General features: G+C 65.6%; 43 protein-coding genes and 6 pseudogenes. 35 read left to right on the top strand and 14 right to left on the bottom strand.

Annotated features, from left to right (window positions below; genetic code table 11):
* The first annotated feature begins 662 nt into the window (after positions 1 to 662).
* Positions 663 to 1,043, top strand: a complete 381-nt coding sequence (locus tag QM841_RS08775) for a hypothetical protein (RefSeq protein ID WP_283331639.1) — start codon at positions 663 to 665, stop codon at positions 1,041 to 1,043.
* A gap of 1,009 nt (positions 1,044 to 2,052) precedes the next feature.
* Positions 2,053 to 2,307: a hypothetical protein gene (locus QM841_RS08770; protein WP_283331638.1), complete on the top strand. Its 255-nt coding sequence runs from the start codon at positions 2,053 to 2,055 to the stop codon at positions 2,305 to 2,307.
* 274 nt (positions 2,308 to 2,581) lie between these two features.
* On the opposite strand, the gene QM841_RS08765 is transcribed toward QM841_RS08770, so the two are convergent.
* From QM841_RS08765 to QM841_RS08750, 4 genes and pseudogenes are all read right to left on the bottom strand, one after another.
* On the bottom strand, positions 2,582 to 3,043 hold the full coding sequence (locus QM841_RS08765) for a WhiB family transcriptional regulator (protein ID WP_283331637.1): 462 nt from the start codon (positions 3,041 to 3,043) through the stop codon (positions 2,582 to 2,584).
* A 570-nt stretch (positions 3,044 to 3,613) separates the two neighbouring features.
* Positions 3,614 to 3,700, bottom strand: a pseudogene (locus tag QM841_RS08760) (DUF1206 domain-containing protein); the annotation flags it as partial.
* 49 nt (positions 3,701 to 3,749) lie between these two features.
* A complete protein-coding gene (locus tag QM841_RS08755; RefSeq protein ID WP_283331636.1) occupies positions 3,750 to 3,971 on the bottom strand; it encodes a DUF1206 domain-containing protein in 222 nt (73 codons plus the stop codon).
* Positions 3,964 to 5,202 (bottom strand): annotated as a pseudogene (locus QM841_RS08750) (fatty acid desaturase family protein). The gene QM841_RS08755 and the pseudogene QM841_RS08750 overlap by 8 nt, the downstream one beginning before the upstream one ends.
* Before the next feature lie 197 nt (positions 5,203 to 5,399).
* On the opposite strand from QM841_RS08750, the gene QM841_RS08745 reads away from it, so the two are divergent.
* From QM841_RS08745 to QM841_RS08735, 3 genes are all read left to right on the top strand, one after another.
* The gene (locus QM841_RS08745) at positions 5,400 to 6,131 is read left to right on the top strand and encodes a TetR/AcrR family transcriptional regulator (RefSeq protein WP_283331960.1); all 732 of its coding nucleotides are present in this window, start codon (positions 5,400 to 5,402) and stop codon (positions 6,129 to 6,131) included.
* A 1,192-nt stretch (positions 6,132 to 7,323) separates the two neighbouring features.
* Complete coding sequence (locus tag QM841_RS08740) at positions 7,324 to 8,025, top strand: DUF998 domain-containing protein (protein ID WP_283331635.1); 702 nt, start codon at positions 7,324 to 7,326, stop codon at positions 8,023 to 8,025.
* Positions 8,026 to 8,507: 482 nt separating this feature from the next.
* Positions 8,508 to 9,878, top strand: a complete 1,371-nt coding sequence (locus QM841_RS08735; RefSeq protein ID WP_283331634.1) for an MFS transporter — start codon at positions 8,508 to 8,510, stop codon at positions 9,876 to 9,878.
* Positions 9,879 to 10,097: 219 nt separating this feature from the next.
* Here QM841_RS08735 and QM841_RS08730 read toward each other — a convergent pair whose 3' ends face one another.
* Positions 10,098 to 11,759: a hypothetical protein gene (locus QM841_RS08730; protein WP_283331633.1), complete on the bottom strand. Its 1,662-nt coding sequence runs from the start codon at positions 11,757 to 11,759 to the stop codon at positions 10,098 to 10,100.
* 891 nt (positions 11,760 to 12,650) lie between these two features.
* Between QM841_RS08730 and QM841_RS08725 the strand changes: the two are divergent.
* From QM841_RS08725 to QM841_RS08715, 3 genes and pseudogenes are all read left to right on the top strand, one after another.
* Positions 12,651 to 13,029: pseudogene (locus tag QM841_RS08725) on the top strand (serine recombinase).
* Positions 13,030 to 13,766: 737 nt separating this feature from the next.
* Positions 13,767 to 13,892: a hypothetical protein gene (locus tag QM841_RS08720; RefSeq protein WP_283331631.1), complete on the top strand. Its 126-nt coding sequence runs from the start codon at positions 13,767 to 13,769 to the stop codon at positions 13,890 to 13,892.
* A 731-nt stretch (positions 13,893 to 14,623) separates the two neighbouring features.
* Positions 14,624 to 14,878, top strand: coding sequence for a hypothetical protein (locus tag QM841_RS08715; protein WP_283331630.1), 255 nt, complete (start codon positions 14,624 to 14,626; stop codon positions 14,876 to 14,878).
* A gap of 74 nt (positions 14,879 to 14,952) precedes the next feature.
* Here the strand turns inward: QM841_RS08715 and QM841_RS08710 are convergent, their stop codons facing one another.
* Positions 14,953 to 15,597, bottom strand: a complete 645-nt coding sequence (locus QM841_RS08710; RefSeq protein ID WP_283331629.1) for a PAS and ANTAR domain-containing protein — start codon at positions 15,595 to 15,597, stop codon at positions 14,953 to 14,955.
* A gap of 252 nt (positions 15,598 to 15,849) precedes the next feature.
* Here QM841_RS08710 and QM841_RS08705 point away from each other — a divergent pair, with 252 nt between their 5' ends.
* Positions 15,850 to 16,002: a hypothetical protein gene (locus QM841_RS08705; RefSeq protein WP_283331628.1), complete on the top strand. Its 153-nt coding sequence runs from the start codon at positions 15,850 to 15,852 to the stop codon at positions 16,000 to 16,002.
* 722 nt (positions 16,003 to 16,724) lie between these two features.
* Here the strand turns inward: QM841_RS08705 and QM841_RS08700 are convergent.
* Positions 16,725 to 17,369 (bottom strand): TetR/AcrR family transcriptional regulator, encoded by a 645-nt coding sequence (locus tag QM841_RS08700; protein WP_005570152.1) that lies wholly within the window; start codon positions 17,367 to 17,369, stop codon positions 16,725 to 16,727.
* 147 nt (positions 17,370 to 17,516) lie between these two features.
* On the bottom strand, positions 17,517 to 19,070 hold the full coding sequence (locus QM841_RS08695) for an MFS transporter (RefSeq protein ID WP_283331627.1): 1,554 nt from the start codon (positions 19,068 to 19,070) through the stop codon (positions 17,517 to 17,519).
* A 123-nt stretch (positions 19,071 to 19,193) separates the two neighbouring features.
* Between QM841_RS08695 and QM841_RS08690 the strand changes: the two genes are divergently transcribed.
* The 5 genes from QM841_RS08690 (at position 19,194) to QM841_RS08670 (ending at position 24,211) form a co-directional block, all read left to right on the top strand.
* Positions 19,194 to 19,619 carry an acyl-CoA thioesterase gene (locus QM841_RS08690; RefSeq protein WP_206016764.1) on the top strand — a complete coding sequence of 142 codons (426 nt, stop codon included), beginning with the start codon at positions 19,194 to 19,196 and terminating at the stop codon, positions 19,617 to 19,619.
* Positions 19,620 to 20,254: 635 nt separating this feature from the next.
* Positions 20,255 to 21,088 (top strand): phytanoyl-CoA dioxygenase family protein, encoded by an 834-nt coding sequence (locus QM841_RS08685; RefSeq protein ID WP_283331626.1) that lies wholly within the window; start codon positions 20,255 to 20,257, stop codon positions 21,086 to 21,088.
* A gap of 28 nt (positions 21,089 to 21,116) precedes the next feature.
* Positions 21,117 to 21,518, top strand: coding sequence for a RidA family protein (locus tag QM841_RS08680; protein ID WP_005570157.1), 402 nt, complete (start codon positions 21,117 to 21,119; stop codon positions 21,516 to 21,518).
* A 9-nt stretch (positions 21,519 to 21,527) separates the two neighbouring features.
* Positions 21,528 to 22,511 (top strand): hypothetical protein, encoded by a 984-nt coding sequence (locus tag QM841_RS08675; RefSeq protein ID WP_283331625.1) that lies wholly within the window; start codon positions 21,528 to 21,530, stop codon positions 22,509 to 22,511.
* A 371-nt stretch (positions 22,512 to 22,882) separates the two neighbouring features.
* Complete coding sequence (locus QM841_RS08670) at positions 22,883 to 24,211, top strand: NAD(P)/FAD-dependent oxidoreductase (RefSeq protein ID WP_283331624.1); 1,329 nt, start codon at positions 22,883 to 22,885, stop codon at positions 24,209 to 24,211.
* A gap of 182 nt (positions 24,212 to 24,393) precedes the next feature.
* Here QM841_RS08670 and QM841_RS08665 read toward each other — a convergent pair whose 3' ends face one another.
* Positions 24,394 to 25,362 carry an alpha/beta hydrolase gene (locus QM841_RS08665; RefSeq protein ID WP_283331623.1) on the bottom strand — a complete coding sequence of 323 codons (969 nt, stop codon included), beginning with the start codon at positions 25,360 to 25,362 and terminating at the stop codon, positions 24,394 to 24,396.
* Positions 25,363 to 25,516: 154 nt separating this feature from the next.
* Here QM841_RS08665 and QM841_RS08660 point away from each other — a divergent pair, with 154 nt between their 5' ends.
* From QM841_RS08660 to QM841_RS08650, 3 genes are read left to right on the top strand one after another with little or no spacing between them, the layout of a single operon-like run.
* Positions 25,517 to 26,188 carry a hypothetical protein gene (locus QM841_RS08660; RefSeq protein ID WP_283331622.1) on the top strand — a complete coding sequence of 224 codons (672 nt, stop codon included), beginning with the start codon at positions 25,517 to 25,519 and terminating at the stop codon, positions 26,186 to 26,188.
* Positions 26,181 to 27,536, top strand: coding sequence for a glutamine synthetase family protein (locus tag QM841_RS08655; protein ID WP_005570163.1), 1,356 nt, complete (start codon positions 26,181 to 26,183; stop codon positions 27,534 to 27,536). Before QM841_RS08660 ends, QM841_RS08655 begins: the two co-directional genes overlap by 8 nt.
* Complete coding sequence (locus QM841_RS08650) at positions 27,533 to 28,306, top strand: gamma-glutamyl-gamma-aminobutyrate hydrolase family protein (RefSeq protein ID WP_283331621.1); 774 nt, start codon at positions 27,533 to 27,535, stop codon at positions 28,304 to 28,306. The genes QM841_RS08655 and QM841_RS08650 overlap by 4 nt, the downstream gene beginning before the upstream one ends.
* Before the next feature lie 68 nt (positions 28,307 to 28,374).
* Here QM841_RS08650 and QM841_RS08645 read toward each other — a convergent pair whose 3' ends face one another.
* Complete coding sequence (locus QM841_RS08645; RefSeq protein ID WP_283331620.1) at positions 28,375 to 29,070, bottom strand: TetR/AcrR family transcriptional regulator; 696 nt, start codon at positions 29,068 to 29,070, stop codon at positions 28,375 to 28,377.
* Positions 29,071 to 29,411: 341 nt separating this feature from the next.
* Here QM841_RS08645 and QM841_RS08640 point away from each other — a divergent pair, with 341 nt between their 5' ends.
* Positions 29,412 to 30,881 carry an MFS transporter gene (locus QM841_RS08640; protein WP_283331619.1) on the top strand — a complete coding sequence of 490 codons (1,470 nt, stop codon included), beginning with the start codon at positions 29,412 to 29,414 and terminating at the stop codon, positions 30,879 to 30,881.
* Between the two features lie 72 nt (positions 30,882 to 30,953).
* Here the strand turns inward: QM841_RS08640 and QM841_RS08635 are convergent, their stop codons facing one another.
* Positions 30,954 to 31,625, bottom strand: coding sequence for a TetR/AcrR family transcriptional regulator (locus tag QM841_RS08635; RefSeq protein ID WP_283331618.1), 672 nt, complete (start codon positions 31,623 to 31,625; stop codon positions 30,954 to 30,956).
* A 292-nt stretch (positions 31,626 to 31,917) separates the two neighbouring features.
* Here QM841_RS08635 and QM841_RS08630 point away from each other — a divergent pair, with 292 nt between their 5' ends.
* From QM841_RS08630 to QM841_RS08580, 11 genes and pseudogenes are all read left to right on the top strand, one after another.
* Positions 31,918 to 33,546, top strand: a complete 1,629-nt coding sequence (locus tag QM841_RS08630) for a class I adenylate-forming enzyme family protein (protein WP_283331617.1) — start codon at positions 31,918 to 31,920, stop codon at positions 33,544 to 33,546.
* Between the two features lie 10 nt (positions 33,547 to 33,556).
* Positions 33,557 to 34,336, top strand: a complete 780-nt coding sequence (locus QM841_RS08625; RefSeq protein WP_283331616.1) for an enoyl-CoA hydratase/isomerase family protein — start codon at positions 33,557 to 33,559, stop codon at positions 34,334 to 34,336.
* A gap of 14 nt (positions 34,337 to 34,350) precedes the next feature.
* The gene (locus tag QM841_RS08620) at positions 34,351 to 35,445 is read left to right on the top strand and encodes a Zn-dependent alcohol dehydrogenase (protein WP_283331959.1); all 1,095 of its coding nucleotides are present in this window, start codon (positions 34,351 to 34,353) and stop codon (positions 35,443 to 35,445) included.
* A 44-nt stretch (positions 35,446 to 35,489) separates the two neighbouring features.
* Entirely contained in the window at positions 35,490 to 36,947 is a 1,458-nt protein-coding gene (locus QM841_RS08615; protein ID WP_283331615.1) for an aldehyde dehydrogenase family protein, read from the top strand.
* 111 nt (positions 36,948 to 37,058) lie between these two features.
* Positions 37,059 to 38,723 carry a flavin-containing monooxygenase gene (locus QM841_RS08610; protein ID WP_283331614.1) on the top strand — a complete coding sequence of 555 codons (1,665 nt, stop codon included), beginning with the start codon at positions 37,059 to 37,061 and terminating at the stop codon, positions 38,721 to 38,723.
* Positions 38,720 to 39,097 carry a hotdog fold domain-containing protein gene (locus QM841_RS08605; protein WP_005246555.1) on the top strand — a complete coding sequence of 126 codons (378 nt, stop codon included), beginning with the start codon at positions 38,720 to 38,722 and terminating at the stop codon, positions 39,095 to 39,097. The genes QM841_RS08610 and QM841_RS08605 overlap by 4 nt, the downstream gene beginning before the upstream one ends.
* 2 nt (positions 39,098 to 39,099) lie before the next feature.
* Positions 39,100 to 40,398 (top strand): NAD(P)/FAD-dependent oxidoreductase, encoded by a 1,299-nt coding sequence (locus QM841_RS08600; protein WP_005570175.1) that lies wholly within the window; start codon positions 39,100 to 39,102, stop codon positions 40,396 to 40,398.
* Between the two features lie 33 nt (positions 40,399 to 40,431).
* On the top strand, positions 40,432 to 41,127 hold the full coding sequence (locus tag QM841_RS08595) for a hypothetical protein (protein ID WP_005570176.1): 696 nt from the start codon (positions 40,432 to 40,434) through the stop codon (positions 41,125 to 41,127).
* Between the two features lie 43 nt (positions 41,128 to 41,170).
* Positions 41,171 to 42,556 (top strand): flavin monoamine oxidase family protein, encoded by a 1,386-nt coding sequence (locus tag QM841_RS08590; protein ID WP_283331613.1) that lies wholly within the window; start codon positions 41,171 to 41,173, stop codon positions 42,554 to 42,556.
* 64 nt (positions 42,557 to 42,620) lie between these two features.
* Positions 42,621 to 42,774: pseudogene (locus QM841_RS08585) on the top strand (nitronate monooxygenase); the annotation flags it as partial.
* Between the two features lie 63 nt (positions 42,775 to 42,837).
* A complete protein-coding gene (locus QM841_RS08580; protein ID WP_283331612.1) occupies positions 42,838 to 44,430 on the top strand; it encodes an AMP-binding protein in 1,593 nt (530 codons plus the stop codon).
* On the opposite strand, the gene QM841_RS08575 is transcribed toward QM841_RS08580, so the two are convergent.
* Positions 44,401 to 44,826, bottom strand: a complete 426-nt coding sequence (locus QM841_RS08575) for a hypothetical protein (RefSeq protein ID WP_283331611.1) — start codon at positions 44,824 to 44,826, stop codon at positions 44,401 to 44,403. The genes QM841_RS08580 and QM841_RS08575 overlap by 30 nt on opposite strands.
* Positions 44,827 to 44,855: 29 nt before the next feature.
* Here QM841_RS08575 and QM841_RS08570 point away from each other — a divergent pair.
* Positions 44,856 to 48,104 (top strand): annotated as a pseudogene (locus QM841_RS08570) (protein kinase domain-containing protein).
* Between the two features lie 533 nt (positions 48,105 to 48,637).
* On the opposite strand, the gene QM841_RS08565 reads toward QM841_RS08570, so the two are convergent.
* Positions 48,638 to 49,006 carry an antitoxin Xre/MbcA/ParS toxin-binding domain-containing protein gene (locus QM841_RS08565; protein WP_283331610.1) on the bottom strand — a complete coding sequence of 123 codons (369 nt, stop codon included), beginning with the start codon at positions 49,004 to 49,006 and terminating at the stop codon, positions 48,638 to 48,640.
* A gap of 393 nt (positions 49,007 to 49,399) precedes the next feature.
* Here QM841_RS08565 and QM841_RS08560 point away from each other — a divergent pair, with 393 nt between their 5' ends.
* The 5 genes from QM841_RS08560 to QM841_RS08540 all read left to right on the top strand — a co-directional run bounded on the left by QM841_RS08560 (position 49,400) and on the right by QM841_RS08540 (position 56,010).
* Positions 49,400 to 50,341 carry a hypothetical protein gene (locus QM841_RS08560; RefSeq protein WP_283331609.1) on the top strand — a complete coding sequence of 314 codons (942 nt, stop codon included), beginning with the start codon at positions 49,400 to 49,402 and terminating at the stop codon, positions 50,339 to 50,341.
* Positions 50,341 to 51,270 (top strand): hypothetical protein, encoded by a 930-nt coding sequence (locus QM841_RS08555; protein WP_283331608.1) that lies wholly within the window; start codon positions 50,341 to 50,343, stop codon positions 51,268 to 51,270. Before QM841_RS08560 ends, QM841_RS08555 begins: the two co-directional genes overlap by 1 nt.
* Entirely contained in the window at positions 51,267 to 52,952 is a 1,686-nt protein-coding gene (locus QM841_RS08550; RefSeq protein ID WP_283331607.1) for a hypothetical protein, read from the top strand. Before QM841_RS08555 ends, QM841_RS08550 begins: the two co-directional genes overlap by 4 nt.
* Before the next feature lie 793 nt (positions 52,953 to 53,745).
* On the top strand, positions 53,746 to 54,006 hold the full coding sequence (locus QM841_RS08545; RefSeq protein WP_283331606.1) for a hypothetical protein: 261 nt from the start codon (positions 53,746 to 53,748) through the stop codon (positions 54,004 to 54,006).
* 510 nt (positions 54,007 to 54,516) lie between these two features.
* The gene (locus QM841_RS08540; RefSeq protein WP_283331605.1) at positions 54,517 to 56,010 is read left to right on the top strand and encodes an MDR family MFS transporter; all 1,494 of its coding nucleotides are present in this window, start codon (positions 54,517 to 54,519) and stop codon (positions 56,008 to 56,010) included.
* 717 nt (positions 56,011 to 56,727) lie between these two features.
* Here QM841_RS08540 and QM841_RS08530 read toward each other — a convergent pair.
* Positions 56,728 to 57,671 (bottom strand): annotated as a pseudogene (locus tag QM841_RS08530) (DEAD/DEAH box helicase); the annotation flags it as partial.

Raw genomic sequence — 57,671 nt, 5'->3', positions numbered from 1 at the left:
GCAGTAGGCATCCGCCCGCACCGCAATAGTGCATCTACACGGTGCCGGGGTTGGCAGGGATTTCGGAGAATGAGTTCAGTTGTGCGGAAGCAACGAATCGGGAGCGGCCAGCGCCCTCTGCCATGACCCGCTCCCGAATTCGTCCGGTCATGGATCGGCAACCGGGACTGAACACCGTGGTCCAGGTCGTCACAATCACACCGGTCCTACGGCTTGCTCGCCGACGTGTGCATTCCGCGCCCGTGCTCGGCTGAGGAATTCGAAAACGTAACAGACCAGTCGGTCCGGACGATCAAGGTGCCAAGACTAGATAACGACCACAAGGAGCGAGAACGATGGGTTCGTCTGGAATCGTCACCGATTTGGTCGCCTGGGATGCTGAAAGTTTTCTGAACGGGGCCGGGTGCAGTCGGCAGCGAGGTCGATGGTCAACGACGCCTGCTCGCTCCTCGGCCCTAGACCTTCCGAATCCGGCCACTCGACGCCGGACAACATCCGTGGCATATCCGTAGTCACTCTTCGCATCGACCCTCGTCCGGGCCCAGTGGATTCGTACAAGAACAGCAACGTTGTATCACCTTGCACGATGAGCGGGCTGTCGGTCATCGGACGGGCCACCGGGACTGCCCGGAACCAGACATATTGCTACTGAAAGGATCTCCATGAAGAGAGCAATCGTCGCTGCAGCACGCGTCACGGCCGCCCTCGTATCGGGGCTTGCCGTCGCAGCGATCATCGGGTCCGGCACCGCCCATGCGGACCCCCAAGCTTGCGTCATCCAGCGGGATGCCTTCAGTGCGACGGCAACCTGCCACGACACCGGTGCGCCCGCTGGTAGGGAGTACGCGCTGATCGTCGACTGTTGGGGCCTTCACGGCATTCCCAACGCCTTTCCGTTCTATGCGGTAGGGCCCTTCAGCCAGTCCACTCGCTCATTTGTGCCGACAGGTCAGGCCACCGGGGCTTGCGGCACGAATTGGGGTGCCCCCTCGTTGAATGTCGGCGTGATCACCAACGCCCATGTGGAGATCTATCGCCAATAGCAGGTACTAGCGACGCAACCGATCCACATCCCGGTATCGACATCGCCGAGCGCGGTTGTCGGTATGGCGATGGATTGGGTCCCGGAAGGGGAGATGTCGACTCTCAGGAACCGGCCATCGACGAAGGACTGCCAGCGACCGCCGAGGATCGCTGGCGGGATGCGATGGAGGACCAAGATCTGAGTCGACCACCGGCCGGCCGTCGGACGCTGTCGACGCTGGAGGCCAGCTTGCCGATGCGGATCTGAGCGTCAAGATCGGTTTCAAGCCACGTCGCGAATCTTGCACAACGCTGTGGCCAATCCGACGGCGATTGGTTTTGCAGTGGTTTGGCGCGCCATTTCAATGCCTTTGTCCCTCTTATGCGCCCACTCCACGTCCAGTAGGCAATGCCCGCCTCGGTCGAAATACTCTACTCCACTGTATGCACAAAGAATGACAAATCGGGCGGAATTTTTGGCGGAAAGTACGTCGTATCCCTACGGATCCCCCTCGCATCCATGGCGGGTGTTGGGAGTAGTCGGGGCCTGGGAGCGCGATATCCGCCGCCCCCCAGATCAGCCGCGGGCAGCGTGACTTGGGTCCCCAGAGATGGTGACTCGCATTCGATAGCTTCCGACTCGCCGCGAACGGAATCGTACGGGCGCGGCGACGCGAAGAAGTTCACGGCGAGGGTGGGGACGGGGCTCAGTGGAGGCCTTCGCGGAGCCGGCCAGCGGGGGAATTCCGATGTTTCGGAACGGATGCCCACGGGCACGCCGGGAGTATGACGACCGAACACGGAACGACGCACCACTCCGAATCCGGGTCGGCGGGGGACTGTCCGCTTCCGCCTCTGAGGTCCGGTGGCCGCTTGCATATCGTCGAAGGGCGGCCGTGGCGGCGGGCCCTCGACTGTGTAGTGGCCGGCGGTGGGGAGGGGAGAAGGCCATGGCACGGGGTAACGAACCCCCATGATCTGGATCTGCTGCTCGTTGTGCTCTCGACAGATCCCCGCATGGTGTTGTGCGTGGACGTTGTGGACGGAGAGGCGGCCGACCGCGGTGGCAATATCGTAGTTTGTCCTTCCGCGACGGTGTTATTCCGCCACGGCATCATGTTCGATGCTGTGAAAAAGCGTTCAGGACTCAATGTTCGGATGTATGAAAGTTACCGGGGGGCGGACGCGCATTCGATATTGGACGCACTCGACAAGGAGTATCACCTCGATACACCGTGGTTCACCCCCGCGCGGTGGCTCGATGGCCACGGGGTCGACTTCTAGCTGGGTGCCGGACGGGACTTCACCGGCATCCTCCGGGTTGATTGTCGGCTCTCGAAGGTTCGTGACCGGTTTCGCTTGCTTAGCTTGAACCCGTCGCTGGATCGGTCTCGTCGAACCGTGTCTCAAACCTTCAGCCCGCCGCTGTGCCTTCGATCAGAGTTCGGCGACGTCACCGTCTGTGACCACGGTATGGCTCAATCCCGCTTCGGAACCGATTCCGGCTGAAAGGGGAAGTGCGACACTTCAACGCAGGCGGAGATCCCGGCTGTCTGAGCTAGAACACCGTGATCGTGCCGGTGGGGCGACCCCTCAACGCCCCACCGGTCTGCGAACGGTCGGTCGCTGAAGAGTCAATGTCGACCGTCGCATTGGCGGGACCGGCGCTCACGGGCCGCGGGTGCTGGGAACCGAGTGGTCGGCGCTCACCGCGGCGGAGTCGCTTGGTGTGCCTTCGTCGGTCCGCTTCCGTCATACCACCCCACACACCATAGGGTTCACCCACAGCGAGCGCGTGATCGCGGCACTGCTCGAGCACGGGGCAGGGCAGGCAGATCTGCCGGGCCTGCGCTTCGCGCCGGTCGCGGGCGTGGCCGCGTTCGGCGTCGGGTGAGAAGAACACTGCCCAATCGTTTCCAAGGCACGCGGCACGCGCCTGCCAGTCACCGGAATCGCGGGGGACGTTGTCCCTGCGCGTGGCGGGATCGTCGAGGGGCGGCGAATGCGGCATCTTGTTCATTTGAACACCGCCGGCGTCGTGGGACCCGCACGGCGCGGACGGGCCGCAAGGCGGGGTTCCTGCTGCTCTCTCCGGCCGTCAACGGTCGATTGCCGGGACAGGACGTGCTCGGCTGCGTTGGCTACGCTGGCGTGGTTGCGGCGGGCAATGTCGAGGAGAGCATCAAAGGCGGCGTCCTGGCTGCAACCATACTGTTTGGCCAGGAGTGTTGCCGCGGCGGACAGTAACAGTGCGTCCGCGTTGTCCGAAGGGTCCCGTCCGGCTACCGCAGAGGTGTCAGTTGGCACGGAGAGTCCTTTCGCTGCATAGGCGGTCCAGGCGGCCCGGGCGGCCACGCATCACCGCCGGCGCGGCGGGTTCACTCTTCAGAGTCGTCGGCGAGACGCTCAGAGAACACCGACATTCACCTAGTCATACCTAGGCCGCGTCGTACCTGTCGGGACGACCCGAGACGAGACTCCACAAATTTGGAGCGGCGACTGTGACAAGGCACGTCGAAGGTCTTCGCGGCGGGCTGGTTGTCGAGCGCGGCAGGCGCCTCGCGCGCCGGCTTGCTGCGGCTGTGTCCGACTACATCTTGGCGTAGCGGGCCATGGCGAAGCTGTAGAGGCCGTAGGTGATGATGCCGAGGCCGGCCGCGATGAGGAGGGCCGCTCCGTAGGGTTGGGCGCTGACGGTTTTGAAGGCGCCGTCGAGTCCCGAGGCCTTATCGGGCTCGGTCGGCGGTGCCGGCTGCGTCGCCGAGGGCGAGCCGGATCGCGATGTAGCCGATGATCAGGTGCACGATGCCGCTCACGACGAACCCTGCGCGGGCGAATCGTTCGAAGAAGTTGTTCTGGGCCACCCGTCCTGCGGTAGAGGACGAGTTGTCGTGCGACGCCGGCGAGGAGGTGGCGGCGTGTGCCGGGGAAGGTGTGGTGTCAGGCATGGCGATCGTCCGATGTTGGTGGTGTCGACCGTCGGCGGGTGCGACGGTGAGTGGGCAGGGCTCGTAGGGCTGTCCGGAGCCCGATGCGGGAAGCCGGGGTCGATTCGATCGGCTCACGCACGGTGCGGAATTTCAGTTCGGAGGCCGTCTCGGGGGCGTCGTCGACGGTCGCGCGCAGAAACCGTTCGGGCAGTGCGAGTTTGAGGATGGTGTGCAGTGTCTGCAGGTACTTCCCGGCCAGGGAGCCGGTGGTGTATGGCAGGTCGTATTTCTCGCACAGTGCTTGCACCTTGGTGGAGATTTCCGCGTAGCGGTTGCTGGGGAGGTCGGGGAACAGGTGATGCTCGATCTGGTAGCAGTGGTTGCCGCTGAGGAACGCCAGCACCGGGCCGGCCCGGAAGTTGGCCGCGCCGAGCATCTGCCGCAGATACCATTCCGCCCGCGTTTCGTTCTCGATTTCGGCGAGGGTGAACTTCTCGGCGCCGTCGGGGAAGTGCCCGCAGAAGATCACCACGTACGCCCATACGTTCCGCAGCAGGTTCGCGGTCAGGTTCGCCGTCAGCGTCCGTCGCCAACGTCGTCCGCTGAGGGCGGGGAAGAGCAGGTAGTCCTTGCCGGTCTGGCGGGCAATCTTCCCGAGCAGCGCGCGGGTCTGGGCGGATTTCTCGGCGGCGGTGCCGGCCCGGGTCTGCTCGGAATGCAGGTCGTGGAGGGCGATGCCCCATTCGAACATGGCCGCCAGCAGCAGGTTCCGCAGCGGTTGCAGCAGATGTTCCGGTTTCCAGGGTTGGTCGCGGGTGATGCGGATGACCCCGTAGCCGAGGTCCTCGTCCATTCCGACGACGTTGCTGAACACGTGGTGGCGGTAGTTGTGGGAGTAGCGCCACTGTGATGACAGGCCGGCCATGTCCCATTCCCAGGTGGTGGAGTGGATTTCGGGATCGTTCATCCAGTCCTATTGGCCGTGGGAGACGTTGTGGCCGATCTCCATGTTCTCGACGCTCTTGGCCACCGCGAGAGCCGTCGTCCCGAGAACCCACCCGGTGGTGGTCCTGCTGCCGTGGATCACCAACCGGGCCGCGGCATCGAGTACCCGCTGGAGGCCGATGGTGCGGCGGATGTAGGCGGCGTCGGCCTCGCCGAGCGACTCGGTGACGTCCCGGCGAATGCTAATGAGTTCGTCGCTGAGTGCCTCGACGTCCGCGTCGTCCTTGATATCGGAGATGGCCATGGTGTGCTCAGGTTCCCGACGAGCCCCCGTCCGGAACCTGGTGGTGCCCCGTCCGGTGCGGCCTCACGGCCGGGTCAGTAGGTCGACCCGACGCCGCTGATCACCGGCACCAATATCCGATGTGTCAACACTGTATGTCTACTACCAAGCCCTACGGCAAAGGCCTACAGTTGAAAGCGAAGAAGGAAGTGTTTCTGATGGCCAAGGCCCCCGCTGATCGCACGACCCGCTCCGGCAACGGTCAGGTTCCGGACAGCGGCCCGATCACCCGACAGCGAATCCTGACGGCTGCACTCGAGATCATCGACCGCGACGGAATCGACGCACTGTCCATGCGTCGCCTCGGCAAAGCCCTGGGCCGCGACCCGATGACCCTCTACCGTCACGCCCCGAACAAGGCCGCGCTCGTCGACGCCGTCGTCGAGCGCGTCCTCGAACAACTCGAGGTCGACACCGACGACGGCGACTGGGCAACCCAACTCCGGGAGGTCGCCCGGGGCTTCCGCCGGTTGGCGCTCGACCATCCCCACGTGGTCCCGCTCCTGGTCACACGACCCCTGTCGACCCCGCTTGGGCTGCGCCCCCTGGGAACACTGCGCCCGCTCGAGAACATCCTCACCCTGCTTACCCGGGCAGGTTTCACCGCGACTGATGCCTTGCACGTGTACCGGGCCTTGTTCGGCTTCCTCCACGGTCACGTCCTCAACGAGCTCCAGGAAATCGTCGAAAAACCCGACGAGCACGACGACCTGCTGCGCTTGGGCCTGCACCGGCTGCCGATCGGAGACTTCCCCCTCCTGCGCGGCCTCGCACCCGTCTTGGCGTCGTACGACGGCGCCGCGGAACTCGAACGCGGCCTCGACATCTTGATCACGGGACTCACCGCAACGCTGCCCCACCCCGGCAGCCCCGCCCCTACTGTGAGCTGAACCCAGACCATGGACGAACCTTTGTTGCACCCTCCAACGCGCAGCAGTAGTGGCGAGGACGTGCCCGGCGCTGCCGCAGAAGAGGTGAACGCGGATAGAGACGGTGCCCTCACACCGTCGCCCCGGCTGCAGCTTCGCGAGATCATTCGCTGTCGTGGGGCGCGCTGGTGGTGGTGGGGCTGACAAAGAATGTGGTCAACCAAATGGTTGAGGGTATTGCGCGCCAGTACTGGTGATCGATATGGGGAAGAGTCGCCCCCTGGTCATGCGTGGACCTCGTTCGTTCGGTTCGAGCTCGGATCGGCCCCCGGGGTGCCTGGCTGGTCACCTTCTCCCGTCATCACCACCCATGCCGCCGACGGCGTGGGACCGTATGCCGATGAGCGTGGCCCCGGAGAACTGGGCGGACTGGCTGGACCCGACGGACAGCCTCGGACATGTACCCGGTGTCCAAGGCCGTCAACGACGTCAGCAACAACGGCGCAGACCTGCTGAAGCGATCGCAGCGGAGGACACCCACTGACCACGGTGGCGCCCCGCAGGCCCGTCGTCTCGGCGGACACGCCCGCGTCGGAATACCACCGGTAAGGCCGCTGTTGAAGGCTATGACGGTGGCGCCCATACCCCGGGTACCACACCAGAAAAGTCGCTGCGAGCGACCACTTGCCGAGAGGCGATATGGCGTCACTGTCGCCCCTGACCGGGTAAGACCTACATTGCGTAGCGTTCCCGGAAGGGACGAGGAGCCGCTGACGCCGGGGAAGGTGCCGGCGGCTTCCCTTTGCCTTCTCACCCGGTGTCAGTTGCGGGGTGGATCTCGCCGCGATGCCTCGAACTGCGCAATGCCCGTGTCCGAGGGTTGGTGACTGCAAGGGAATGTCCGAGCCGAGCCGAGAGCGGATCCCCGGCAACTGCCACTGGATTCACAGCGGAGGCTGACCGGATCTCGAATTCAAGGCCATCCTGTGACCACATACAGACATTTCGGACAGCATCCTCAGGGTCGGGCAGTAGAGTTACGGATATCATCCGGGCCGGTCCGTTCCGGCCTCGCTCGACACATCTCGTTCGACGGAGAGAATGCACCATCAGCAATCCACACCGCGCCGGAACATCACCGAGAACCCACAATCTTCGCCACGCAGCAGCTGGCACGGCCTGGGTACTTTCGTTCGCCTACTTGTTGGCGGAGGTGTTCACCGCGGCGGCGTGGAGCACGCCTTACAGCTTCGCGCAGGACTCGATCAGCTCCCTGGGCGTGACGACCTGCGAAGTCGGATCCTGCTCACCGATGCACGACGTCATGAATTCGACGTTCGTCGCGCTCGGGGTGCTCACCCTCCTCGGTGCACTGTTTCTTCATCAGCACATAAGAAGTGGCCGGGAGAAGAAGTGGATACTCTCGCTTGCCGTGATCATCGCGGTCAGCACCGCTGCCACCGGACTGTTTCCGGCGAACGATGGAACGATCATCCACTGGTCGGCCGTGTTGCCGGGCTTCGTGGCGCGCCACGTGGTGCTCGTGCTCATCGCCTGGCATATGTGGAATGAGAAGCGGCTGGTCGCTCTGTGGTCGGCCCTGTGCGCACTCGTGGGCCTAGTCGGCGCCGGCCTCATGCTGGGACAGGCGCTCCATTTCGGCCTGGGGGAGCGTCTCGCTCTCTACCCGCTGCCGATGTGGATGGCCGTGACCGGCATGGCGGTCCTGATGGCGCTGGCACGCCGCACGGTGTTCCGCAATGTCGAGTTCTCGCTGCGTGCTCTCCACCCGCGCACCGCCACTTCGCGGCCAGCTACCGCGACAAATTCCATGTGGCGGTCCCTGGGCCGACATCCGGTCTCTGTCCCTTGGAAGAGGGCAGCACTGTCGAACAACCGCACGGTACGGCGATGAACGCCTGCCGCGCCACGCTCGACACGTGCAGGGCGGGTCCGTGGTCGGCACGAACGAACACGCTGTGAGTGTCTGAACAACCGACACGCGAGAACCTCGACTGGCGAACACCGGCACAGGTTCTGCCCGAGATTCTGGCACCGTGAACCGACAGTGTTGCGACCACCGCTTGAATGCGCCGTACTCTCAGTTTTGACCCCCTGCGCACTGATCTTGACGCGAGTCGAGTCGGGAGAGACGAAGGATGTGGAAGATTGGGCTGAGATTCGTCGTCTGCTTCGCAGGGAAGAATTGTCGATTCAGGTGGGACAGTCTTCCTGTCTATGCCGACGACCGTGATCGCCGCCTGCCAGGGCTTGCGCCGGGTGTTGTTCGCTGATCCTTCGGTGCCCTGACTGCGTGGTGACGAACCGGGACCGAATTGAGACCGCCCCTAGGGCGACTCGCCCAGGCGTGGGAGGTCGATCCGTTATCGTCTACGGATGAGCGATGACGCGACTCCGTCCAGTCCAACCCGCGCTCCGACGAGCACCCGGCGGGCGGTGCTCAACACGATGAAGGGCTCGGCAGGAAACCTCGTCGAGTGGTACGACGTGTACATCTACACGGTCTTCGCCACGTACTTCGAGGCGCAGTTCTTCGACGAGAACGACGCCAACTCCACGCTCTACATCTACGCGATCTTCGCGGTCACCTTCGTCATGCGACCGGTGGGGTCCTGGTTCTTCGGCCGGTTCGCCGACCGTCGTGGCCGCAAGTCCGCCCTGATGCTCAGCATCACCATCATGTCATCGTGCTCCTTCGTGGTGGCGGTCATGCCGACGCGCGAAATCATCGGGTATTGGGCGGCGGTGGTTTTGGTCCTCGCTCGGCTTGTGCAGGGATTCGCCACGGGTGGGGAGTACGGCACCTCGGCGACGTACATGTCCGAAGCGGCGACCGCGAATCGGCGCGGCTTCTTGTCGTCTTTCCAGTACGTGACCCTCGTGGGCGGCCACGTGCTCGCGCAGTTCACGCTCCTGATCGCGCTCAGCGTTCTCGATGTCGAGGCGTTGGAGGATTGGGGATGGCGGATCGGCTTCTTCATCGGCGGCATAGCCGCACTGGTCGTGCTGTGGATTCGGCGTTCGATGGACGAGTCGCTCAGCGAGTCGCATCTGAAGGCCATCCGTGCGGGTGAGGACCGGACGGCGGGTTCCTTGACGGCGTTGTTCACCAAACACTGGCGTCCGCTGCTGCTGGTGTTCCTCATTACCGCGGGTGGCACGGTCGCGTTCTACACCTACAGTGTCAACGCGCCGGCGATTGTGAAATCCACCTTCGGGGCCGACAATGCGCTGACGGCAACGTGGATCAACCTGCTGGGGTTGATCTTTCTGTTGCTGCTGCAGCCGATCGGCGGCCTCGTCAGCGACCGCGTCGGGCGCAAGCCGCTGCTGATCTTCTTCGGTGTGGGTGGTGTCCTCTACACCTATGTGCTGCTCACCTTCCTTCCGCAGACCACCTCGCCGCTGATGGCGTTCGCGCTGGTCGCGGTCGGCTACGTCATCCTCACCGGGTATACCTCGATCAACGCGATCGTGAAGGCGGAGCTGTTCCCCGCCGACATCCGTGCCTTGGGTGTGGGCCTGGGATATGCGCTCGCGAACTCCATCTTCGGCGGTACGGCGCCGGTGCTTTTCCAGGCGTCAAAGTCGGCCGGTCACGTCGGTTGGTTCATCTTCTATGTGACGGTAGTGATCGGGGTCAGCTTGCTGGTCTACATCTTCGGGCTGAAGAACAAGGCGGTCACGGTGCTCGATCGCGAGCAGGGGAGCGCTTGGGGCGTGCCCGTGTCTTCAGGTCCCCGCTGAGCTGATTCCCGCGGTCCGGGTTCCGGGAGATCGGTGACGGCAGTGCTGGCCCGTGCTGGCCGAATAAGTGCCCGGCCGGCGCACCGAGCCGCTCGGTTGAAAATGGCAGCAGTTTGCGAATGGCAGTCCCTGCTCGTGGCGGAAAGAAACAGCCGCGAGTGTCGCGCCGGAACCTCTCGGTCGCCATCGTGCCCCGTGCAGGTGTCCTGAAGGTCGGGTCTATTCTGATTCTGGACGGGACGACCGACTCGCCATCACCGGCGGTGAGATGGACGGTCCGAAGTCGGAAAGGTTGTTGGCCTCTAGGCACTCTCGCAGAGTAGGCGTCATTTCGCGGCGAGGCGGAGCTGTGCGCCACAGGTCCGTCTCGAATGGGAAGATGGATTCGCGCCGTCGACGTTCGAGATCCTTGACAGGCTTCACGGCGGGCGAGGCCAGCGGCGGCGAGACCGGTCTCGGTATCGTCAGTGTCCCGGAGGGGCGACGACGTGCGACACCCTCGAGTAGGGCGACAGCGCCGATCGCGGTGACAACCGCCACGGTGAGCCCCCAGCGCTGTAAATCCTCCAGCGATGCCGCGCCGGCCGCGTGAAGCGACGTCGCGAACAGCGCACCGGCGGCCGCGACCGCAACGAGCGTGGACCGCCGGTCTCGGGCGGAGGCGGCAGCGTGGTGCAGGAGACTGCTTTCAGCACTGTCACACAGCTTACCGAGATCGGTATGTAGGAGAGCGATCTCGTCGGCGGTGCGGTGGACCAGCGTTGATCGAAGGTGTGTCGATGCGATCCATGGCGGGCATCGATGTGCACTGGTGAGATGTGTTTGCAGAAGCCGTGTCTCGATCATCCGTGTGCGGGCCGCCGCGATGTCGCCGAGGCCCGCGAGCCCGCCGCGTTCGCACAGGTGGCGGCGGTTGCGCAGGAGCGATAGTACGCGGCGGTGGTCCGCCGAGTGCTGGGCGCGGAGGGCGACCCAGCCGATGAGGCCGTAGAGCATGTTACGGGTGCCCCGATCGAGGTAGTCGGGACTGGTAGCGGTGGCGCCGAGGTCGACGGCGAGGACGCGGGCGTCCTCGCGAATCGCGATCCCTGACCCCGGACGCCACGGCCTGTCGGTGAGCGGGGCCCGGTGCCAGCGTAATAGTCCACGGTAGGAGGGGGACGCGGCTTCCGTGCAGGGTGTGGTGCTCGGTTCGTCGACCAGTCGCCGTACCGTATCGACCCCGTCGGTGTGGACCTCGATGACCAGGCCCTCGACGGTGTCGCGATCGGTCCGGGGAGGGCTGTGCATTGTCAGGCTGCGCAGCCGTCGGTAGACCTCGGATCTGGGCAGTCGGGTGTCCAGTCGCGGGAATACGTCGATCGGGCTCGCCTCGGGCGTCAGTCCGAAGGGTCGAAGAAATGCTTCGATGGCGGTCCAGAGTTCGGGGCTACCGTCGCCGCGGAGCGGGTCATGATGTCGGTCGATCAGACCGCCGGTGCGGTCGGGGGCAAGTTCCTCGCAGGCCAATACGAGTCCGTTGCCAGGAACCTCCCACAGTGACAGGCACGTTGCCGGTGGGCCGACGTACGGGCGTTGCGGGCTGTCAGGCGCGCGCTGGTTATCGAGTGCGATGCCGAAGGTTATCGGTGGACTGCTGCGGTCGACGATGTGTCGGAACGCCAGCAACTGTGCGTGGGGTCCATCGTCTCCGGTGGTGGTGGGGGCGCTGATGCGGGCAGGCAGGAACGGTTCGACATAGTCGACCGCGGGAACCGGGACCGGGTCGGCGCTTTCGGCGATATCCAACGGCAGCAGGATGACCCGCAACGTTGCCTGGCGTTTCCTCGACGACAGTGAGGTCGGGTCAGGCCGTCGGGTGACGAGTCCCGGACGATTCATTTCTGTTTCATAGTTTCTCGACGGTCCGGCACTGCTGTGCCGACCCTGAGGGTCGGCACAGGAGACAGTGATCTCGCCGGATGTTGTGTGAGTTGCTCTTGTCTCGCTCAGCCTGACTTCTTGGGAAACATGTCGTCCCGGCCGGGAGCGGCCGGGACGACATGCCAGAGGCCGGAAGTTGGCCCCCCGATCAGGTGGTCACACGCAGGGCGAACCGAGAACTTATGGCGTGTCTCCATTGAACTTGTCAGGGTCGTGTGAGTCTTGTTCGCTCCTATAGGAAATCGGAAGAGTGCAGCGGTGATATCGTCACGCCGAGCCGGTCTCTTCCGGGCTGCTCCTTCTGCTGTGGGCGCGGGTCAGGCTTTTTGGCTGTATTCCCGGGCAATATCGTCAATCCTCAGGCAGTGAAGAGGGTGGCGTGGTGTGTTGATGTCAGTTATCCTTCAGCTCTTACGCTTTCGGTCGAATTGGGTCGACTCGAGGGCCCTCTCTCGCTTCTCCGCTCGGCGCTCCTTGAGGGTACGTGCAGACTGTTTCGAACTCTTGACGGCGGATTTGTCAGCCATTGTCGGTCCTTTCCGAATCGGCAACCGCGAACTGGCTTCGACCATACCCAACAAAAGAAATAAGTCCAGTTCAGCGGCCGATATGGGGCGGCTCAAGTACAGGCGGGTCGTGACGGCGGGGTCGGTTGGAGCATCGTCACCGGGTTGTACCTCCTATTGGAGATGCTCTACGTCTCAGTAGCGTGCACCCCGATTTTCCTGCAGTGGCAGTCAGAGCTTCCGAGGTGCAAGGCGCGCAGTAAATTTCACGAAGCTTGCGTATTTCCTGCCGATGGCTATGGTGCAGGGCAGCGTTAGTGGCATCTATCTGGAGGACTGAAATGTGAGTGCAGCTACCGATCGTCAGTGGGCGGTTCGTGACGCTGTTCTGCGTTGGCTTCTAGCGAAGACAGCGGGGGGGCTATCGCAGCCCGATTCTAGACGCGGATGCCATCGGAGCAGAAGTCGGGTGGGTGGCCTCGGCGCTCACCCACGACGAAGTGTCCGACGCCTCGATGTTTCTCTTCAAGGAGAACTTCCTGACAGGCGTGCCGGTAATGGGGATCGGGATTCCACGACCGATGCTGACTGTTGCCGGCCGTCGGGTGGCCAAGACCGGCAAACCTCTGAGGTCCAAGGACGACGCCCACGAAGTGAAGTTGCGCCAGCGTCTGGCGGCCCCGCTTGGGCAGGCATCCGTGACGACGGCGGTAGTGAAATAAATGAGAGAACGACTCGGCCGGTCAACCGTTGGGCTCTGCACCGTCGTCGGGGCACGTTGCGCCGACACCGACGAGGTCACCAGTCCGGTGGTCCCCTGCGGTAGGTGTCCGCGTACGCGCACCCTGCGGCGCGAAGGGCAGACCGCATCGGTCGATTCTTCATAGTATGAGTTTCGGTACGGCGTGGCCCGTATGTCGGCGACGTGCGGCAGAGATTCATTGGCACGAAATCTAGAGCAATAGCAGGATTCACTGGAATGCTATTGGGGGAGTAGGTGCTCCGGAGGTCGTAGTGTGGGTGCTGGACGGATCGGTCGATGGCGGGCAGAGCGGCTCACAGTTTCGCCGGTCCGTCGCCGTTCTCGCGTTCGTGGGTGGGCACGTTGTTCTGGTGAGGGTGTAACGGCGGCGATGACCCGCGGTCTTCTCGTGGGATGACTGCATGTTCGTCCGTGATCTGACCGATTGCACTCGGAGCCAACCAACTGATTCTAGACGAAGGCGGGAATCGTCCACCATGAGTACGACATCCGACCACAGGGCAGCGTCGACCCTCGCCGGTGCCGGGTCGATCAGTATCGCGGAGATCAAAGTTCTTACCCGCCGCGATCTTCGCTGACGACAGCGTCACCTCTTCGCCCTCGTTGCCGAGCTATGCCGGATGCGCGAATTATGCTATACCACATAATGATCCGCACCCGGACCCATATTGGTCCACCCCGAGGAGGGCCTGTCCCGTGAACCTCAATGTCGCCCTACTGTTCCTCGTCCTCGCCGGCGGAATCGGTGGCACCGCCGCCATCCAGGCCGCGTTGCGCCGTTCAGCCGACCACGGTCGGCGCGTGTTCCATGTCGACGGCTGATCAACTTTCTCGGCTTCAAGCTCGCCAGGGTCGAGAAGGGTAGAGGTGGTGGCCCTAGAAGTTGTACCACTCGATCGTGGGTGCCGATCGGGCGTCCTGTACGGAGAAGTCATCGCGCCCTCCAGCAGTATGACCGGGAGTGGGTCCGCTGGTTCAACGCGGACCGATTGCTCTCATCGATCGACCACTTGTCGCCGATCGACTACGAGACGCGCCGCCGTGGACAGTGCCCCATCGCTACCTCCATCCCGGAGGTGGCCTGAACGACGTCTCCACTCGACCGGGGTCGTTCTGGAGGGTAGGTCCGCATAGCTTGGATGGAGTGGATGGATGGAGAGAGAGAGGGGTGTTCACCTATGGCCAGCAACGGTGCGGGCCTGGGTACCTCCACGAACTGACTGGGCGGTAATCACGCGTAAGAGGGGCTACTAATCACACCTGTTTCCGCTGCTGCGGGCACGCGCACTCCATGCGAACGGGTGGTTGCTGCAGATCGTTTCTGGTGGGCGCAGTGCCGGCGGGGGAGTGGAGTGAGTGCCTCACCGTCAGTGTCCGCAGCGTCTCGGCAAAACGCCAGCTGAGGACAATTTTTGCTCTGCAGATCGCTTTCGGAGCACCTCGACTGGCGATTCCGGGCAGGTGGGACGGAATATGCCGTGCCGAGGGTGTTACCACGGCACTCGGGCCGGCGCCGCGGTAACAGCACAGCTGGTGATCGCGAAGTTGATCTTGTGCGGACATTGATATTGATCGGAACGGCCCTCGGACTCGGCGCGGGCCTGGTGTGTACCAGCTTGTTCGCCTGGTGGTTGTCGTACCCGGTGCGCTTCACCACGGGGTACGTCGGGTCTGGCGCCGGGCGCATGGAATCGGTGGACCCCATCCCGTTCCTGGTGGCCGGCCTGATTATCAGTGCGTGCCTCGGCGCGGCCGCCGGTTACGCAGCCGCCCACCGCGGCTGGCGGCTGATACGACACTGCGCCTGACGTCCGTGTGCTTGATCCGGACATTCCGGTCCCGGTTCTGCGGGGTGACGACCCCGACCCGGGGCCGCCGTCACTTACACCGGGCGCGGGGCTCCTTCGTGGGCGGTGAGCAGAAGGTGGTCGAACTGGGTGCGCAGACTCGCGCCGGATTCGCACTGGCCGAATCCGGCGACGATCTGTTCGGCGAGGATGCGTAGCCGGGTGTTGGTCTGCTGTGAGCGCCAGGTGAGGATGTCGAACGCCCGGTCGGCGGAGATGCCGTAGACCAGCATCAGCGCTCCCTTGGCCTGCTCGATCACCGCTCGTGACTGTTCGAGTTCGGCGACAGCTTCGTCGACCGACTCCTTCACTTCGTCGCGGTAGGAGTCGGTGAGGTCGATGTAGAACCCGGTTGTGCCGACCACGGCACCGGTGTCGTCGCGCAACCGGTCGCCGACGACGACGACCTGGTGGACTGTGCCGGTGGTGTCGAGGATGCGGTGTGTGCTGCTGAACGGTTCGGCGGCGCTGATCATCCGGTCCAGTACCCGCGCGACGTGGGGGTGGTCCTCGGGGTGTTTGTGGGAGAGCAGCAGTTCGGTGGTCGGGACGATCTCGCCGGGCTGGTAGCCGTGCATCCGGGCGACGGCATCGGACCATTCCCACCGCTGCCCGTCCAGGAAGAATCGAAAACTGCCCACCCGCTGCGGTTCCCCACCGAATACCTGCTCTGAGTTCACGTCCTATTTCTAGCGCATCGCGGTAGCCGGAGAGTTGCCGTGGTCCCGTGGCCGAGACGGCCTCCGGCCGCGTCGCGACTCGGCGGCGCAGAAGGCGTCAACTGTGCTGCGGCAGGGAAGGGTTGGCGCCGACAGGGTCGGTGAGGTACAACCTTGACAGCAGAAAATGTGAAGCGAGTCACATCTCTGTGACGGAGGTGCACACCAACAGGGTGTGCCGAGTCCGCGGACACGATGAAAGGCAGGGCGCGCATGACGACAGCCTCGATGATTCCGGCGTCTTCGATCACCTCGCCGCCGCCGGTGCGGCGCAGCGGCGGCATGAGCACCGCGGAGATCAAAGCGAGGTTCGAGGCCATGTATGCCGACGACCGACGGCCGGTCCACCAGACGGGTCCACGCTGACACATTAAGGGCGACAAAAATGAATGTGCTGCTTCTGCTGGGTTTGCTGATCACCGCGTTCGCTGTAGTGCTGGCGATGCAGACCGACGAGCAGTCCCGCTCTCGGCACTGAACGGCGTGAAATTATCGTGCCTAGTGCGCACACCATGAGTGACACGGAGCACTCGAGACCAGGACGAAGGTTTGTTGGAGGTGGTGTAGGTTCTCGAGTTCGATGTCAGTCGTCTCGATTTCGTGTCAGCAGCGTGGCAGTTTCTCAAATTGGTGTCAGCAAGGACGTCTAATCCTGCAAGTTGGCCCGAGCGTTTCTCTGGTTGTCGACAAACGCCACGGTCGACCTGGAGGTCGAGAATATTGACGAGATCGCGGGATCCTCTGATAACCCGACCGTGAGAATCCGCGGTTCGGGCCATTCCGATCCGGCAGAGCAGAGTTGACCAAGACCAGGGCGCCACTTGAAATTCTCACCCCAGGTCCAAGCGTCGGCTTTCAAGGACGATTCGTTGGCGCAGGATACTCGGCGAGGAGGGTCGAGCCCTTCGTGATGCTGAAGTCCGGCAGCGCCGTCCGACGGGCAGGCGCTGACCGAGTACGCCAATCAGTACCGGCCGCTAGAAGTCTCCCTGTACGTTCCACTGGTTGCCGAGCTCCCGAAGGGCGCCACCGGCAAGGTCCTCGAGCACGAACTGCGCCGCGGCTGAAGCCGCTCCGGCTCATCGCCGCTACGGCGGAGAGATGAGCCGGATCACCCCATCGAGTATCAGCTCGATCTTGTCTGCGCCGAAGTTGTGAGGCTCGAGGGGGGCGATGATCGCCAACCCGTCACCCATCGCCCCGATTTGATCGACGAGGATCACCGCGGACACGTCATCGCGGATCGTGCCGCGCCGCTGGCCTTCCCGGACAACGTCGGCGAAGCGCGCACGATAACTCGCATATCGCCGAGCGATGGTCTCCCGCAATTTCGCGTCGAATTGCGTATTGGCCAGCAGTTGCGACATCACATGGGAGAATTCCGGTTCCCCGACCGACATTTCCAGCCATTGCTGCAGCAGTCCACGAATGTCTGCCTCCGGTGCGACGGCGTCGAGCAGTGTGTCGTACCGGTCGAAGCGGCTTTCCGCGAGCGCGTGGACGAGGTCGCTCTTGTTGGCGAAATAGTAGGTCACCGCCCCCGTCGTATATCCAGCGCGTTCGGCGACTTTTCGAAGCGACGCTCTCGCGAACCCCTGCTCGGCGATGACGCTGGTTGCCGCTCTGAGCAGCTCCGCCCTCTTCTCCTCGTGATCGCCTACCGGGCGCCCGGGTCCTCGCATCGGGCGTGCCGTGTGTTCGGCACCATCCGGGTCGTTCGTCTGCGTCAGCATGGTCCCATCATCACATCGACGCCGCCCCGGATCGACCCGCAGGCATCTGCACGGTGCCGAGCAGCCTTCCAACGTGGTTTCAGTTCCTGGCGACTACGGGCCGCCGGGCCTTTCCAGACCGGGCGGCCCGCTCGTACGCGACTGTGGTCAGTCGGCAGGTCGCAACTCGCGCGCCGAGACTTCTTCCAACGACTTGTTGGCCGTCTTCGGGCCGAACCCGAACACCGTGATCGCGGACACGATGTACACCGCGGCTGCGCTGATCATCAGGCCCGACCGGTCGAGACCCCATTCGTCTGCGCTGTAGATGGCGGCGCCGAGCACGCCCGAGAGAACGCCACCCAGTCGGCCGAGACTGAAAATGACGCCGGTGCCCAGACCTCGGGCCTCGGTGGGCATTGTTTCGGGAATGTAGGCGTAATAGACGGAAAACACGACACCGGTGAGAATGCCCGCGGCGCCGCCCGCGATGGCGACCACGACATTGCTGGTAGCGAGGCCGAGCGCCAGGATCGGGAGCGCCGAAGCCGCAGACGACCAGAGAATGAGCGTTTTACGCTCCATCCGGTCGATCAGCAATACGGTGACTAGTGGAGTGAGCGCATACACGAGCGACCAGACGAATTGGAGTGTGTAGGCGTCGGTCTCGGAGTATTGCAGCGAATCGATTAGCACATAGACCGACCAATTCTGATACATGTAGAGCCCGAGCGTGGCGCCGAACCAACCGAAGCCGACGACGGCGACCAGCCGGAGCATTTTCTTGTTTCGCACCAGTTCGCGCAGGGTGTATTGGGTGCCGGTTTCGATGCGTACGACGGGCTCCGGCAGCGGTTTACCCGCGTGCCGGGCCCTGCCTTCGAGGTCGGCGACCTGCTTGTCGGCGGCGTCGAGATCTCCTTGGCCGACCTGCCAGCGCACCGATTCCGGGAGCAACAGACGGACGGCGGGGGCGATGAGCAAGCCGATTGTGCCGAAGAGGAACAGGTAGCGCCAGGTTCCCGGCGCGCTGTTGGGCAGCATGTACAGCGACAGGGCGCCGAGGATGGGGGCAGTGAGAGTGAAGGCGATCGTGGCGATGGCGACGAAGCGTCCCCGCGATTTCGACGGGAACATCTCGGCGATGTACACGAGCAAGACCGAGGTCGCCGCCTGCACACCTATGCCGGTGATGATCCGGGAGACCAGGAGCCAGGAGTACTCGGGCATTGCCGCCGACATCAGTGAGGCGAGGGAGTAGACCACTGTCGCCCACACCAGCACCGTGCGGCGTCCGAACCGGTCGGCCAGTCGCCCGCCGATGAGCGCGCCGACGAGCATGCCGACGAAGAAAGCGCTGCCGATGGTGCCGATCTGGCCGGTGGTGAGATCCGCGTCGGATTGCAGTGCCGGTGCGATGTAGATGAAAAGCCCGTTGTCGTAATACTCGATCATCAAATTGATCGCGATGAGGGCAATCCACAGGATGTGTGGTTTCAATACCGGGAGCCGGTCCAGTCGGGCGACGATTTCGGGCCCGTACAGGGGTGGGCTGACACGGTCGGAAGTGGTGGGCTGCTGTGTCAAGGTGTGCTCACTGATGTCGATCACACCGTCGCGGTGTGATGGGGATGGAGGCGTCGACACGTGGGGGACGCCTGCGAGCGGAACGGTCTCCCTCGCCGGGCTCCGGCCCTCTGCTCTTAGGGTGACGCACGCCACATTATCGACTCACCATGATTAACGCAACAGTGGTTATGTAAACTCCGAGTTGCCGGCCGCGGAGGCCGGCCCGTCATGAGCTGGTCGGCGGGCGGACCCTGAGAAAGTGAGCAGGTGAGGTGGATGGACACATCGCAGGTCATCGGAATTCCGTTGCGTTGGAACGACGTCGATGCCTATCGGCACGTCTCGCACATGGCCCTGGTGGCAATCCTCGACGATGGCCGCGGCCGCTGGCTCGACAGCGTCGTCGGCTCCCTGGTTCCAGACTGGGGGTATGTCGTCGCCCGGCTCGAGCTGGACTTCCGGGCCCCCGCCTCACTTGGCGAACGGGTGCTCTGCGGCTCGTTCGCGGTGGAGCATGTCGGCTCGTCGAGCATCCGGCTGCACGAGCGACTGACGACCAATTCGGGCACGGTGGTGGTCGAAGCTGTCAGCGTGATCGTCGCCTGGGATCAGGACCAGGCGGTCGGCCGCCCACTGACCGGTGAGGAGAAGGCGGCGCTCACTCGCGAAATAGCGCCAGCTCACGGGCCCCGAAATTTCTAACGACATAGTTGTGCAAACCGTCCTGGTTTACCGCAGTGATCTGCGCACCAGGGATTCTGATTCGGTCGCCACGATGTGGGGCCGAACAATGACTGCCATCGCCGACCCGTTCTTTCTGCTGTCTGGGGGAGTTCACCGAAATCTTGTCCGACGGCACGGCGGTGATCATGCGACTCGCCGAGGAATTGGCGACCTCAGCCCTTCTCTCAGTTCGGCGCCGTAACACCGTAAATGTGTGGGTGTCGGGTTCGGGCGAGGTCGAACTCGCAGGCACCGGAGCCGATGCCAGCTGTGAGCCGTCGCTTCGGTCCCGGCCGATCACTCGTTCAGGCTCGGCTGCGTAGATTGTGCGCGCTGTCGGCCGTGGCGCGCCCTGGGCTGCAAGGTGTCTGGTGGCCGACGACGCCGAGATGGCCTGGCGGGCCCCGCGCCGATCTGGTTGAGGTGATCGCGCCCGCCCGCGGAGGTCGTCTGCGTGGAGCACGCGCTGTATCCGCTCGAGGTGTCAGCGCCTTCGACAGTGGGCGGGCCGGGACGATTTTACCCCGTAGGCCATTTACAAAACGACTGTTGTGCAAATATTGCCTAGCGGTTAGCGTGGTCTGCGTCACCCGATAGGAAATTAGGAGACCCCCATGTTCGACGAATCCGTCAAGAAGGCCTTCTGGGAAGACGGCGCTACCGTTGTCCGCAACTTCCTCAACCCGGAACAGCTCGCGGAGCTGTACGAGGTCTTCAAGTGGAATGTGGCCAACCCGGGCCCGTTCGTCTTCCGTCGTCTCGACGGCACGAGCCTGCAAACCCACATCGACAACGCCAACCCGGCCGCCAAGGAACGGCTCGACGAATTGATGACCAGGCTTCCGTTCGGCGAATTCTTCGCCGAGCTGTGGGACTCCGAGCACGTCTGGTACTACGCCGAAGAGGTGTTCGTGAAGGAGAACGGCGCGAGCGGTCGCGGCCCATTTCATCAGGACACCTCGAATCTGCCGTGGGCGGGCCCGGACTGGGGCAACGCCTGGATCTCGTTCCAGCATGTCCCCAAGAAGAACTCGCTGGAAATCGTGCGTGGCAGCTGGAAGGGCATCGAGTACGACGGTGCCAGCTTCGCCAACGCCGACGACCCCACCGAACCGCTGTACGGCGACGGATCGCTGCCGCGGCTGCCGTGGATCGACAAGGACCTGGAAAAGGACCCGAACTCCTGGGATCTCGTCTCGTTCGAAGTCAATCCCGGCGACGTGGTGTTCCTGCACCCCCGCTCGCTGCACGGCGGCGCCGCCGTCGACGCCGAGTGCCCCGATCGCCACACCCTGGTGCTGCGATTCTTCGGTGACGACGCGACGTTCCGCGAACTGCCGAAGTCGAACCCGCGCTACGCGCGCAACGGCGTGCTGTTCACCGACGAGATGGCGAAGCTGAACGCCGGCGACGCGTTCCGCTCGCCGGTGTTCCAGCAGCTCGTCTAATCCATCCCAGAACAGGAGACCTTTCCCGATGTCGAAGCGTCAGAACTTCAATCCCGGACCGCGTGCAGAGCGTTACCACAATGACCTGCATTTCTCGACGGCCACCCGCGTCGGTGACCTGATCTGGGTGTCCGGTCAGGTCGGGATCGACCCGGCCACCTCGGCGCCCGCCGACGGCATCGAGGCCCAGGCCCGGTTCGCGTTCGACGGCGTCAAGCAGGCCCTCGAAGCGGCCGGGTCCTCGATGGACAACATTCTCGAACTGCTCACCTATCACACCGATATGGCCCGTGACGGTGAAACTTTCGGCCGGGTCAAGGACGAATACATCAAGGAACCGTATCCCTGCTGGACCGGCATCGGAGTCACACACCTCGCCCGCCCGGAGCTGCTGTGTGAAGTCCGCGTCGTCGCCTATGCCAACGACTGAGGAGCGGTAATGAATTCGACGCAGTCACGCCGGGTCGGACTCTACGGAACCGGACGCGCCGCCGCCCAGCTCGTCGGCGCCATCGAGGCGAGCCCGCACACGCTGACCACCGCCATCGTCTTCTTCGACGAGCAGGCCGGCCAGGACATCGGCACACTCACCGGGGGTCGAGCCACCGGGATCACGGCGACCACCGACCTCGAGGGCGCGATCCGCTCCGGCGACTTCGACGTCCTGGCCTACGCCGGCCTGAAAGGCGAAGTCCTGCACCGGGCGATGGAACTGTGCGCCGATGCCGGTGTCGACCTCGTACACGCCTGCTTCGTCCATCCCCGGGTCAAGCTCGATCCCGAGATGTACTCGCGGTTGCAGACGCGCGCCGAGGGAACCGGCGCGCGCATCGTCGGCACCGGCATGCTGCCTGGATTCTGGCTCGACGTGCTGCCTGCGCTGCTGAGCAGTGCGCTGCCCGCGCCGGTCTCGATCATCGGCGAGTCCTGCTCCGACATCGCCGCGTGGGGCCGAGGCGTCCTTGCCGACGAGATGGGCCTCGGCACACTCGCAGACGGTCAACCCGGTCCTGTGGGCGGGGTGCTGCACGAATCCGCGGAGATGATCGCCGATGTCCTCGGCCTCACCGGGTACGAGTCGAAGGTGTACGGCGGATACGTCACAGCCGACGCCGCCACCGAGGTGGCGGGCATCCAGATCAGCCCGGGCGACAGGGTGGGTTTCGACGAGGCCGCGATGGTGGTCCACGACGGTCGCGAACGCGTCCGCATCGCATGGAAGGGACTGCCCAAGGGGTCTTTCGAGGGCTACGAGCGCTCGTTGACGGTCACCGCGATCGGCGGCGACGGCTCCGAGTGCACCCTGAGTATCATCCCGGCACTCGATCCCTACCCGGGTACCGCCGCACGCATCGTGCACGCCGTCGGCGCGCTCGGGGCGCTGCCGGGCGGCCAGCACACCCCCATGCAACTCGGTATCTGAACCAACAAGGTAAGGCGTGGGCGCTGTGCGCCGCGCGAACTACGACGACCACGAAGCCTTCGAAAGACCGCCCGCGCCTTCATCGACGCCGAGTTCGTGCCGGTCTTCGGCGAGTGGCTCGTCGCAGGCATCGTGCCGAGGGACTTCTATCGCAGAGTAGCCAAGGAGATGGCCAGGGCCGGAGTCACGTTCGGTGGATCGCCAGTGCACATCTGTGCCTGCCGTACATCACCGAACACGCTCGGCCGACGGCACACACCACGATTGCCCGCTCTACGCCGACAGTCGCGGCGGCACCAGCGAAGTCATGCGCTCGATCATCGCCAAAGGCATGGGTCTCTAGGTTCCATCCGAAACACAAGGAGTGCATCATGAACGGGAGTTCGCTACCGGCCGAAGACGCCGACACCAGATACACCACTTTCACCGGCTGGGTCGGCCGGCCCACCGACCTCACCGCACCACTGGACGCCACGATCAGCTGTGACGTCGCCGTAGTCGGCGGCGGTCTCGGCGGCATGGCGACCGCGCTGCGACTGGCCGAGCGCGGCGTCGATGTCGTCCTGCTCGAATCGGATTTTTGCGGCTATGGGGCGAGTTCGCGCAATGCCGGACAGATCTCGGCCAAACCGACCGGTGAGCCCCAGATCCTGGCGAAGGTAAACCCGCAGCTGCTGCGTGACCTGGTCCGGTTCGCCGGGTCGTCGGTGCAGTTCGCGGAGGACCTGATCAAACAGCTCGGTATCGAGTGCGACTACGAAGCGGTCGGCAATGTCGGGGCGGCAGTCACCAAGGGGCAGATGCGCAAGGCGCTACGCGACGCGCAAGCGCTGTCCGACGCCGGTGCGACGGTGCAATTCGGGGACCAGCACGAACTCGGCCTGCCCGACACCTTCCTCGGCGGCCTGCTGACCCCCGCCGGCGGCACGATGAACCCCGGCATGTTCACCCTCGGTCTCCGGGCGGCCCTGCTGGAATCGGGGGTGCGGGTATTCGAGCAATCGCCCGCACAGTCGGTGGACGACATCGGTTCCGGCGCAACGGTGACTACCCCGCTCGGCCGGGTGCGCGCGAAGAAGGTGGTGCTGGCCAACAATGCGTGGGCGCCCGAACTCGCGATCACGCCGCAGCGGCTGTCGCGGCCGGTGTGGGTCAACATGATCGAGACCGCACCGGTCGAGCGCGAGCGTATCGAGGCGACCGGCTGGACGAGCCGTTCGGGCTTGGCGACCAAGCACAACGTAATGGAGAGCTATCACGTCACCCCGACCAACACGATCGCCGTCGGGGTGCGTTGGCTGCAGATCGGGAAGAACCCGATTTCCGACCGCATCTCCGATCCCGTTGTGGTGGCCGACCTCACCGATGCCTTCCGTGCGCGGTTCCCGTCGCTGCGTGATGTGCCCGTGACCAAGACCTGGGGTGGCTGGATCGCCATGACGTCCTCGCGGGCGCCCGTGGCCGGTAAGGCGTCGAAGAACGTCTACTACGCGATCGGTTGCAACGGTCACGGGCTCGGCCAGGCACCCTACCTCGGTAGCCTCCTCGCCGATCGCCTCACCACCGACGAAATCCACCCGGACATAATGCCGTGGTGGCAGTCGGAGAACCACTTCCCCCGTTCGCTGTACCTGCACAACCCGGTGCTGCGGGCGGCGTGGCTGGCGGACCGGATCGGCGACCGCCGCGCGGGCCGTTAGTGGATGGTCGTCGCGGGGCGGGCCCCGAGCTCGCGACAAACCGAACCGGCTGGTCCAGAGGTCGCGACTGGGTCCATGTGTGGTGTTCGGCGCGCTGCGAGAGTTGAATATCAGCCGTCGGCGGCGCTTGGCGTTGTGCCGCTGGCTGTCGGTCGGGTGACCGCGGCCCCAGTCGTCGACGACTAACCCCCGTCTCGGACCTCGCGCAGGTGCAGGCACACCTCGTCGATCGCTTGCTTGGCCTGAGCGAACGCGCCGATCTCGGTGACAAAGCCGTGGAAGACGCCGGCATACCTGGTCAGCGAGACGGGTACGCCGTCGCGCCCCAACTGTGCCGCGTAGGCCTCGGCGTCGTCCCTGATCGGGTCGACCTCCGCGGTCAGGATCAGGGCAGGCGGCAGACCGCGCAGCGACTCGGCGCGCATCGGTGCGGCGAGATGGTCGCCGCCCGAGTGGTGCTCGCCGACGTATTGCTCCCAGAACCAGCGGGCGTCCGCGGCGCTCAGCATCGGTGCGTCGGCGAATTCCGACCACGACGACGCGGTGAATGTCTCGTCGACGGCGGGGTAGGCGAGTACTTGCGTCACAGGGAGGGTGCTGTGCTCGTCGCGTCGGTACAGGCACAGGGCGGCTGCGAGATTGCCGCCCGCGGAGTCGCCCCCGACGGCGATGTAGCCCGGATCGATACCGAACTCCGATGCTGTCCGGCTCAGCCACGCGTACGCGTCGACGCAGTCTTCCAACGCGGCCGGGTAGGGGTTTTCGGGAGCCAGGCGGTAGTCCAGTGACACGACCGTCCATCCGGATCCGGCGGCGATCGCGCGGCACAGCTCGTCGGCCCCGTCCAGGGTCCCCAGGACGAAACCTCCGCCATGCAGGTAGACCAGAGCAGGACTGTTGCCCTTCGCACCGGCACTGTCCGCGCGGTACAGGCGAGCCCGGATCGAACCCGCACGGGTCGGCACGGTCAGTTGTTCGACATGGTCCAGCGGCGTGATCGGCTCGGCGGGTGATGCCGTGTTCAAGAGCGCTCGGGCCTGTTCCGGTCCCAGCTCACGAATGGGTTTCTGCAGCACGCGGGTGATCATCTGGGCCACGGTCTGAGCCTGGTCGTCGAGCAGATTCCACCAGGTGGGAGCGTCGTCGTTCAATGGGAAACCTCGCAAGTCGTTGACAAGTAGTGATCTGTGCCTCACCATCATAGTCACGTGATCCAGTCGTTTGACAGTGACACGTTTTCCATTGGGATCCGCTGCTGACGGGTGTACCGCGCACACGATCTCGTCGAATCGAAAGGACAGAAGGATGACCGAAACGACGATCGGCCACGCGAAACGCGGGGCTGACGCGGTCGGTGGGCTCGACATTCGGATCGAGGACGATGCGAGTCCGATCGTCCGGCTGATCGGTCGGACCATCGCCGATTCCGTCCGCGCAAACGGTGCGGACTCCGTCGTGGCGACGGTGGCAGGCACTGTGGCCGTCCGCTCGCACGACACCCCGCAGGCTGCGACGATCAGCATCTCTGACGGTGTCGTCGCGGTATCGAGCGGTGTGTTCGTCGAGCCCGACCTCACGTTGACCGTCGACTTGAACGGCCGGTTCGCCCTGGTCGGTGAGCCTGTTGTCGCAGGCGACGACGATCTCGCTGCCGCGGCGCTGGCACTGCTGGCGCCGCCGCTGCCGGACTGGAAGGTCGCCGCGGATTCGTTCTGGGCCGCGGCCCGGTCGGTGTCGGGGATCCCCGACATGCTCGTCGCGATCACGGAGGGCCCCGAGGGGCTGGATCAGCACGTCGTCGGTGAGGGCGAGACCCACTATGTGATCGCCGGGCCACCGGAGCTGCTGGCCGGCATCTTCTCGGGCGCCGACGACCTGATCGCCGCCCTGTCCACCGGTCTGATCGGCGTGCGCGGCACGTTCTCTCAGCTGTCGGTGCTGGTCGCCGCATCCTGGAAGGTTCGTTACGATGTCTGAAACCACCTACACCGCAACAGAGCTCGAGACCCCCGTGCACACGGTCCGGCTCGAGTCCACCAACCACGACGGCAGCTTCCTCGGCAAGAATCTGGCACCCAAGAAGTTCGCCGCGAGCGCGGGCTCGGGCTTCGCGATGGCCGACCTCCTGTTCGGTCTCGACCTGGGCAACGCCCCGACCTTCGGCTTCGCCTTCCCCGAGTGGCGTGGGCACGTGTCCGACGTGCAGTTCCGGCCTGACATGTCGACGCTGGTGCAGTGGGAGCCGGGTCTGCAGTCCGTGATCGGTGATTACTGGCAGGCCGACGGCAGCCCCATCGGAACCTGTCCGCGCAACCTCGCCCGAAAGTTGGTCGACCGACTCGCCACGCGCGGTTTCACGGCAACCGTTGCGGTCGAGATCGAGGCGACTCTGTTCCAGGAGTCCATCCACGAGGCCCGGGAAAAGGGATATCGCGACCTGACCCCACTCGGCGGTTCAGCCGGAACCGCGTACCACCTCGCGAAGTCGAAGGACTGGATCGACTACATGTCGGCGGTCGCCCGTCGCCTCGACGAGATCGGCATCGAGTGGGAAGCGTGGAGCGACGAGGACGCGGCGGGTCAGGTCGAACTCAACCTGGTTCCCGGCGACCCGATCTCGGTCTGCGACAACTGGGCTCGCGCCCGGCAAGTGATGCGCGAGGTGGCCTTCGAGCGCGGTCACACCGTCACCTTCATGGCCAAGCCGACCGCGGGCTACGGCCAGGCCTCGCACGTCAACCTGTCTCTGCAGCGCGACGGGGTCAACGCCTTCTACGCCGAGGACGGGCCGTCGCCCACGATGCGGCACGCGGTCGGCGGACTGCTCGCGACCATGCGCGGGGCGGCATCGGTCATGCTCCCGCAGATCACCTCGTACCGCCGCCTGGTCGACTTGAGCGGCCCGCCGACGACGATTACCTGGGGCATCGCCAACAAGAGCACCGCGGTGCGCGCAGTGTGCGGTCACCCGGCGTACTCCCGCCTCGAATACCGCGTTCCCGGCGCCGACGCGAACCTGTACCTCGCGGTCGCGGCCATTCTCGCCGGTGTGATCGCCGGCCTCGACGGCGAGATAGAGCCACCCGAGCCGGTCAGCGACCTGGCGTGGTGTGTGCCCGACCTCGAGCGGCTGCCGAACACCATCACCAAGGCGGCCGCCGCGCTGGAGACCGACCTGATCCTGCGCGAGCAGCTCGGCGACGAGTTCGTCGACTACTGGGTCGGTACCCGGCGCTGGGAGTGGATGCAGTTCCACACTGCAGGCGGTGATCCGTTCGCCGAGCTCTCCGAATGGGAGTCGGCGCGATACTTCGAGTTCCCGTGAGCGGGGGGAACGCGACGCCGGGCGCGATCCGGCCGATGATCGGCATCACCGGCCGACGGGTCCGGCTGGGGCTGGTCGACGGGCTGGACAAGCGCTACGGTCACCTGCTCACTGACACCTTCATGTCCGACTTCTCGGACCGGATCGCCAGGGCCGGAGGGATTCCGGTGAACCTGCCCTACGATGCCGACCCGGAGGCACTCTGCCATTGGCTGGCGGGCGTGGTCATCACCGGAGGTCAGGATGTTCATCCCGCGTACTGGGGTGGGGATCTGTCGGTGGTCCGTGACGTGGATCCACGGGATAATCCGATGGTCCACGACCCCGAGCGGGACGAGTACGAGATCGCGCTCGTGCGTGCCGCACTCGCCAGAAATATCCCGGTGCTCGGGGTGTGCCGGGGCCTGCAGGTCCTGAACGTCGCTCTGGGCGGCACGCTGATCGCGGACCTGCCGCCCGGCTCCGTCGGGCATCAGTCGAGTTCGCCCCCGCTCACCGACGGTGCCGACGACCACAAGGTGACGTTCGAGCCCGGCTCGATCGCGGAAGGTCTGTTCGGTGCCGGCGCGGTGACCAACTCGTGGCACCACCAGGCGGTCGACCGCTGCGGGACCGGCCTGGTGGTCACGGGGCGCACGGCCGACGGCGTCGTCGAAGCGGTCGAGCTGCCGGGGGCCGCGGTGCTCGGTGTCCAGTGGCATCCCGAGTGGATGGAACGTGACGATCCGGCGCTGAGCTGGATCGTCGCCGAGGGCAACCGGCGGATCTGACTCGGGGAAGACTGTCGGCCGCCACCGAAGGGTGGCGGCCGACAATTACTTTCAGGTCAGAGCGGTTTTCACTCGACGCTCACCCAGGACACGAGCGAGCGCATGGCTTCTTCGGGCGAGGCCGTCTTCGGGGCCGGGGCCGGGGCCGGGGCCGCAGGCGCGGGGGCATCGCCGACGTGGGCGGCCATCCAGGCGTCGAGCACGCCGAGGATGAGTTCGATCTGTCGTTCCGCCGCTGGGGGGTCGGTGAACACCAGCCAGTTGAGCGCGAATCCGTCCGACAATGTGGACACGATGTACGTCAGTGCGTCGATGGTGTCCGGGTCGACCGGCCGGCCGGAAGCGGTCGCGGCGGACTCGAGGATCGCTCGCAGGGTCGCGGATGCCTCGTTGTACACCATCTCGGCTTGCTGGCCTTCCTGACGCTGGCCCCAGCTGATCAGCTCGACGATCGCCGCGCCGAAGTCCGGATTCGCCAGGTACCACTCCATCACGCCGCGTAACAGGGCGCGCGCGGTGATCGCCACGTCGCCATGGACATCGTTGCGCGTCAGCACCTCTCGATACTGTCCGGCGACGTGCTCGAAGACCGCCGCGAACAGCACCTCCTTCGTGGCGAAGCAGTAGTGCAGGGTGGCCAGCGGGGCGTTCGCCTCCTGCGCGATACGGCGGGTGGTGGCGCCGTCGACCCCGTCGGCAGCGATCACGCGCACGGCCGCCGCCACCAGTTCGGCGCGACGTTCGGCGGCGGGAATGCGAGCCATGCCCTCTCCTGTCAACAGATCTGAACGGATGATCAAGTCGGTTCCACGCTACCAGTCGGAAAGGTAAGCGTGTTGCCATATTTCCCCGGAGAACCGCCGTCAGGTGCGGGCAATAACGCGAAGCAAATAGTCATATGCCTTGATCAAACGACTCACTGGGCTTACGGTATGAGCCGGATCACATTGGCGGGTCGGCGCACTCCGATGCGACCACACCGGTTTCGAAGAAACAGACCCGTCATGACCGACGAACTCACGTGTCTCACCCCCGACGCCACCACAGAAGCCATGGTCGACATGATCATGCGAGACGGCGGCGTGATCATCGAAGGAAGCAATTCATGACAGAGATCCACCAGCAATCCGGACCCGGCCATGCGGGGACTGCTCGCCCCGGGCCGAACAAGGCAGTGCTCATCGGTGTCGGCACGCTGCTGATCGTCCTGACCAACGCCGTCATCTTCATCCTGCCGCCGCTGTTGCCGATCATCCAGGCGCAGTACGGCCTCGCCACAGTGGCCGAGACGACGTGGCTCTACACGGCGCTGACCCTCGGCGGGGGAGCGGGCTTCATCTTGCTGCCGCGCCTCGCCGATCTGCACGGCGACCGAAACGCCGCGGTGGCGGCGTCCGCATTCCTTGCGGTCGGCGCGCTCGTTCCGGCTGCCGGCGACTCGTACTCGACCCTTCTGGTCGGCTGCATTCTCATGGGATTCGGGGGCGCGGCGCAGCTGCTTCCGCTCGGTTTCCTGCGCCGCAATCTCGGCGAGGACGGTATCACGGTGGGTGTCGCGGTTCTGGTCATCGCCACCGGTGTCGGCATCGTCGTGGGCATGATCGGCGGTGGCTTCATCGTCGAGAGTCTGTCGCTGCGAGGCTTTTTCATCATCCTCACCATAGTGTGCGCAGTGACGGCCATTGCGTGCTATGCCGTGATCCCCCACACCCCGCCTGCTGAGCGTTCCGGCCGCATCGCGGTACTCGGCACGGTGTGGATGATCGCTTGGGTCGCCGCGATCCTGCTGACTCTGACGCAAGGCCTCGTGTGGGGCATCGCGGCGCTCATTCCGTTGATGGCCGGCATCGTCGGGGGCATCGCCTGGGTGCGCGTCGAGCGCCGCTCGACCTCGGCGGTGTTCGACGTCGCACTGATGAAGGCGCCTTTGGTCACCGCGTCGTGCTTGTGTATCGCATTGTTCGCCGCGGTGAACTCGGCCTTCCTACTGCTGCTCAGCACGTACGCTCAGATCACTCCCGAGGATCTTCGTCCCGCGGACGCCTACGGACTCGGGCTCAGCGCCCTGCAGACCGGCTGGCTCATGGCACCTTTCGCGGCGGCGTTCTTGATCCGCGGAACCGTACTCGACCGCGCCTTGTTCAACGGCCGTGGTGCGACCGTCTTCGTCATCGGAGCGCTCATCAGTGCATCGGGGCTGGCCTGGCTCGCCGTCGCGCACGACCAGCAGTGGCACTACCTGGTGGGCGCTGCCGTCATGGGTCTCGGGATCAGAATCGGCTACGCAGCGGGGTTCACCATGGTGCAGATGGCAGTGCCCGAGGAGAAAGCCGGGATGGCGGCCGGTATCGCCGGCACGTCCATGGCCGTGGGTTTCGCCTTCGGCACGGCACTGGTCAGCGCCGACCTCAGCGCCTCCCTGGTTCCGGTGGTCGGAACCGGTCTCGAGGTCGCTGCCAAGGGCCTCTACGGCATCGGCTACTGGTTATCGGGACTCCTCGCCCTGCTGGTCGTGGTGAGCGTGCTGGTCTCACGCGCCCGGTCCGGTCGGCGCGTCGGCGCGGCAGCGTCCTGAACGTGGCTGGGTCGATTGCCGTCCCCGACCTGGCGCGATGATTCGTGCGGGCGGCCGCTTCCGTGGCGCTCACTACCACTCCACACTCACCCAGGACACGAGCTCGGCGGGGGAGGCCTGCGAGGGACGGGCCGCCGGTCCGGAGGTGTTGCCGAGGTGGGCGGCCATCCAGGCGTCGAGCACGCCGAGGATGAGTTCGATCTGTCGTTCCGCCGCTGGGGGGTCGGTGAACACCAGCCAGTTGAGCGCGAATCCGTCGGACAATGTGGACACGATGTAGGTCAGTGCGTCGATGGTGTCCGGGTCGACCGGCCGGCCGGAAGCGGTCGCGACGGACTCGAGTTTCGTCCGTATGGTCGCGGATGCCTCGTTGTACACCATCTCGGCTTGCTGGCCTTCCTGACGCTGGCCCCAGCTGATCAGCTCGACGATCGCCGCGCCGAAGTCCGGATTCGCCAGGTACCACTCCATCACGCCGCGTAACAGGGCGCGCGCGGTGATCGCCACGTCGCCATGGACATCGTTGCGCGTCAGCACCTCTCGATACTGTCCGGCGACGTGCTCGAAGACCGCCGCGAACAGCACCTCCTTCGTGGCGAAGCAGTAGTGCAGGGTGGCCAGCGGGGCGTTCGCCTCCTGCGCGATACGGCGGGTGGTGGCGCCGTCGACCCCGTCGGCAGCGATCACGCGCACGGCCGCCGCCACCAGTTCGGCGCGACGTTCGGCGGCGGGAATGCGAGCCATGCCCTCTCCTGTCGACAGATCTGAACGGATGATCAGGTCAGCTTCGGCTACTAGTCGAAATGGACAATCAGGCCGCCATATCGGCGAGATGACCACCTCTCGGTGAGTGATCCTACCGGTTCGTGGTCATATGCCTTGATCATTTGACTATGTTCTTCTAGGCTATGACCGAGACCACAGTCCGGCGCCAACGGTGATCGGAAGGTCCCGGGCCTCGAGCTCACCGCGGATGCGCCGTTACGACCAGAGATCGCGAGCTGCATCCGCATCGCACCCGACAAGCGTGAAGAGGATGACCATGACCGGAGTCGAATCAGTTCCCGGGGAACGCGCGATCGCACTCGATCGCATGGCTGTGGACCCGCCGATCGACACCGTCGTCGGCCTGCTGGCGATCCAGGCCGCCCGCTTTCCCGACCGTGAGTTTCTTCGGTTCGCGGAAGGATCCTGGACCTTCGGCGAGATCGACGACTGGACGTCACGCCTGGCGCAGCGTCTGGTCTCCGAGGACGGGATTGGCGCCGGCGACCGGGTCGCGATCATGCTGCCCAACGTGGTCCAGTGGCCGATCGCCTGGCTCTCGATCCTCAAAGCCGGCGGCGTCGCGGTGCCGGTGAACTCGTCATACCAGCGCGCAGACCTCGAATTCGTGCTCCGAGACTCCGGCGCCCGGGTGATGTTCACCGACGACGGTCACAGCCCGCTCGTCGACGAGGTGCGCGCCGCGAACGGCGATCTGGCCGATGTCCGTATCGTCGAAGCCGCGTCGCGCGGCGAGCTCGCGCAGTACCCGGCGGACAGGCCCGATGTCGCGATCGCCCCGGACACGCTGGCCAACCTCCAGTACACCTCGGGGACCACCGGATTCCCGAAGGCGTGCATGTTGACCCACGACTATTGGGTCCGGCTGGGGTGGATCTGTGCGGGTGCGGCGGGCCTCGGGTCCGGCGATGTGGTTCTCACCTCGCAGCCGTTCTCGTACATGGACCCGCAGTGGAACACCTCCCTGTGCCTTACGGTCGGCGCGCCGCTGGTGGTGCTGCCCCGGTTCTCCGCCTCGGGTTTCATGGCGGACGTCCGTCGCCACCGGGCCACGTTCTGCTACGTGCTCGGCTCGATGCCCACGCTTCTGTTCAAGCAGCCGCCGAGCCCGGAGGACCGGGACAACGACCTGCGCCTCGTGCTGTGCTCGGCCATCCCCGTCGCGCTGCACGCGCAGCTCGAACAGCGTTGGGGCACGCCGTGGCGGGAGATCTTCGGGATGACCGAAAGCGGGGCCGACCTGGTCAGCCTCCCCGAGAGCACGGTCGACGTCGGCAGCGGACGACTGGGGCAGCCGGTTCCCACGAAGCAGGTCCGGGTGGTCGATCCGGAGGGCCGGGAAGTTGCCGCGGGAGAGTCCGGCGAGCTGATCACGTCGGGCAGGCCGATGATGCTCGGCTATTGGAACCGACCCGAAGACACCGCGGAGGTCCTCCGCGACGGCTGGCTGCACACCGGCGATGTCGCGGTCCGCGAGCCGGACGGCTACCGCCTGGTGGGCCGGATCAAGGACATGGTCCGCCGCGGCGGGGAGAACATCGCGAGCGCCGAGGTCGAACGCGTCCTCGAGCGCGACGACACCGTCGTCGCGACAGCGGTGGTCGGCGTCCCGGACGAGCTGTTCGGCGAGGAGGTCAAGGCCTTCGTTCAGCTGGCCCCCGGCGTCGAGGAGAGCCGCGCGACGGCAGAGCAAATCGTCGACGGCGCACGAACTGAGCTGGCGCGCTTCAAGATTCCTCGATACGTCGAGTTCGTCGCCGATTTCCCGCGCACCCCGTCCGAGCGCGTGTCGAAGCCGGCCCTGCAGGCGCGCTCCGCCGAGCATCCCGGCATCACCTACGACCTGCAGCCGCCGCGCACCGCCGGCAACGGCAACTGAGGAGCCGGACATGACCGACAGTTATCTGGACGTGCACATCGACGACGACGTCGCGGTGCTCACGCTGAACCGCCCGGCGAAGCTGAACGTGATGGACGTGGCAACGAGGGTGCGGCTCGCGCAGACCATCCGCCGGTTCGGAACGGGTGATCTCGTCCGCGGGATCGTGCTCACAGGCACCGGGCGGGCGTTCTCCGCCGGTGAGGACCTGCAGGCGGTGCCGACCACCTACGACGAGATCCGCGAGGCCTTCGCGACCTTCCACGACATCACCCGCGCGATTCTCGAGACGAAGGTCCCCGTGATCGCGGCCGTGAACGGGATCGCGGTCGGCGGCGCCTCGGAGATCACGTTGTGTTGCGACTCCCGGATCGGCACTCCCGCCGCCGAGTATTACCAGCCGGAGAACCACCGCGGAATCATCATCTCGAACGCTTCGAGCTTCCTCATGGGCCGCCTGGTACGCAACCACGCGATGCGAATAATTCTGGGCTCGAACCGGATAGGCGCAGGCGAGGCCCTGCGGATCGGGCTGCTCGACGAGATCGTGGCCCCGGAGGCACTGGTGCACCGCGCGGTCGAGGTGATCAGGCAATGGAACTCCGATCCCCGGACCACCGCGCTGCACCTGGGTCTGCTGCGGCCGCGCCCCGAAGACATCGAGGCCGCGTTCACCCGCGAAGACGACGCCGCCCGCCAGTCGTGGGAGTCCGGCGCCTTCACCGAAGGCATCGAGGGCTTCTGGGCATCGAAGAACGCGGCGCCGACGGCGCCCGCGCAGAGCAATTGAGATCGGAGACGATGATGATCACCACCGAGGCAGCGCTTCTCACCTCGCTGAACGAACCGCTCGAATTCACCGAGATCCAGGTCGACGACCCGGATCCGAACGAGGTCCGCGTCGCAGTCTCGAACGTGGGCCTGTGCCACAGCGACCTGCATTACATGACCGGCACCGTGGGCGCCGACCTACCCGTGGTTGTCGGGCACGAGGTGGCGGGCATCGTCGAGTCGGTCGGCTCCGCGGTGACCTCGTTGCGCCCGGGCGACCGCGTCGTCGGCGCCCTCACACCCTCGTGCGGGTTGTGCCGCAACTGTCAGGTCGGGCACTCGACGCAATGCCAGCGTGTCTCGCAGATCCGACAGCGCCCCCGCCCGGCTTTCCAGCTGCCGGGAGGCCAGGTCGTCGAACGGCTCGGCGACATCGGCGCGTTCTCCCGCCACACCGTGATGCGGGAGAACTCGCTGGTCAAGGTTCCCGACGAGGTGGGACTGCACGTCGGGTGCCTGCTGTCGTGCTGCATCGTCACCGGCGTCGGCGCCGTGTTCCGCGGCGCGCAGGTACGCCCCGGCGCCACCGTGGCCGTGATCGGCTGCGGCGGTGTCGGATCGGCAATCATCCAGGGCGCACGGCTCGCGGGGGCCTCGGCGATCATCGCCGTCGATCTCGACGATGCCCGGCTCGCGGCGGCGCGGACCTACGGTGCCACGCACGTCGTGAACGGTGCGGCCGATGTCCCGGCCGAGATCCGGAAGGTGCTCGGCGACGGCGTGGATTACTCGTTCGAGGCCGTCGGTTCCGCCCGGACCGCGGCTACCGCGCTGGCGGTCCTCCGCGGCACGGGCACGGCATGCCTGGTGGGCATCGCGCCCGACGGCACCGACCTCACTGTTCCGGCGTCGGATTTCTTCTTCGGTGAGAAGCGCCTCATCGGTTCCTACATGGGCTCGGGCCAAGCGCACGAGGACATCACCCAGTTCGCGCGCCTCTACCTGCAGGGACACCTGTTGCTCGACGAGATGGTCAGCGACGTGATCCCGTTCCACGAGATCAACAAGGGCTTCGAGGCGATGAAGTCGGGCGAGGTAACCCGCATCGTCGCCGACCTCACCGCGTGATCACCCCGACCCCATCCACAATTGCGCACAGAAGGAGTCCGCAGATGTCGAATACGCAACTGCCTCAGCCGATCAACTACATCGCGGACGGGTGGTCCGAGTGCCGGGCACTTCCGGACGCGTGGAATCTCGACCCCAACACGGGGCAACCCATCCACCGCGCCGTCACCACCGGACCGGACGACGTGGAGCGCGCGCTGCGCCATGCCGAGCGGTCCTACGGCTTCGAACGCTGGGATGACGCGGCGAGCGAGGAACGCGCCGCGGTCATCGAGCGTGCAGCCGACATCGTCGAGACCCGGATCGAGGACATCGCCCGGACCGACGCCCTCACCAGCGGCGTCCCGATCGCGAAGGCCCGGCTGGTCGCGCAGTTCCTCCCGCACCGGATCCGCTCGTCCGCTGCGGATCTGCGGGCCACCCCGCGGCGCACCGCGCTGGCGGCCGGCGGCCGCGACGTGCGGCTGTACAAGGTCCCGTGGGGCCCCGCAGCCATCCTCACCCCGTGGAACGGCCCCAGTTTCATTCCCGCCGCGAAGATGGTGAGCGCCCTCGCCGCCGGCTGCCCCGTCATCCTCAAACCGTCGGAGCACGCGCCGAGCAGCGCCCAGATCATCGTCGAGTGCTTCGTCAAGGCCGGGCTGCCCGACGGTGCGCTGCAGCTCGTCCACGGCGGGGGAGACGTGGGCGCGGCGATCACGGGCGACCCCCGCGTGAAGATCGTCTCGTTCACCGGCGGCCCGAACGCGGGTCGTGCGATCGCCCGTGCCGCCGCGGAGGACTTCAAGGTGCTCCAGCTCGAGCTCGGCGGCAACAATCCGGCCCTCGTGCTGGACGACGCCGACATCGACGTGGCCGCCGACGGGATCCTGGACGGGATGACCAAGCTCAACGGTCAGTGGTGTGAGGGACCGGGAAAGGTGTTGGCGCACAAGAGTCTCGTCGAGCCGCTCCTGGACGCGCTGCTCGATCGCATCTCCCGCATCGAGATCGGGCACTCGCTCGACGAGAACTCCCAGCTCGGCCCGATCTCGAACGCCCCGCATTTCGCCACCCTGCAGAGCCGCATCGAGGGGCTGCGGGCCCACGGCGCGACGATCCATCAACCTGCGCAGCTGCCCGCGCTCGACGGGTTCTTCCTTTCGCCCACCGTCGCGTCGGGAGTCGACGCGTCGGTGGCGACGGCCGAGCTGTTCGGACCACTCGTCAGTCTGCATGCCGTGGAGTCCGACGAGGACGCGCTGCGCGTTGCCAACGCCAACCCTTCGGGTCTGGACGCCTACGTGTTCGGCGGCGACCTGGATCGCGCCGTCGAGGTCGGATCCCGTGTGCTGTCCGGCGAGGTGCGCGTGAACGGTGCCAAGATCGCCGATCTCGCAGACGGTTCGGCACAGAGCTTTTGGGGCACTGCCGGAATCGGCGGTCACGCCCCCGGCGAGTCCGTCCGGGTGTTCTGCGGCGACCGCGTGGTCGGCGTCGATTCACCCGACCTCCCGCTGTAGCGATCGGCACTTCTTTCGCGTCACCCCTTGACTGTGACCGGGACCACTGGTCTACTGAACTAAGTCAATTGATCCAGTCAAATGACCAATTTAACGAAAGCGGCAAATTCCATGAACTTCCCCTCCACCTCGGATACCGGGATCGTCGATGTCATCGGCGTCGGCGCCGGCTTCTCCGGCCTCTACCTCTCGCACCGGCTCACCACCGCCGGGTGGACCTTCGCGGGCTTCGAGGCCGGACCCAGCGTCGGCGGCACCTGGTTCTGGAACACCTATCCGGGCGCGCGCTGCGACGTCGAGAGCATCTACTACTCGTACTCGTTCGACGAGGCGCTCCAGCAGGAGTGGACGTGGAGTCAGCGATTCGCGCCGCAGGCCGAGATCCTCAGCTACATCAACCACGTCGCCGACCGCTTCGACCTGCGCAAGCACTTCACGTTCGATACCCGAGTGGTCGGCGCGACGTGGAACGCGGCCGACCGGCTGTGGGAGGTGCAGCTGGACAACGGCGAGACGCGCCGCGGCCGCTACCTGATCTCGGGCGCCGGCGGTCTGTCCACCCCCAAGGACTTCGACGTGCCGGGCCTCGAGAACTTTACCGGACTCCAGGTGTCCACCAGCCGCTGGAACATCGCGCTCGACGACCTGGCGGGCAAGCGTGTCGCTGTGATCGGCACCGGATCGTCCGGCGTGCAAGCCATCCCGCTGATCGCGGAGGTCGCCGAGCACGTCACGGTGTTCCAGCGCACCCCGAACTATGTGATGCCCGCGCGCAACGCCGACCTCCCCCCGGAGCAGGTCGCCGCCGTCAAGGACGGCTACCCGGCGATCCGTGAGGAATGCCGGCACTCGCCCGGCGGCATCCCCGACCGCCCCGTCACCGACAACGCCTTCGACGTCTCGGACGAGGAGCGTCGGCGGCGCTACGAGGAGGCTTACGAGCGCAGCGGCTTCCAGGGCGTCGGCGCCGAGTTCGCCGACCTCCTCACCGACGCCGAGGCGAACCGGACCGCGTCGGAATTCATCCACGACAAGATCCGTGAGATTGTCGAGGATCCGGCCACCGCCGAGCTGCTGGTGCCCAGGTATCACCCTCTCGGCGCCAAGCGCAGCGTTTTCGGTACGGACTACTACGAGACCTACAACCGGCCGAACGTGTCGTTGGTGTCGCTGCGTGACCAGCCGATCGAGACCATGACCGCGAACGCGATCGTCACCTCGAAGGGCACCTACGAGGTGGATGCGGTGGTGCTCGCGATCGGGTTCGACGCCTTCACCGGCCCGCTGTACGGGCTGGGTCTCACCGGCGCGTCCGGCAAAACGCTGCAGGAGACCTGGCACGACGGCATCCGCACCTACCTCGGATTCATGACCACGGACTTCCCCAACTTCTTCATGGTGGCCGGTCCCCTGAGCCCCGCGTTGGCGAGCAACGTGGTGGTGACCATCGAGCAGGCCGTCGACTGGATCGCCGATCTCATCGAGCACGCCCGCGACTCCGGCGCCACGCTGATCGAGGCCACCCCCGAGGCCCAGAACGACTGGGTGGACATCACCGAGGGGACCGTCGCCCAGACGCTGTACGCCACCACCGACTCCTGGTACCGCGGCTCCAACATCGAGGGCAAACCCAACACCTTCATGGGCTATGTGGGCGGTGTGGGCAAGTACCGCCGGATGTGCACCGAGATCGCCAAGCGCGGTTACCCCGGCGTCGAGATCGACGGGGAGACACAGTCCCGCAACCTCGGCCCGATCCATCAGGAGATCTCATGAGCAGGACGGTGCACCGGCGCTACGTCGCCTTCTCCGACGCGCACTACGCCGGAAACCTGGTCGACGGTGCGTTCGCCCTGAAATTGTTCGGCGACGCCGGGACGAACCTGTCGATCGAGATCGACGGCCACGAGGGGCTGTTCGCCGGCTACTCGTCGGTCGAGTTCCTCGCCCCGGTCCGCGGCGGTGACGTCGTCGAGGCCGAGGCCCGGCTGGTGAAAAAGGGCAACCGCAGCCGCACGGTCGATTTCGAGCTCCGAGTGATCTGCCGCGGCTCCGACGACACCGGCCGCGCACAGGTCCTCGAATCGCCACTGGTCGCGGTGCGCGCTCGCGGCACCGCGGTCATCCCTGCAGACGAGACGGAGAAGTAGCCATGGAGCTGATTCACGACACCGGTTGGGCCGCACCGCCCGCCACCGTCGAACAACCCCTGACCGGTGACATCGACTGCGATGTCGTCGTGATCGGCGGCGGCGGGGGCGGCATGTCGGCCGCCATCCGCCTCGCCGAGAAGGGCGTCGACGTGGTGCTCCTCGAGGCGCAGACCCTCGGCTGGGGCGCCAGCTCCCGCAACGCCGGATACATCACGAACTCGGTCGCCGCCGATCCGGAGCTGTTGGGTTTTCTGCTGAAGCGCGAGCGGCTGCGCGACCTCTACCGGTACGCCGAAAACGCGGTGCACTTCGCCGAGGACGCCATCACTCACTACGGGATCGACTGCGGCTACCAGCAGGAGGGCATCGTGATGGCCGCCGTGTCCAAGGGGCAGCTGCGGCACGCGCGCCGCAATGCGAAGGTCATGGCCGAGGCCGGATCGGCGGCCGAATTCGTCGAGGGCCGCGCAGCAGGCCTTCCGGACGGCTTCCTCGGCGGAGTGCGCGAGGGGGTCGGTGGCACGCTCAACCCGGGTGAGTTCGTCCTCGGTCTGCGGGCCGCGACGATCGCGTCCGGCGTGCGTGTCTACGAACGCACCCCCGCCCGCGACGTCACGGACTCCGGCGACGGTGTCACCGTCGACACACCGGACGGAAGGGTTCGGGCTCGCAAGGCGCTGCTGACCACCAACGCCAACAGCAACGGCTTGTCCATCGCGCCGAAGAATCTCGCCAGCCCGGTGTGGACCTCCCTGGTCGAGACCGAACCCGTCGCACCCGAGCGACTCGACGCCATCGGCTGGACCAGCCGCGCCCCGATGGTCACGCTGCACATGATCATCGAGAGCTACCGCGTGACCCCGCGGGGCACCATCGTGTTCGGCACCCGCCGCGTACAGACCGGGCGGAACCCACTGCCGAACCGCACCCCCGCACGGAACGTCACCGACGACCTCGTCCGCGGATTCCACGACCGCTTCCCGGGCCTGCGCGACGTCAAGCTGCAACAGTCATGGGGCGGCTGGATCGGCATGAGCTCCACGTGGCTCCCCGTCGCCGGCGAGGCCTCCGACAACGTGCTCTACTCGCTCGCCTGCAACGGCCACGGGTTCGCCCAGGCACAGTACGTGGGCCATCTCCTCGCGGACCGGGTCGGCGGCGCGCCGCTGCACGACGACCTGGCCGCGATCTGGCACGGCCGCAAGCATTTCTGGCCCAGCTTCGTCAGCGGACCCGCGCTGCACGCGGCCTGGCTCGCCGACCGCGCCTCCGACCGCCTGGCAGCCCTCACGAACTAACCATCGGCGCAAGCCACCCTCCAAGGAGAAATCATGTCCATCAAAGAACTGCTCTTCGCGGTCGCGGACATCTGGATGATCGCCGTCGGATTCACCTACGGCATCAAATTCATCCGGAACTACAAGAACTACCTGCTCGGCATCGAGTGGATCATCGTCGCGACATCGGGCTCGAACTTCCTGATCTACGGCCTCGTCAAGGCAGGTCACGACAGCCCGATGTACGCCTTCGCCTACTTCCTGGACGCCTTCTCCCGGTCCGTCGGCATCACGCTGATCCTGGTCCTGGGGCTGATGAAGGTCACCCACCGGTACAAGCCGTCCGCGGCGGTGGACATCGGCGCGTTCGCCCTCGCTGGCGTGGTGGGCTTCCTCCTCAGCCAATTCGCCGTGGAGATCGGTCTGCCCGGCAAGATCTTCTACATCGTCGTCAACGTGCTCACCACGATCTTCCTGATCTACTTCGTCAAGCGCCTCTGGGGCATCGGCGAGCGCGGGCACGCCATCTCGGCCGCCGTCGCCACCGCCTGCGGCTTCGTCATCGCCGCGACCTACGACTTCGTCCACATCCCGGGCGACGACGCGGAGCACACGATCTTCTACATCTTCGCGCTGTCCACGTGGGGCCTGCAAATGTTCACGTACTACCGCGCCTACCGAGCGTTCGACGCCTACAACAAGCGCGTCGATGCGCAGGCGGTCAGCGGCAGCGCTCCCGCTACGGCCTGAGCCGCCGGACCTTTCCTTGTGATCGAGAATCAGGAACCGAAAAATGACAACGCACGACGTGCATGAAGAGACCACCGAGGTAGTCGTTGTCGGCGCCGGAATGTCGGGGCTGATGGCGGCCACCACGGTGGCGCCGGAGACCGACGTGGTGGTGCTCGAATCCACCGATCGCACGGGCGGACGAGTCGAGACCGTCCGGCGGGGCGACTACTGGATCAACGTCGGCACCCAGTTCACCGAGGGCACCGGCACGCTGATCGATGCCCTCGACCGGCACGGCATCGAGATGGGCTCGCTCGCAGGCAAGAGCGTCGCGCTGTACTTGAACGGCGAGGTGGTCGACACCTCGAACCCCGTCGCGCTCATGTTCCGCACGCGGATGACCATGATGGACCGTATCGGCATGGCCATCGTCGGTGCACGCATCCTCTCGGTCATGCCGTTCCTGGAGTCGCAGAGCCGTATCGCGCAACGGGTTCGCGCCAAGCTCGACACCAAGCTGGCGTCATACCTGCTGAAGGGTGTCCGGTCGGAGTTGGCCGCCGCCGTCGTGCGGTCGTGGTCGGCGCAGTGGATGGGATGCGAGGTGGAGGAGACGGCCGCCACCCAGTTCGTCACGTCGGTGGGCCTCGCGCTGGCCGACCCGGAGAAGATCCCGAACTTCTCGCTGCCGGTGGGTGGCAATCAGACGTTGACCGACGTGCTGACCGAAGATCTCGGTGGCCGGATCCGGCTGAACTCGGTGGTGCGCTCGGTGCGGCAGGACGGGGACGGCGTGGTCGTCGACTATCACGACGGCGACCGACCGGTGCGGCTGCGGGCAAAGCGCGCGATCGTGACCGCACCCGCCGATGTCGCCGAGCGAATCATCCCGGACCTCCCGCAACAGCACCGGAATGCTTTCAACGACATCACCTACGGCCGGTACGTGATCGTCGGATTCTTCACCGACGAAGTCGGGCCGCAGCGCTGGGACGACTACTTCGCTGTCTCGACGCCGCAACTGTCGTTCCAGGCGATGTTCAACCACGCCGCGGCGATGCGGAACGGCGACGGCCGTAAGCCGGGTGGAGCGCTGGCCTGTTTCGCCGGCGGCGCTCACGCCGACGCGTTGTTCGACCTCCCCGACGAGGAGATCGTGTCGCGGTACCAGCAGGACCTGCTCGCAGTGTTCCCCGAGCTGGAAGGGAAGCTGGGCGAGGGCATCGTGCGACGGCATCGTCGGGTCGTGCCCTTCTGGGCGCCCGGGCGGAGGAACTCGCTTCCGACGTTGCGTGATCCGCTCGGCACCACCTACCTCGCCGGCGACTACCAGCTCGATCTGCCGTCGCTCGCCGACGCAGCGACGTCGGGCGAGCGAGCGGCGAAGGCCGTACTGGCGAGCCTGAGCCAGGCCGCGAGAGAGAAGGACTCGGCAATCAGAGTTTGAGCAGTCGCTTCGCCAGCTTGCCGGAGGCGCGGGGTAGTTGCCGCGTGGTCCGGGCACGCCCTCAGCCGAACAACTCGGGGTCGACGCGATCGGCATCGACGGCTTCGAGTGCGCCGGACACCCCGGCGAGGACGACGTCCCGGGCTCGTGCTGATCCCCGCCGCGGCCCGGGCGCAGTCCGTCCCGATCATCGCGCGAGCGGCGGACTCGCCACCGGCGCCCGACCACCGGGCTACGAGACCAATTCACCACTGCTGCAACACTTCGAGGGAGAGGCCCCAGTGAGCTTCAAGAGCCCGTTTCCGGACGTCGAGATTCCGAACCTCAGTGTCTACGATTTCCTCTTCGGCCAGGTCGACACGGCCGATGGGGACCGGCCCGCGCTGATCGACGGTGCCTCCGGCGCGGTCACCACGTACCAGTCGCTGGTCGCCCAGATCAACGGGGTGGCCGGGGCGTTGGCCGCGCGCGGTCTCGCCGTCGGTGAGGTGGTGGGTCTGCATTCGCCGAACGTTCCCGCGTTCGCGTCGGTGTTCCACGGGATCCTGCGGGCCGGTGGCGTCGCGACCACCATCAACGCCCTCTACACCGCCGAGGACATCGCCAAGCAGCTCACCGACTCGAAGGCGAAGTTCCTGTTCACCGTCTCCCCGCTGCTGCCGCAGGCCAAGGCCGCGGCCGCGAAGGTCGGGATTCCGGTAGCGAACGTGATCGTCCTCGACGGCGCCGACGGGCACCCGTCGCTGAAAGATCTGCTGGCCGAGGGCGCCTCCGCCCCGGAGGTGTCGTTCGATCCGGCGACCCAGCTGGCGGTGCTGCCGTACTCGTCCGGGACCACCGGCCGGCCCAAGGGGGTGATGCTCACGCACCGCAACCTGGTGGCGAATGTGTGTCAGATCAACCCGCGGATGGGCATCGGCGCCGACGACAAACTCCTCGCGGTGCTGCCGTTCTTCCACATCTACGGGATGACGGTGCTGCTGAACGCGGCCCTGTACAACCGGGCGAGCTTGGTGACGATGCCGAAGTTCGACCTGGTCGAATTCCTGAAGATCGTCTCCGGCCAGAAGTGCACGTATGTGTTCATCGCCCCGCCGGTCGCGGTGGCGTTGGCCAAGCACCCGCTGGTCGACGATTACGACCTGTCGAGCGTGCATTCGATCTTCTCCGGTGCCGCCCCGCTGGATCAGGAGCTGGGCAAGGCCGTCGCGAACCGGCTCGGCTGCCGGGTGCGGCAGGGCTACGGGATGTCGGAGATGAGCCCGGTCTCGCATGCGATTCCGTTCGACCGTGACGACATCGCCCTGGACTCGGTGGGTCCGTCGATCGCGAACATGGAATGCAAGCTGGTCGACCCGGGCACCGGCGAGGAGGTCGCCTACCCGACCGACGGGGTCAGCGCACCGGGTGAGTTGTGGTGCAAGGGCCCGAACATCATGGCCGGGTACCTCGGCAACGACGAGGCCACCGCGGAGACCCTGGACGGGGACGGGTACCTGCACACCGGCGACATCGCGACCGTCGACTCCGAGGGCGTCGTGACGATCGTGGACCGGATGAAGGAGCTGATCAAGTACAAGGGCTACCAGGTGCCGCCCGCCGAGCTGGAGGCGTTGCTGTTGACGCACCCGCAGATCGCCGACGCCGCCGTCATCGGGGTTCTCGACGACGAGGGGGAGGAGGTGCCGAAGGCGTTCGTCGTCCGCCAGCCCGGTGCCGACCTGGACGAGGCCGCGGTCATCGCGTTCGTCGCCGAGCGGGTGTCGCCGCACAAGAAGGTCCGCAAGGTCGAGTTCATCGACCTGGTGCCGAAGTCCGCCGCGGGCAAGATCCTCCGCAAGGACCTACGCGCCGCCGAAACTGCCGGGAGGTAGGCCCTCCGACAAGGCACACATCGAACCGACCACTACCGCCACCCTCATCGACGGTGTCCTGCAGCTGCCCATCTCCACGCCGGCCGCAGGCACGTCGATGGATTTCACCCAGATCGACGAGGCCACCGAGGCCGTGCGCCTCGGCTTGCTCGACCAATTTGTCGCCGACGACGAGATCCACACCGAGCGCCCCAGAGCGCCACGCTCGACGGTATAAGGGCGCCGCCGCCAGCGTGAACGCAGCATCTGCGCTGCCACACGTGTTCGTGCAGCATCGAGTCTGTCGGTGTCGTGACGCGGTTCGAGGCTACCGTAGCCCGCATCGTTCAGGCTACCGTCAGCGATATCCTGGAAACACGTCGTCGAGAGGCTGAACGTGCAGATTTCATCGAACATATCGCGGACCGGATGAATCGATCCGGACGATGCCCGATATCGATCCGTTCGAGACCCATCGCGATGTGACCCCGTCAGTCGCGTCGGAACTGGCAGCCGACGGATTCGACGACGCCCGGGAGATCGGGCGTGGAGGCTTCGGTGTCGTGTACCGGTGCACGCAACCCGCACTCGACCGGACCGTCGCCGTCAAGGTGCTCACCAACGATCTCGCGGAGGAGAACCGGGAGCGCTTCTTTCGCGAACAGAGGGCGATGGGCCGCCTGACCGGCCACCCCAACATCGTCAACGTCCTCCAGGTCGGGGTCACCGACAGCGGACAACCATTCATCGTGATGCCGTACCACCCGCAGGGCTCCCTGGACGAACGTATCCGACGGCACGGCCCGTTAGGTGTGGACGACGTACTGCAGTTAGGGGTGAAACTGGCAGGTGCGTTAGAGGTTGCCCACGGCGAGGGCATCGTCCACCGCGACATCAAGCCGGCGAACATTCTCCTCACCGACTATGGCGAGCCGGCGCTCACGGACTTCGGGATCGCGCATATATCCGGCGGGTTCGAGACCGCTACCGGCATCGTCACCGGTTCACCCGCGTTCACTGCGCCCGAGGTCCTCGGCGGCGGCGCCCCAAGCCCCGCCTCGGACATATACGGACTCGGAGCCACCCTGTTCTGCGCAGTCACCGGCCACGCCGCATTCGAGCGCCGCAGCGGCGAACAGTTGGTCGCCCAATTCATCCGCATCACAAAGGAACCGGCACCGGATCTTCGGGATCACGGCCTCGCCGACGATGTCGCTACCGTGATCGAGCAGGCAATGGCCCGTCGCCCCGAGGACCGGCAACCCTCAGCCCTAGCGTTGGGCGAGAATCTGCGCGAGATCCGACGTCGCCGCGGGATATCTGCAGACGACATGGCGCTCCACGTGCGACCCGCCCCGGATACAGAACCAGCACCGCAGGAGAGGATTCACCTGAACCCTTCCCGCCACGAGAGGGGGAATCTCCCCCTGGAGTTGTCCAGCTTCGTCGGTCGCAGGCACGAACTCGCCGAAGCGAAGAATCTACTGACGTCGTCGCGCCTGCTGACATTGGCCGGAATCGGCGGAGTCGGGAAAACACGCCTCGCACTTCGACTTGCATCGAGCATCCGCCGCGAGTTCGCCGACGGCACATGGTTCGTCGAGCTCGACGAGGTCGATACCCCGTCCCGCTTGATCCACGTGGTGGCCGCAACCCTCGGTGTGCGGGACCAAACTGACCGGTCGCTACGCGAGATTCTGCTGGACTTCCTGTCTTCGCGAGAACTGTTGCTGATCTTGGACAACTGCGAGCAAGTGATCGACGCGGTTGCCGACCTCGCGACGGTTCTGCTTCAGCAGAACCCGAATCTGCGCATCCTCGCGACAAGCCGCGAACCCCTTGCAATTGCCGGCGAGGCAGCACTGCGCGTTCCCCCACTCACCGTCCCCGACCCCGACCGCGAGCCGTCCCTGCAGGGTCTGCCCCGCTACGACGCGGTGTCGCTGTTCACCGAACGCGCCACCACCGCGGTCTCGACCTTCGCGTTGACCGATGCCAACAAGTCCGCTGTAGCGCGGATTTGTCACCGGCTGGACGGGTTGCCCCTGCCGATCGAACTGGCGGCAGCGCGGTTGCGTGCGATGTCGCCCGAACAGATTCTGCAACGGCTTTCCGACCGCTATGCGTTGTTGACTCGCGGGAGCCGAGGCGCGCCGTCGCGCCAGCAGACGCTTCGGTTGTGCGTCGACTGGAGCTACGACCTGTGCACCCCGCTCGAACAATCCACGTGGCAACGGCTGTCGGTATTCACCGGCAGCTTCGAACTCGATGCCGCAGAACACGTGTGCGGGGACAATACCGGGGACCTGCTGGACTCGGTGGCATCCCTCGTCGACAAGTCGATCCTCATCCGCGAAGAGCACGGCACCGCGGTCCGCTTCAGGCTGCTCGAGACCCTCCGCGCCTACGGACGAGAAAAGGCCCAGGAAATCGACGACTACCACGACTTGCGCCGGCGGCACCGGGATTGGTACCGCCAGCTGGCTCGCACCGCCGAGGACGAGTTCATCGGTCCCAGGCAGCTCGAGTGGATGGAGCGACTCAGCAGTGAGCAGCCCAATCTGCGGGACGCGATGGATTTCTGCCTCGCCGAAAGCGATGCCGACGCCGGTTTGCAGATGGCCACACCCTTGTTGCAGCTCTGGGGGTCGCGAGGCCAGCTCAGCGAGGCGAGGCGCTGGCTTGACCAATTCCTGTCACTCCAGAAAGAACGCCCGACCATCACCTACATCCGGGCGCTGTACGCCGACTGCCTGATGTCCGAACAGCAGCAGGACCACCAGCGAGGTGCTGCCCTTGTCGAGCGGGCGCGGATCCTCGCCGATCAGATGACCGACCCGATAGCGCACGCGATCGTCGACCACGCGGACGGCATCGTCGGATTGTTCACCGGCGATCTCACACGCGCGGCGTCACGTCTGGAGCGGGCACAGCCTGTGTTGCGACATGCCGAGAACGAACTCGCACTGCGGATCGAGTCCCTGACGCTGCTGGGATTGACGTATCAACTGGCCGACACCCAACCCCACCGGGCAGTCGAATGCTACGAGAAAGTTCTCGCGATCACGGAAGCTCAAGGTGAATCCGTCTATCGGGCCTACGCACTGTGGGCCATGGCCGTCGCACAATGGCGACTGGGTGATCAGCGCCGCGCATAGGACCTACTCGAAGAAGGAGTGCGGCTCGCTCGACTCGTCGACGACCCGGTCAGTTGCGCGAACTGCGTCGAAGTACTCGCCTGGATCGCCGGAACCAGTGACCCTGAACGCGCCAGCACACTGATGGGGGCCGCGGAGACGCTCGGCCGCGCTGCCGGGAGCCCGTCCGTAATCGTTCCCGACCTGTTCGTTTATCACGAAGAATGCGAGCGGTCCGCCCGCCGGATGCTCACCGAACGCGCCTTCGAGCAACCCTGGCAACACGGCAGGGCAATGGATCTCACGTCCGCTGTCTCCTACGCACTCCGCGAGCAGACCCCGAAGACGAGTCCTCCAGATTCCACCACCCTGACGAAACGCGAAAAACAGGTCGCCGAACTGATCGCCGAGGGTCTGACCAACAAGGCGATCGCCGCCCGCCTCGTCATCTCGCAGCGCACCGCTCAGGGACATGTCGAACACATCCTCACCAAACTCGGATTCACCTCAAGAGCACAGGTCGCTGCCTGGGTTGTCGAAGAGAGACAATCGTCCTAATTTACGCTCGGCGTGACGGGGAGGCACGGGTCAGCCGGACATCGGACCCGCCTCCATCGAGCCATGGAAGGTTTCGTGGGTACTTGTGCTGGCCGTGTAGTCCACTCCTGAACGCCATCACCAAAAGCCGACTGCACACGGTCGCACGTGCCAGCTAGCGGTGCAGTCGCCGTTTGATATTGAAAGCGTGTTCCTAAAACGGTCGTTTATGAACCCTCGATCGGAACAGCGCACCTCCTGACGGAATCGACAGTGGTCGTGCGACGTTCGGGCCTTCAGCGCACTATGGGATCAAGCGGCCGAACACGATTGTCTCCGACCCATGTGGGGTTCAGGGCGGCAACCACTGCTTCCTGAAATGACACGAAGGACAATACTCATGGTGAGTAGTCTTCGCGCACCGCTTATGTGCTGCTGACCACCTATCTCGACTTTCAAGATAGCTACGATCTGCCGATGCGTCTCAAAGAGCAACTACCGAGAGAGCTGGTTGCTGGATTGCGGCCGCTCCATTCTGGTTGCATGATGTGCGGTCAGGAGCCGTGCGTGGCGAATTCGGTTGCGGCAGCGAGCATGGTGTCGCGCACGGTGTCGAGGTTCGCTTCGCGGAGTAGCTGTGCGGGTGGTTGGTTGTCGAGTGCGGGGTTTCGTCCTTGGAACCAGGTTTGGATGACGGCGGGGGTGTCGCGGGCGCTGATTCGTCGTGCGGCGTCGAGGGCGACGTGGAGTCGGTTGAGGATGGCGTGGTCGGGCGGTGGGGTGGTGCCGTCCACCCATCCGTGGACGGTGGCGGTGTCGGGCGCTTCGGCCAGGTATGCAACGAGTTTCGCGCCCAGGCGTGACCGCAATTCGGTGATGAGGGTGCGCGCTGCCGTGTCGGGTCCGGTGCCTGTGTCGACCATTTCGCCTCTCCTCGGTCAGCCCCCGTGTGCTGTTCACGCTACTCGGGTTCCGGGTGGGGATGTTACTTCGAGGTGCGCATGTCGTCGCTGGTCAGGGCTTTTCTGGGTGCCGCCGCTGGGTTAGCGTGAAGGTATCGGATCTGCCTCACACGCTGGATAGGGGAGCAAAAACCTCATATCTGCGTGCTCCGACTGGAGGTGATCCGCTCAACTACCTTTGAACGCACCGAAAGACACCGAATGACGCTCGGTGTCTTTCGAATTCGTCAGCTGTGGTGCAGCTGACCCCATGTGATTCATGAGGAGTAGACACTCGTGACGATACTCCCTTGCGCTTTGATCGGCGACGGGCTTATTGGAAGTCACCTGTTGGATGGGGAACGGTGATCACCGATGACGGCCTACAAGCGGCGAACTGATGACGCCGATGGCATCGCGGCGCGTATCCGGTGTTTTGAACCACGTTCGGTCGATCCCGCCGCGTGGTCGGTGGTGGCGCCGTGGGTGCGCGAGACCGTCGAATTGTCCGGGCCCAGGTTGCACAGTCAGGCGGCGAACGCGTTGAAGGCGCTGTCGCGGTTCGCGGTGTGGGCAATCGATGTGGGGTACGACCTCGACCGGGAGACGGTGCTGACCCCGGAGGTGCTCGAACGGTATCGGGTGACCGGGATGCGGGAGCTGGCGCCGACCTCGCGGTTGACGGAGATCGCGCGGCTGCGCAGGGTGGCGCGGGCGGTGACGCGCCGGGCGCCGTGGCCGGCACCCGGCGAACAAGGAGCCCGGCAGGGCTTGTCCGCGCCGTACACGCACGAGCAGGTCGAGGCGTATTGGGCGGCCGCGATGGCGCAGAACGGGCCGTTCCGGGTGCAGGCGATGACCGCGGTCCTGGCGTTGACGGTCGGGGTGGGTGCCCGCTCGGGCGAGTTGTTCGCGGTCACCCGGGCCGATGTGGTCGAGGTCGGCGGCGTGGTCGCCGTGGCACTCGGATCGGTGTCGGCACGCCGGGTGGTTTCGGTGCGGGCCGGGTGGGTGGAGAGGCTGAAGGGGGTCCTCGCGGGGGCGGGGACCGGGCCGTTGGTGGCCTCGCATCGTGCCGGCCGGGATCAGGCGGCGGCGTTGCTCGCCTCGTTCGAGTACCCGGCCGGGTTGCCGCGGTTGACGGTCGCGCGATTGCGGTCGACCTGGCTGACCGGTGTGTTGTCCGATTGCGGTGTGGCGGAGATTTTCGCGGCCGCCGGGATCGTGAGCGAGAAGGCGTTTTCGGATCTTGTTCCGTATCTTCCTGCGCCGGAGGTTGGTTCGCTCGGGTGGCGACGGTTGACAGGAGAATGGTGATGGCACCGCGGACACCGGAGCAGATCATCGAGTTGTACACCCCGCGGATGCCGGCGCAGCAGTGGGAGGCGATCGCACCGTTCGTGCGTGACGTCGTCCGGCGCGGGTTCATACCGAGCCAGATCGCGAAGGTCACCGCGACCCGGATCTCGGAGGTGGCGTCGATCGTGGCGTGGGCGCGAGAACAGGGACTGCCGCTCGACGTCGAGCAGGTCTTCCATCCCGCGACGGTGAACCGGTACGCGATGACGGCACCAGGATTGGCGGCCGCCTCACGGTCCACACGACGTGCCACGCTGACGACGTTGTCGCGGCGGATCACCAGGCGGGCGCCCTGGGAACCGCAGCGCGAAGCGTTGCGGTATCCGCGGACGGTCGCGCCGTATACGGCGGCTCAAGTGGCGCAGTTGCTGTGGTGGGCGCCGCGGCAAGCGAGTGCGGTCCGCAGGCGGGGGCTCGCTGCTGCGGTGGCTCTCGGTGTCGGGGCCGGGTTGCGCGGCACCGAGATGCTCAACGTCGGCGTCCCGGATGTGCAGGTCCGCGGCGAGCACGTCATCATCGAGGTTCGTGGCGCGAAGCAGCGGGACGTACCGGTGCGCCCGGCGTACCGCGAGGCGGTGCTGGCGTCCGCGGAGCGAGCGAGCCGTGGGCACTTGTTCCGGGATCCGGTGCCGCGGGTCGAGTTCGTGAGCGATCTGCTCGCGCAGTGCGAGGCCCCGCGTGGAGTGAAGCCGGTGACGTCGTCCCGGCTGCGGTTGACGTGGGAGGTCGCGATGGTGCAGGCCGTTCCGCTACCGATCTTCATGAGGCTGTCCGGGCTGACCGGGACCTGCAAGCTGAACAACCTTCTCGCTCTCGACTCCCTGGGCACGCGTGCGCGGTGGAGCATCGCCGAGTTGGATGCGATCGCCGAGGGGGTGCCCTGGTGAACGCGAAGGGCAGGGTTCGTCGATTGCACGAGGTCAGCACCGACGTGCATCGCACCGAGGGGTGGCAGTTCAAGCGGGTGGTCGCGGTGATCGAACATTGTGAGGCACGCGAGTTCGTCCACGAGGTGTTCGACCACCATCGCGGCGTTCAACGCAATTTCACCGCCGATGCATTCCTCGCCGCCTACCTGCTCACACCGATGCTCGGCCTACCGATGCACCAGACAAAAGTCGCGACGGTGGTGCGGGGATGGACCGATCGGCAACGCGCGGCACTCGAGCTGCCGGACGGTGTGCCCATCAGTTATAAGGCCATCAACGATGCGTTACGGCGACTGATGAACGCGTGCCGATCATCTCGGTATCCCGAGTGGGACGAGCATCGCTTCGTGCAGGCCCTGCTCGATGCCTCCCTGTGGGGTCACCCGTCGACCGGGGCCGTGGCTCTGGATTCGACCGACCTCTCGACGTGGGGGCGGGTGCGCCACCGCAAACCGCTCGTCGACGCCGACCCCGACTCGCCGCCGCCGCCGGATCATCCGCTCGCGCCGCCGGATCCGAACCATCCGCATGCCCGCAGGAGCGGGCACCACCTCCCGGACGCCCCGACCGGGCCGGATGGCCGCTACATCTACACGGCCGACATGGACGCGCGGATGGGCTGGCGCAGCAGTGAGTTCGAGGAAACGATCTTCTTCTGCGGTTATGACCTGCACGTGATCACCGATGTGCCATCCGTGCCCGGCCGTGGCCCGGTGGTACACGTGGCCCGGGCGATGAACCTCTCACCGGCCGGGTCGCACAAGGGCATCGGTGGCCTGCCCGCCGTTCACGCGCTCGGTGACACCATCGGCAAGCCGCGCCAGCTCCTCGCCGACCGCGCCTACAACTACGTCACCAACGACACGTTCGCGTTGCCGGTCTGGCAGCTCGGCTACACCACCATCTACGACCTGCACCCCAAACAGCGCGGCACACACCCCGGACCCGACGGTAGCGACACCCTCTGGATCGACGGCACCCTCTACCCGACGAGTCTTCCTGCGGGCCTGCACGACATCGAGCCGATCGACACCAAGATGGACGCCGGCGTGCGCGGGCGGCTCGACCGCCGGCACCAGGCCCGCCAGGCCTACGCCTTCGTCCCACACGGCGCCCGCCAACCCGACGGATCCCGGCGTTACCGCGGGCCGGCCGTTCCTCCGGCCCGGGTTCGCTGCCCGAACAATCCCGTCTCGATGCGCGCACCGCACAGCGTCCCGACCACCTCCTGCACATCGGGAACACCGTGCGGGTGCGGGCGCACGATCACCCTGCCCGACGCCGATTACCCGGACCTGCGGATGCCGTTCCAGCACGGCACCCTGGCCTGGGAGGCGTCCTATCACCGCAGGGTCGGGATCGAGAGCCTGTTCGCCGACCTCAAACGCAACCGCCTTGGTGTGCACCGCGGCTACTTCCGGGGCTTCGGGATCCGCCGCTACACCCTGCTCGCCGGCTTCACCCTCGCCGCCCTGAACATCCTCAATCTCCACGACTGGGCGACCCGGCGCGAGGTTCTCGATTCCTGGGGTCGGTTCCTCGGCGAATCGGAACCCGAACGCCGACCCCGACGGCGTCGCCGCACCCACTCCGCCACGCGCCACGCAACATCTCTGGCCGCCACAGGACCGGGCAGATAACTACCCCGCCCCGCCACCGGAATCCACGGATCCCGGTAGCCGACCTCGACCACCCGACGAAAAATGACCGATTGTCGAGTACGGGTTCGCCAGGTTTGCGGGCTCCCACAGCGTCGAACGGGTCGCAGACCGGCCGGAGAACCGCCCGAAACGGGCGTCACAGCGTCGAATGCGCAGAAATAAGGGTCCGAATCCGATCCCGGGCCTAATAGGTGAACCCAACAGGCCCTAATGGGTGAACACCCCAGAGAGGCGAGGACGGGAATCGAACCCGCGTATTCAGCTTGGGAAGCTGATGTTCTGCCATTGAACTACATCGGCGCACGATATTGGGCGCGCGTAAGCAGGCCCAACACCCTGCGGCGGAAACATTAGTCGCCCACTGACCGGCAGGGATCACGAAGAGGATCCAGCGGATCAACGCCCGCGCCGGGGGACGCTGGACTCTCCCGCAGCGGTGTTGCCGGGCCCGATCCTGCTGGTTACGCCGCCATAGTGCCGCCGCGAGGAGCGCGCGGGCAGCGGGGGAGAGCACCCCTGGCCGATACATGACCCCTACAGGGAGGATCAACGGCGGGTCCATGGCGCGGGCAACGACACCCGACTCGCCGGCATTGTCGACGACTGCCCTGGGCACCCACGCCATTCCGGCACCGGCGGCGACCAGCGGTACGCTCGCTTGGCGATGCGCTGTGACGACACCGAGCGTTGTCCGCCGTGATGCGCGGCGTAACGCGGACTCCACCGCGACCCGCCCTAGCGCGCCGCCGGTCACCGCGATCACCGGTAGGTCGTGAATCTGGTCGAATGGCAGGGGGTCGGGGAGACCCTCGGCGATCTCACGGGGAAGGGCAACGCACAGTTCATCGGTGCCCAGGTTGTGGGTGTCGAGGTCGCGGCGGTCGGCGGGCTCTCCGGAGTCGGCCGGTTCGAGGAAGCCGAACCCCAGCTCGACGGTTCCGTCGCGCACTGCCGTGGCTACGTCGGTCTCGGACCGGTACTCCCTGATCCGGACGGTCACCTCGCCGTAGGCCCGCCTCAGGTCACCGATTAGTTTGGGGAGCGGCGACTCGTACTGGCCTCCGGTGGTGCCGACGTCGACGTGTCCGCCGTGGAGACCTGAGAGTTCGGCAACGGACGCCGGTGCGGTGGCCCCATCCCGGAGCAGTCGTCGGGCGGGATCGACCGGTGCCGCACCCACAGGTGTAGGGAGGGTCGGACGTCGCGAGCGCCGTTGTCGTCGCGCTGAGTGTGGCCCGTGGCTATTCAGACGCCGCCCCGAGGCCGTGAGTAGTAGGAGCTCCGAGGCGAGGAAGCGCGAATGATCTTGGTGCGCATGGAAAGGAGATGCTGGCGCCGTTCAATTATGCAGCGAAGACCAGCGAGCGGGCCCACCAATCTCACCGTCCGCCGAGCTGTGCGGCCGGCGCGCCGCGTCGCCCGAAGTGAGCACGGAAAAAACATTTGGCGGCGGAACTGGGGGTCGGTAGATTCGGTGGCTGCCCTGCTTCTGTTCCGTCGTTCGCCGGGATGTCCCCAGTTCCCACCACCCGAAAGGTCCACCGTGACCGAACCTACTGGCCTCGTGAACGACGAGGCAAGAGCCGACGACCGAATCGAACGCCGACACCTCCAGGTGATCGGTGTCCTGTTGGTAGCCAGCTTCGTGGTGATCCTCAACGAGACGGTGATGAGCATCGCCATCCCGGTCCTTCAGGTCGAATTGGGCGTACATCCCAGCGTCGGGCAGTGGCTGACGACCGCATTCATGCTCACGATGGCGGTGATCATCCCGCTCACCGGCTATCTCATCCAGCGCATCCCTACGCGCACCTTGTTCGTGCTCGCCATGTCGCTGTTCACGGCGGGAACGCTGATTGCGTTCGCCGCACCCGGCTTCGGTGTGCTGCTGTTCGCCCGCATCGTGCAAGCATCCGGGACAGCCCTCATGCTGCCGCTGCTGATGACGACGATCATGACGCTGGTGCCGCCCGCCCGTCGTGGTGCGATGATGGGCAACATCTCCATTGTCATCGCGGTTGCGCCTGCTCTCGGCCCCACCCTGTCCGGTTTCATCCTCGACCACTTCGGGTGGCGTTGGATCTTCGGATTCGTTGCCCCCATCGCGTTGGTCACATTGGTCCTCGGCGCCCGATTCGTTGTTTCGGTGTCCGAGACGACGAAGGCCCGCATCGACATTCTGTCGATCCCCCTGGCGGTACTCGGATTCGGTGGCCTGGTGTACGGCCTGGTGAGCATCGGCGAATCGGCCCAGGAATCCCCGACGATCCCCGTGTGGGTGCCGTTCCTCATCGGTGCGGCCGCGATGTCCGGGTTCCTCGCCCGACAGTTCCGGCTGCAACGCGAGGACCGGGCCCTGCTGGACCTGCGTGTGTTCGGATACCGCCAGTTCAGCATCTCGGTCGTCGCGATGCTGGTCGGCATGGCAACGATGATGGGCACCTTCATCATCGTTCCCTACTTCGCGCAGTCGGTGATTCACCTCGATCCGTTCGAAACCGGTCTCATCACACTGCCCGGCGGCCTTCTGATGGGTCTGGCGGGTCCGATCGTGGGCCGCGTCTACGACCGGCGCGGTCCTCTCGTGCTGGTCATCCCCGGCTCGATCCTCGTCAGCATCGGAGTGTGGATGCTGACGACGTTGAACACGTCCACCTCATTGTGGTGGCTGCTGTTGTCGAACATGGCACTGTGCCTCGGCCTGGCGGCGACCTTCACACCGCTGATGACGTCGGGATTGGGATCGGTGGCCGCTCACCTGTACGCGCACGGCTCCGCAGTGGTGGGCACGTTCCAGCAGGTGGCCGGCGCCGCCGGTACGGCACTGTTCGTCACTGTAATGACGGTCGTTGCCTCACGATCCGGTCACCCTCACGATTCACCGGACGCCATCGCCGAGGGGGTGCGAATGGTCTTTCTTGTCGCCGGGATCCTCTCATTCGTGCTGATCGCCGCATGCGCCTTCGTGCGCAAACCGGCGAACCCGGTAAATCACGCACACCCTGCATCGGTGGATGCGGCCGCGCAGGGGACCTGAACGGTGGCGCGTGCTGAAGGTGGGCCCCCGAGCCAGTGTTCGAGCCGCCTGGATCGGGTGCGCTTGCCGACTGAGGGTTGCGTCCATGACGATGGTTTACGGACCGGATCCGAATCTGTGCGAGCGCGGCTCGCCCCTGCTCCGCGGACGCTGGAGTGGCGTTGCGGTGCCGGATCGCGGCGTCGTGTTGCGTCGGCTGTTGTGCGAAGTTGGCTTGGGGAGGGCCCTGTCCAGTTGGTGTGGGTGAGTTGTGAGCGGAGGAGGGCGACCGGTGCAATGATCTGGTCTGCTGTGGGCAAGGGTCCATCCGCATTCTCGGGTGTGGCGGTCGAGGGTGTGTGAGATTCGGTTCGCGTGGACGCCTCGACCGTCGGTGGCATCCACGAGGAAGGTGACAGGTTTCTGTGCCCGGGTGTCGGTCACGAACGGTGCCTGCCCGGTAGTGGTGCATCCATCGTCTGTTTCGGTGGCGACGAGGGGGGATCGCAGGGTGGGCGTAGCTGCTGCCGGATACATCGGCAGTGATCGCGCCAGCGCTGCATGAGACGTCCTCGCCTGTTCCCCCGGTTGAGCTGGGCCTTTGAATCCGATCCGGCGGTCCGCCGATGGGTGTGGCTCCCAGTGCTGTCGTGTGTCCACGCGGACACACCTGGCTGAGTGGGGGAATGTACATCCGCTCACTCTCGATTGCAGAAGTCCCTGGTCCAGGCATCATTCCTACTCGAAGATGCTTTCGGGAAGCCAGTCTGCGTCGAACAGCCGGGCGAGGTTTCCGAACCCCCCGAGATCGCCATCGACACTGGCTGATGTCACCATGAGCCGATTGATCATGATCCGAGCCGCCTGCTCCTCCACCGTTCCGGCGGCGAACAGGAGTGACCACGAGCAAACCTGCCCGTCGCGATGCGCACGACCCATCGTTTGGCGTGCGGCAATTCCGGAGTAGCGAGGCTGGTGGAAGAACCCGATGCGACGTGCCGATGAGGCGCGGGAACCGTCGACCATCAACTCGGACGCCTGCAGATTGATCGCAGATGCGGTGTTGAACACCACGACCGGGTTGTGGCCTCGCTGAAATCGAATGCGCTCCGTCTCGAGATCGCCCCCGCCGAAGATGCGGGAGACGCCAATGCCGTGCTCCTCCAAGAGGTTGGCTACCGGGTCGGCGGCCGTGGTGACCAATTCGACGGCGACGAGTACCTGGTAGCCGCGTTCGACGTGTGCGGCTACCAGCTCGGCGGTCTGCGGGGCTCTCAGCATGCCTGCCTTCTGCCGGAACCGCATCAGAGCGGCACGGCCGCGGGCGGTGTCGTTCCCCTGGCGGGCGATCCTCATCGCGCTGCGGAACTCACTCCAGTCCTGGTGGTACGCAGCCCATTGTGTGGCGGTGAAGTCGAGTGGCAGGCCGTCGATAGGTGGCGGCCCCCAGGGCGCGTCGCGATGCATCATGACGGGCGGGTCGCAGTCGGTCATCCATTTCCGGACGCGGGTGACGGCCTGATGCTGCAGCCGCTGAGAACCTTTTGCTTGGTCGTTCCAGTCCCATTTGCCCTTGTCCCACCCGGGAGCCAGGGGTAGGCCATGCTCGACCAGTTTCTTACCGAGGTCGGCCCACTCGCCCGGCGGGTCATCGTGCAGTTGCGCGAAAAGCGAAGACAAGT

Origin of the sequence: Rhodococcus sp. IEGM 1307 (assembly GCF_030056915.1) — a bacterium.
GTDB classification, from domain to species: Bacteria; Actinomycetota; Actinomycetes; order Mycobacteriales; family Mycobacteriaceae; genus Rhodococcus_F; species Rhodococcus_F opacus_D.
The sequence above is the reverse complement of the archived record's forward strand: the minus strand, read 5'-3'. Positions and strand labels throughout refer to the sequence as shown.

Coding starts and splice junctions, on each gene's coding strand:
- QM841_RS08645 (WP_283331620.1), bottom strand. CDS start 29,070: ATGGCTCGCATTCCCGCCGCCGAACGTCGCGCCGAACTGGTGGCGGCG.
- QM841_RS08625 (WP_283331616.1), top strand. CDS start 33,557: ATGACCGACAGTTATCTGGACGTGCACATCGACGACGACGTCGCGGTG.
- QM841_RS08615 (WP_283331615.1), top strand. CDS start 35,490: ATGTCGAATACGCAACTGCCTCAGCCGATCAACTACATCGCGGACGGG.
- QM841_RS08560 (WP_283331609.1), top strand. CDS start 49,400: ATGACGGCCTACAAGCGGCGAACTGATGACGCCGATGGCATCGCGGCG.
- QM841_RS08745 (WP_283331960.1), top strand. CDS start 5,400: ATGGCCAAGGCCCCCGCTGATCGCACGACCCGCTCCGGCAACGGTCAG.
- QM841_RS08610 (WP_283331614.1), top strand. CDS start 37,059: ATGAACTTCCCCTCCACCTCGGATACCGGGATCGTCGATGTCATCGGC.
- QM841_RS08755 (WP_283331636.1), bottom strand. CDS start 3,971: ATGCCTGACACCACACCTTCCCCGGCACACGCCGCCACCTCCTCGCCG.
- QM841_RS08660 (WP_283331622.1), top strand. CDS start 25,517: ATGACCGAAACGACGATCGGCCACGCGAAACGCGGGGCTGACGCGGTC.
- QM841_RS08730 (WP_283331633.1), bottom strand. CDS start 11,759: ATGAATCGTCCGGGACTCGTCACCCGACGGCCTGACCCGACCTCACTG.
- QM841_RS08605 (WP_005246555.1), top strand. CDS start 38,720: ATGAGCAGGACGGTGCACCGGCGCTACGTCGCCTTCTCCGACGCGCAC.
- QM841_RS08600 (WP_005570175.1), top strand. CDS start 39,100: ATGGAGCTGATTCACGACACCGGTTGGGCCGCACCGCCCGCCACCGTC.
- QM841_RS08675 (WP_283331625.1), top strand. CDS start 21,528: ATGAATTCGACGCAGTCACGCCGGGTCGGACTCTACGGAACCGGACGC.
- QM841_RS08635 (WP_283331618.1), bottom strand. CDS start 31,625: ATGGCTCGCATTCCCGCCGCCGAACGTCGCGCCGAACTGGTGGCGGCG.
- QM841_RS08685 (WP_283331626.1), top strand. CDS start 20,255: ATGTTCGACGAATCCGTCAAGAAGGCCTTCTGGGAAGACGGCGCTACC.
- QM841_RS08690 (WP_206016764.1), top strand. CDS start 19,194: ATGGACACATCGCAGGTCATCGGAATTCCGTTGCGTTGGAACGACGTC.
- QM841_RS08595 (WP_005570176.1), top strand. CDS start 40,432: ATGTCCATCAAAGAACTGCTCTTCGCGGTCGCGGACATCTGGATGATC.
- QM841_RS08655 (WP_005570163.1), top strand. CDS start 26,181: ATGTCTGAAACCACCTACACCGCAACAGAGCTCGAGACCCCCGTGCAC.
- QM841_RS08700 (WP_005570152.1), bottom strand. CDS start 17,369: ATGCTGACGCAGACGAACGACCCGGATGGTGCCGAACACACGGCACGC.
- QM841_RS08705 (WP_283331628.1), top strand. CDS start 15,850: ATGACGACAGCCTCGATGATTCCGGCGTCTTCGATCACCTCGCCGCCG.
- QM841_RS08765 (WP_283331637.1), bottom strand. CDS start 3,043: ATGAACAAGATGCCGCATTCGCCGCCCCTCGACGATCCCGCCACGCGC.
- QM841_RS08735 (WP_283331634.1), top strand. CDS start 8,508: ATGAGCGATGACGCGACTCCGTCCAGTCCAACCCGCGCTCCGACGAGC.
- QM841_RS08555 (WP_283331608.1), top strand. CDS start 50,341: ATGGCACCGCGGACACCGGAGCAGATCATCGAGTTGTACACCCCGCGG.
- QM841_RS08575 (WP_283331611.1), bottom strand. CDS start 44,826: ATGTTCGATGAAATCTGCACGTTCAGCCTCTCGACGACGTGTTTCCAG.
- QM841_RS08620 (WP_283331959.1), top strand. CDS start 34,351: ATGATCACCACCGAGGCAGCGCTTCTCACCTCGCTGAACGAACCGCTC.
- QM841_RS08680 (WP_005570157.1), top strand. CDS start 21,117: ATGTCGAAGCGTCAGAACTTCAATCCCGGACCGCGTGCAGAGCGTTAC.
- QM841_RS08640 (WP_283331619.1), top strand. CDS start 29,412: ATGACAGAGATCCACCAGCAATCCGGACCCGGCCATGCGGGGACTGCT.
- QM841_RS08670 (WP_283331624.1), top strand. CDS start 22,883: ATGAACGGGAGTTCGCTACCGGCCGAAGACGCCGACACCAGATACACC.
- QM841_RS08565 (WP_283331610.1), bottom strand. CDS start 49,006: ATGGTCGACACAGGCACCGGACCCGACACGGCAGCGCGCACCCTCATC.
- QM841_RS08775 (WP_283331639.1), top strand. CDS start 663: ATGAAGAGAGCAATCGTCGCTGCAGCACGCGTCACGGCCGCCCTCGTA.
- QM841_RS08630 (WP_283331617.1), top strand. CDS start 31,918: ATGACCATGACCGGAGTCGAATCAGTTCCCGGGGAACGCGCGATCGCA.
- QM841_RS08590 (WP_283331613.1), top strand. CDS start 41,171: ATGACAACGCACGACGTGCATGAAGAGACCACCGAGGTAGTCGTTGTC.